Source organism: Candidatus Poribacteria bacterium, from assembly GCA_028820845.1.
Taxonomy (GTDB): domain Bacteria; phylum Poribacteria; class WGA-4E; order WGA-4E; family WGA-3G; genus WGA-3G.
Genome location: JAPPII010000038.1, coordinates 1 through 45,859, shown reverse-complemented (window position 1 = coordinate 45,859; position 45,859 = coordinate 1). Strand labels below are relative to the sequence as shown.

Here is a 45,859-nt window from a genome sequence, read left to right as displayed (position 1 = left end):
CGCCCCTGCCTTTTGACGAGGCAGCATAACTTTACAATACAGTCCAAACTTTAGATTTCTTAGAAAACAGCCAAAAACTCCAAAGTTCAGTGCTCGAATCATTCTTGACACTCTATACAGCCCAAAAAGTCAACGATAGTTTAGTTGTCAAAGCATCGTGGATGAAGGAGTGGCTGAGCGAATCTGGTATTCCTGCCGAACATATCCGTATGATTCCCGACGGTATCAACCTCGTTGAACCGATTGATAAAGGGTTAGCAAAACAACACACCGCTGCAATCTTTAACAAACCCATGTTTGCTGAGCGTCCGATTGTTGGATTGATCTCTGGATTTGAACCGAATCTTGGGGCACAGTGGATTTCTGCGTTTGCGCGAGCCAACCGACATCTCTCGATTTTTGTCTATGATTATGTATTGGCACGGCACTATAAAAATCTACCGGACAATGTGGTAATTTTCACGGCGGATGACGAAGATATGGCTGCAATTTCCCCGCTCTTCTTTCAGGCTTTGGATCTGGTCTGTTTTCCTGCAATGCCGGGAACACCGCTTTCGGTGGTTTTAGAGGCAATGGCTTATGGAACACCGTGTGTCGCTATGGCGAAATATGGTCTCCCAACAGAAGTAGAAGGGGCTGGTGTGAATATCGGATTGGAATGGGATAATTTTGGTGATTTTCATGTATCTATGGACGAACTTTCGGCTGCGATACATCGAGGGTTAGAACCCTCTAAGATCCGTACTGAATATGAAAAAATCGCAAAAGGTTTCGCTCAGAAATACACTTGGCAGGAGACAACAAGAAATATTGTTCGGATCTTTGCGGAGAATCATCCGTTGATGATGAGGCGTTATCAAACGGAGGCAAACTTGTTCCGTCCTATTTTTTGCCGTCGGTATAATCCTCAGACGCGTAAAGTAACAGCTGAGGCATATAGATTGGGCATTAACAGATATGAGCATCTCGAAAAAGCTTTGGCAGAGACACTTATGGAACAGCACAAGCCGACTGAAGTAGCGTCAGTATTTAAGCACTTCAAGATGGAAACTTCTGTTCAACAGCGCGACAATTTCGCACCAGAGATGAAGCCCCTAATACGAGGTTGATTTATCCTATGTCACATTATGAATACTTTCTAATTCTTTTGTCCCTCGTTTTTTGTGGATATGCGAGTTATACCGACGTAAAGACGCAGAAGATCCGCAATTTCTGCTCTCTGGGGGTCCTGTATATAGGGACGCTTAGCCAATTGATGGCATGGTATCTTGGCAAAACAACGCCGCTGGACATCTTATGGCTTTTCTTAGGAGGCGGACTGATTGCGTTTGCTTTTTATTGGTTCGGTATCTTCTCGCCCGGGGATTCCAAACTCTTTTGGGGAGTCTGTTTAATTTTCCCGTTGTCACTTTTCAGAAATCTGAGCGGCACTTTGAGTTTTCCGCCCTTGATCGTTGCCCTGAATATTATCATTCCGTACGCAATAGGGCTACTGGTATATCTAATTTTCAAGTTTGTGCGAATGCGAAATAAGTTGGACCTTCTTCGGTATTTCTTTAAGTCAAGTTTTCAAAAACCGTTGCTGCTCGAAAAACTTTTCAGTCTACTTCTGTTCATCGGTATCGGGTCTGCATTGACCTATCTATTAAAACGCTTTGGGTGGGAACCTGACCGGATTTTGCACCTTGTTTTCGTTTTGCTGGCATTCACGCTAATACAGAAGTTACTGTCGAGGTTACCGAAAACGTCGGTCTATTACGCCGTTGTTAGTTTCGTATGCGTTTGGTTATCGTTGCAAGCGATGCCGTCTGTGCCTGCGTTTCTCTCCAGTCTGGCTGTTCTCTTAGGACTCTACTTTCTTGTTTTCGTTATTGCGAAACAATTGGTACTCGGTTTGGCAAGTATAACGTTGAACAGTGCCGTTGATGTAAGTGGTCTTGAGGTTGGCATGATTCCTGCTGAGCAAATCGTTCGGGTAGAACACACAGACGGTGCTGTCCGCTATGAAAAACGACAGGTAGCGTTTTCAAGCCGTCAGGAGAAAAATACGGTTATTTCTCCGGACCCCGCGGGACTCACTGCAGATGAGATAATCCAATTGCAAAACCTTGCGGCGGAAGGTGCTTTCTCTGAATTTGGCAATCGAGTGAACATTCAACCCTCGATTGGCTTTGCGCCGGTTATTTTCCTCGGTACACTGCTAACGGTGCTTTGCCAAGGTCCATTTTATTTCAAACTGATGCAATTACTCTAACTTTTTAGTTTTCAAGCGTTTCCAGCGGGAGAGCTCTACTCCTACCCGTGAGACGGAGATAGATTTATTTCCTATGAACAGATACAATATATGCATAAGTCGAATCCGTCTTACATTTGGGTTGTTGATTTTAACAACATTTTGGTACTGGGAACTAATTTCGCTGGATGAGAGGTCCGGCAGAAAGGAGGAAAATCCAAATGAAGAAAGAGATTCGCGCCGAAGTTAAGCGATTTTTTACATCCGAGGCTGGACGGGTCGGCGTTCGGGCACCCCTAGCTTTAGGTGTCGCCAGCGGTGCCTTTTTGATATCGCAGATGGTGTATACGCCATCCGCCGAGGCTTCCTGTGTCAGTGATGATGATTGCGGCTCGGACGGGCGATGTGAGGCGTGGTGTGAAGAGTACTCTAAGGGAACTTGTAAGGAATGGAAATCTGGATGTGTTTATGATAGTTAATCTGTGTTGCGTTTCCACTGTTTTCCGCAGTGGGAACGCCTTATGATTTCAAATTGACAATTTTAAATTGAGATTTTTTAATTTTTTGCACCCTTTCTTCAGAAAAGTTGTGTCTTAATATTTAAAAGGGATGTGACCCGTTCCTTATATTTTATCATTTTTCCGTTTCTTATATTCTACCGCCTTATTGTTCGGAGGTCTCTCATCTTGGAAAACGATGTTCAGTTAATACAGCGGATTTTATCAGGCGATGATTCGGCATTCAACGCCTTAGTCGAGAAGCATCAAAAGGGGGTTCACGCCCTGATATGGCGGAAGATTGGCGATTTTCACTATGCTGAAGAACTGACTCAAGATGTTTTTCTCCGAGTATACAGAAAACTCGGGACATTGGAAGATCCTAAGCGTTTTGCGGGATGGTTGTATGTGATTGCTGATCGACTGACGCTGACTTGGATTAAAAAACACAAACCGCTGTCGATGCAGTCGTTGGAAAATATACCCCCGGAAGAGATAGAGGAAGCCTCTTATGCACATCACGTAACGCTGGAACGCGAAACAGACACTGCCGAGCATAAGGCTGAAATTGTCAAAAAACTTTTGGAAAAGCTGCCGGAGAGCGAACGCACGGTCGTAACGCTCTACTATCTCGGTGAGATGACGACGAAGGAGATTGGCAACTTCTTAGGTGTGTCGGTGAACACAGTGAAAAGTCGGCTGCGCCGCGGACGAGAGCGTTTACAAACGTCAGAATCCTTGGTGAGCAATGTACTTGGAGGTGTGCAGTTACCTGCCGATCTAACGGCACGCATTATGCGACAAGTCGCCGACATTAATCCAACGCCTCCACCGACTGGAAAACCCTTAGTGCCGTGGGCAGCTTTCGGTGCGGCGACAATTTTGTTTGTGTTACTGGTAGGCGTGAGTCATCAGTATCTTGAGCGCTTCCAAAAGCCGTATAGTTTCGACGCGAGATCTGAACCGACGGTTGAAATCATTGACGCGCCTATGGTCCTTGACGTTATATCAAAGCCGTCTATACGAAACCAGTTCGGTCGGTCTGCTGCACCTGGGAAAAGCGTTGGTGCTGGCACGCAGTTTTCCGAAGCAACTTTACGAACATATCCCGAAGAGGATTTACGCAGGTTTTCCACTGAGCAGTGGGCACAAACAGACGGACCCCCTGGCGGTCATGTCCACGATATCTACACGCTTTCTGATGGAACGACCTTCGCTTTTGCAGCAACGGGGATGTACAAATTAGAACAGGAAGCGACAGCATGGCGGCACCTGAACACGGGTATTCCGATAGATGACTTTCTGATGCCGATGGTAGGAAATCGCGGGATGCTCTATGTCGTCTCTACGAATGAAATATTTGCTTCGATGGATAAAGGCGAAACATGGAATGTGTTTTGCGTCTGTCCAAACGGAGAGGCTATTGGACTTATCATCACCGAGGAGACATACACGCAACATTCACCGACGGATATGACGATGTATTTGGCGTTAAAAGACGAGGGAATTTTCCGATCTATAGACGGCGGTGTTGAATGGGATCCAGTTAGCAATGGATTGACAGGCGAAAGGATTTCGGCAATCACTGCTGTTGGAAAGACGGTGTTTGCTGGCACAAACCGCGGTCTCTACCGTCTGGATTCAGGTACTTGGCGGAAATTGCCGGTAGGGGACTCAAGAACTGTCTACTCCTTGGCAGTGCTTGGCAGTAATCTCTATGTCGGCATGGGACCTGATCTGTACGGATTGACACCAACGGATGCGAGATCCATAGTGCCAAAGGGCGAGCCCAGTTCAGGCAGGATTTATCGATCAGTGGACTTGGGAGCATCGTGGACTGAAATAACGCCGAAAGATGGATATCGCGCGACGATGCTGCCCTCTGGGGTCCGACTTTTGACAACAGGTAAAACACTCTTAGCGTTGGGTTCCAACGAATTTCGATCAACAGATGGCGGAGACACATGGACAGCTCTCGGAATTGACACGAATTTATTTATGCTTAATCGTTCACCCGCTGCGGTGGTAAACGATAGAGTGTTTTATAAAGCGGGTGCTTTTGGCATTCATCGCACAACGGATGGCGGTGAGTCGTGGCATATATTTATGGACGGCGTGTTGGGAAGATGGATAAATGATTTGGTTGTGTTCAACAATAAATTATATGCATTTACTGGGGAGGAGGTATATCAGTCAACCAACACTGGCCGGTCTTGGAAAAAAGTACGCGTGGATACTGAAACGGTCTCACGGAAATCCGTAAAGCCAGATCTGTCTCGTATTGATTTTGATTATAGCTCAAAGTTTCTGATTGATAGCGGGATCCTCTATTTTATTTCTCCGGAAGAACATCACTTGCGTATTTCCCGTTTATCTGAAGACGGCGATAGCCTAATTCCAATTCAAGCCACACCAGTTTTTGATACGGAACGGATGAGAGAGAATCAGTTGTCTGAGACGACGCGCCTTGTTGAAAGGTGGGTAGAAGTCAAGGCGTTTGCGATGAGTTGCGGTGTGCTCTATGCGGAATACAATCGTAGACTCTTTAAGTGGAGACCGGGTGACGCAGTGTGGACGGACACTGAATTGATAGACCTTGGTAAATTGTCTGATGACAACCGCTTTGACAAGGGATTCAAATTAGCAGTCTCAGGAGAAACTGTATACGTCGGGAAACGGGAGGGTCACCTGTTTCAATCGCTTGATGGAGGCAGCAATTGGATAGATGTTACACCGAACTTGCCGCTCGGCTTTACTTCCTTCAAAGAAATTGTCTTTGCCGGTTCAACGGTTTACGTCGCGACCGAGGCGTCTTGGTCTCAGAAACTGGGGAACACTGGCGCGTGATAACGGACAGAACAGGGAGACCTATTATCATAAATCAATTCGTTATGAATCATTTTGCTGTGACGGGTCCCAGAGTTTACGGTGTGGGAGATACAGGCGTTTACGGTTTGGATACGGATGGACGTTGGGATCAAGTTGCTTCAGAAGTGCTGGGCGAGGTTGTCTCTCTTGGTATAATGAATAACAGACTCTATAGTGCCACTAAAGCGCATGGGATATTTCAGATATCGCTTGCGGCGGAATAATAAGGGGATTTCCACATAAACGCATGTGGAATTCAACGTTGAATTGTGTATTTTAGAATTATTGTAAGTCCGCCTGACAAGAGTGATTCTTAGGATTTGGGTCAAGCGGTTCGGAATTAACAAGAAAGATAGAAAATTAGAATCAAGGCGAACTGTAGGTATGAAAAATCTACAAAATTTGCCAATTATTGCTTACCTCAAAAGGAGACATGTAAATGAACAACAGACACCGGGTCTTTGTCAGCTACTACCATGCAGAAGATCAAGACTATAGGGAACGATTTGAACTGCTGTTTTCGGATATCCATGACATCATGGTGTCAGAATCCGTTGAAATAGGCGACATTGACCCAAACCTCAAAACGGAGACAATCCATCAAAAAATCCGAGATGAGTACCTTCGAGATTCCACAGTGACAGTCGTGTTAGTAGGTGCCCATACATGGCAACGAAAATTCGTAGACTGGGAAATCGGTTCCAGCATACGCCAAACACAATACAATTCCCGTTCCGGACTTTTGGGGATTATATTACCGACGTACCCCAGACCACCCGGTAAGCCTACCCATTATTATCCTAACACAACCCCTCCGAGACTCTACGATAATATTGAATGCAGGTTCGCAACAATCCACAATTGGAGTGATGATCCAGATACTGTGCAGTCGTGGATACACGAAGCTTTCAAACGGAGAAACGAGAATCCTCCGCCCGATAACTCTCGTGATTCGTTCAAAAATAATCGATCGGGCGAAAGGTGGTCTGATTAAATGATGGAATTTGATCCAACCCAACTTAGTGCTTTGGTTTATCCTCTTATAAAACTGGGGGTGACTTTTAATGAGAAATTCCTGAATACAAAACGAAACCCACATCCCATAGGAAATGATCGAAAAGCGTCGTGGGATCTGTACATTGAAATGGTTACTCGAATTACCACACAGCCCTTGCCTCCAGAACATGGCGATGAGAAGATCGCATTAGATAGTGTGTATTCGCTCTTTCCAACCACGCGAGAGATTCTTCTTGCCCAAGGTCCAGACTGTGTAGAATTTGCTCAGATCGCGATCATTATCCTCAATCAAGAGGTGCGTCCGTTTACGGCAAAGTGGCACCGCAAAAGTCTGGCAGGTGCTTTTGATGATCCCGCGTTATGCATCGAGTTCCGAACCGAACTTGAATCACTTCAAGAGATTTTGCGCGCGTACATGCGAACGCTTGCAGTACTTGCTGGTATCGAAGATATAAGTAACTTGTCTAAGACAGAACAGGAATAAAAATAATGCTTACAAAAAACCTTTTTGAAGTCGGACAACGTAGTTTTGATCCTGACATAAAATCTGTCGTGTTCATCTCTTACAGACGCAAAATTTGTGATATGCAAATAGCCCTGAAATGTGCAGAAATATTAGAGAATAATATTAGAGAATATAGATGGACTACACTATTGGTTAGATGAGCATGACAAATGCATGGAGCATGCCCAAGCCGAAAAAGATGATGTCAAAACCGCTCTGTGCATTGAGCAGGGATTAGATGTCTCTTCTGCTCTATTAGGTGTTATCGGCCCAGGAACATTGGATTCCCCGTGGATCCCTTATGAAATCGGGGGTGCTCGCGGACGACAACGATACGCGAAACCCTTTAACACGCTGCCATCCGCGCCACACCCCCTTATCGCTCATTTTATACATGATGTAGATATCAGCGAAGTGCCTGCCTTCGTCGCGCTCGGTACCCCGCTCCGGTGGCTTGATGAAGTTGAGATATGGGCACAAAGCATCGCTGACATCTTAGGGGAAAAACATACACCCGTGCCGGTTTACGAAGCGAAAAACATTCAAGACCGATATGGGATACAAGATATCTATGAGAAGAATACTCGACTTTTGAAATCGACACCTCGGTAATGGATACTTCGGTGAGGAAGCGCGTTCTTGATAAAAAATTTCTTACAAACGCGCAACTCACTGAAGTCGTTTATATTTTAATGTTAAATAGAATATTCTGTCCGCGCATTCTCAAGATTATGCCGCTTGTTTAGGAATTAATTCCGAGGCTCCAAGAGCCCATAAACTGATAAAAGAGGAGAACTAAATCCATTCAGCTTACCTATCAGCTATAACGAGGTTTATAGGCGATAAGATTGGCTGTTCGTAACGACATCTTAAATACGAAAGGGACGAACCTAAGGTTCGCTCTTACAATTTTTTTTGAGCGTAAACACAGATCTTTTGGCATTTATGCACCCTTTCTCCTGCAAAAAGGTGTCTTAAATTTTAAACGGAGCTGTTTACCCATGTTTAAAATGTTTTACGCATTATAAGGTTAAAGCATTACCGTTTTTCAAATATGATGAAAGGAGATAAACTCTAATGCAGACTCATGTAGTCCAACTGACGAAGCAACGTCTCAGCGACTTCTTCGTCAAAGAAGATGGGCATGTTGCCCACAAAAACGCTTTAGCTGCTGGTACTGTCGCAGCGGGAGCGATTCTTGCGTCACTGATGCTCACACCCGATGCACTCGCATGTGACACAATCTCATGTGGGGATGGTTATTGTTCCACAGACGAGTGGACCGGTTGTTGCTCCGGTACCAATCAAGGCGGTCATCTGGAGCACTGGTGCTGCTAGCGCGGTAAGCCTTTACGTGTTCCATATAAGCGAGGACTTATCAGTTACGTCCAATCGTTTTTGTATAAGTCCTTGCTTTTATAGTGGGCAATACAGAAATAACTGAACGTCCTTATGTCGAATGCTTGCTTTGCCGACGAGGAAGAAGACAAAAATGAGAAACCGACACATCCTGACCTGCCTCTTTTTGCTTACATTCATCCCGTTGAGTGTGAAAGCACTTCCACCCCCTTCACCGGCTAGTGGAAACTATTTAGCACTTGACGGGGTCGATGACTACGCCGTTTTGGATTTTGAAACATTCGGCACACTTTTACCGGAAGGCACGGACGAATTCACGATAGAAGCGTGGATATATCCGACCACACCGCCTGCTGATGATATACACGCAATGATTCTCAGCCAACAAGTCAAGATGGATGTGGTCAACGATGTCCATGATGGGTGGGAGAACGTAAGGAAGAAACTCAAGTGGCAGAAGGGAGATTTATTCCTAAGAATGCAAGCACATATTATAATGAAGAAAAGGGTTGTGGGGACATCCTACCACCCGGTAGTCCTTTCACCAAACCAATGGCATCACATCGCTTTTCAGGCGAAGGAGGGTCAGACAACAACAATTGTCAACGATGTCGCACACATCTCCTCGCAAAGCATAACGCTTGCACACGATCTCTCAAGCCTCGAGCGTCCAAAGGATTTTACACTTGGGGGCTTTGGAGAGAAAATTGGTTCCACGCGTCACACTCACTTTTGGGGTGCTTTTGCGGGATATATTGATGAGGTCCGCATCTCGACGGTGGCGCGTTACGATGTTGCTAAAGAAGGTTTCACGCCGCGCGACAAGTTCAAGAATGACGCGAAGACCGTCGCGTTGTGGCATTTTGATGAACCGGGGGGAACAACGAAATTCTCAGACGCATCAGGCAACGCCTATCATCTGGAAGGTAAAAATGGCGCGAAGACTGGTACCCCACTGAAAGTCAAAGCACAATGATTGGTAAGCAGTTCTCGGCTTTCGATAAGTTTGTGATACGTCAAAAAATCTGTGTCCGTGTAAGCAATGTTAAAGACGAAAGAAAATAACTGTCTACCAATCGCTGTAGGCTAAGAATGTACTTGATAACCACTAAGCACGGAGGAATAATCAATGTTAAGCGTATTTAACTCTAAAACAAGTATCATTATTGGCTGCGTTGCGTTCATTCTTTTGCAGATGCTAATATTGTCTTTTGCGGCAGCGGATTGGGAACTCGTCACTCAGCTCCCGACGGAGAGAGTGAATTTCGCCACAGCCGTTGTGGATAATAAAGTGTATCTTATCGGTGGCAGCCTCAATGAAGACGTGAGGGCACTTCCTCCAATAGTTCCTGGACCTTTTGGACTTTCAACCGTTGATGAGTATGATCCACAAACCAATAGGTGGCGGCGACGCGCAGACATGCCAACGCCCCGCCATGGTATGAGATCTGCGGTAGTCGACGGGATTATCTATGTCTTTGGAGGGTATAATGCGAAAGATAACAAAATTTGGAATATGAAACTTATCCGTCACGTAGAGGCATACAATCCGAAGACGAATAGATGGATCAAGAAAGGAAACATGCCAGTTTCTCGTATCGGCTTTGATCTGGGTGTGATTGCTGGAAGGGTCTATCTCATTGGCGGTTCAACGGGGGTCGGCGCGGAGCATGAAGTAGCGATGTCCCGGGTTGATGTCTATAATCCGGCGACGGATATGTGGGGGAAAGCACCGGACATGCCGACTCGCCGCGACCCAGATAATGTGGCTGTCGTCAACAACAGTCTTTATGTCATTGGCGGATGGCCACCCGCAGCCGCGGGGCGGCAGATCCTAACGGTCATTGAGGCATACGACCCCATAAATCATCAATGGGAAAAGAAACAGGATATGTTAGCTGCCAAATTTGGGTTCTCGACAATTGTTATTGGAGATGAAATTTATCTGATTGGAGGTGTCCCTGGGCTACACATACCTCGTCAGTATTTAGCGACAGTGGATGTGTATCATCCACGGACAGAGACATGGCGCGATATTCCATCCTTGCCCGTGCCCATGCGCCCTTTTGGTGCAGTGGCGGTCAACGGCAAGATTTATGTTTTCGGCGGTGTTGGAGAAGGGTGGGAATTTTTTCCAGACGTTCTCGTCTTTGATACTGGTTTTCGTGCTGTTGAGGCAACAGGTAAACTGCTGACACGCTGGGGTGGAGTCAAAGGTGAACCGAAGAACTAACCCAGAAGCTAACACCTATTTAGAAACACAGAGGTTTTTTTGAGAAAATACATATTACTGACGCTGATTCTGACAGTTGTTGTTGTAGGGCCGTTTGTTTATCAACAATGGAGTGAAGCGAAAAGGTTACAACATATTAGAGAGACGAAACAATTCGCTTCTCAGATTCATGCGACATCTTTGACGGATTATCTGCCTCAATTGAAGCAGATGTCACCGGACAGTACGCCACTGCTTTTCTTCACGGGGAACACGCAAGCGCAGCTGGAGCCGTGCGGTTGCTTCATTGGGCAATCGGGTGGACTACCGAGACGGGCAAAAGCGATATCCGATATTCGACAAAACGGATTCTCTCCGCTGCTCGTGGATCTCGGCGGTGTTCAACCTTCTCAACTCCCAACCATGAAATCGCATTCCTTTGAATCCGATGCCGTTTCAACTAACAATGAGGTTCATAAACGAGACCAGCATCGCGTGCAAACCGCTTTTACAGCGATGGAAATGATGGGGTATGATGCGTTTTTTCCATTTGATACCGAGACGGAGATTATTCAAAATAGGAAAGCTGACCTATCTTTTACATTTTTAGATTCGGATTTAACCGAAGATTCTGACTCGTATTTGGTAGAAACAGTTGAAGAGAAACGGATCGCTCTGGTCGCATTGGACTTTAAGGACCCAGCGGAAATAGCGTCTGTCTCTGAGAAACTCAGTTCCCTTCTCTCTGAAATTCAAGAACGGTCCGATTTCGTTGTTGGATTGAGTCATTCTCCCCCAGAAGTCAATCGGGTGTTGGCGCGCGAATATCCCAGTTTTTCAGCGATTTTGAGTCCGTTTGAAGGTGAAACCGAAAAAGTTGGCGATGTCTTATTAGCGTATTGTAATGCCGAGGGGAAAACACTCGGTGCGTTGCTGCTAACTGATGAGGAAATGGACATTTCCGCCCAAGTTCAGCAGATCGCCCTAACCGATCATGTCCCCGACGATCCGGACATTAGGAAACTGTTGGATGATTTCTATCATCGAGTCGCTACCGACGGTCAATTGCAGACTGTTAGTCATCGTCTGTTTTCTTTCGAACCTTTTGAACAGGATGATACGAACAGTTATATCGGTTCTCAAGCTTGTCAAGAATGTCATCAGAAAGCGTTCACCCAGTGGTCGCATTCCTCACATGCGACAGCGTTTAACACGTTACGCACAGTCGGCAGGGAGTATTATCCAGAATGCATTACGTGCCACGTCACTGGATCGGGGTATGAGAGCGGTTACCAGATAGGAAATCCCGATCGCGAGCATCTTGTGGATGTTGGTTGCGAAACCTGCCACGGTCCGGGTAAACAACACGTATACACACCGCTGAAGAACAATATCCGGGGTCAAGTGCCTGAAAAAGTTTGTATGGAATGTCACACGCCAGAACATTCTCCAGGTTTTGACCAGTTTGTTGAACAGGTGATGTCTGAAGTGGATCACAGTCGTTCTCAGCCGAGCCTCAAACAGATTCTTGAGCAGCGCATGCGCGGACCCATGAAACCCGAGGTTGAACTTTTTGTGATGTCGTATTGCCCTTACGGTGTGCAAGCCGAGCAGGAATTACTCCCATTTTTTGAAAAGTATGGAGATACCATTGATTTCAAGTTGCGGTTTATTGTAAATGTAAATCAAAAAGAGACATCTGAAAAAAACGGGAGTGGAAAGATTGAATTTACAAGTCTCCATGGTGAACCCGAACTGATTGAGAACAAGCGACAGATGGTTATCGCCGAGTTGTATCCAGATAAACTCTTTGATTATCTGCTCTGCCGCGCGGATCACCTTAAGGAAGCGTGGGTAAATTGCGCAAAGGATGTTGGACTGGATGTCGGCAGGATTGCAGAAGCAGTAGAAACGAAAAAAATAACACTGGATCTTATTGAGGATGTCCAAAGGACAGAGGAGCTCAATATCAAAGGGTCTCCGACTTTGGTGATTGATGGACGAATTATTGACGGTAGCCTTTGGCGTGGAAGGGTAACAGGAGACTGTCGTGAGTAAAGGAGTGTATAGTGTTAGTCTGTCCGAAATCGACCACGCATCTACATAAATTCCGACAGGGAAACCACCGGATGTACGTCGCTGACCTGAACCAATGTGCTGTGTTGGAGATTGATAACATCACTTGGGATATCTTGGACCTGTGTCCATCATTTTCAAGTAAAGAAATCATAGAGGAGCTGCGGAAGAAATACGGCAGTGAGTCGGTCATTGCGGCATTAAATTCGCTAGCGGCGATGGAGCAGCAGGGACTTCTTTTTTCAAACCTCGAAAGCAGTTCACCGCTGTTAGAGACAGAAACTCCCCGGAAATTGAAGATCCTCGTCCTGCAAAGGAGTCCCTATGCAGCTGACATCACACTTGCAGCTGGAGGGGTGTCGGTTGCCCATCACAATCTCATCAAATCGCTGGAAGTTTATGCCTCTCTTGACGTGGTCGGTGAGCGCGACGAGAAATTCAGTGAGAATGTGCAAGGTATCAGGTTCCAATTCAACGATATGTCTGCTCGTTTGAAGTTGATGCAGCGCGATTATGATGGCGTGCTTTTAGAAAGTCATCCCGAAACGTGGTTTCTTTCGCTTATAGATTATATAGATGCCCCCTTTGTTGTTCCGCTTCATGCGGCGAAAGGCCACAATGGCGAAGGCGTTAACGCAGGATTGCTCTGGTATGCGGCGATGCGCCCTTTTGATGCCTTTTGGGTGCCAACGAACTCGGTAGAGCAGCTGTATAGCCGATTCGTCTTTGACACGGATATTTTTCATACCATACCCTACGGGGTTGACCCGAACAGATTTCAGCCCTTGGACAAGCAAAAAGCGAAAAATGAAATTGCAAAGGTGCTCAATGCACCTCAAATCGCTACTTCACCCGTTGTCGGTTTCTTCTCAAGGTTTCAGCCTGAGAAGGGGGCAGGGGTTTACATAAAAATCGCAGAACGCCTGCCACATGCGTGTTTTCTGATGACTGCCCCAATGCTCAATTTCTACGGGCACCAGCAACTCCCTCCGAACCTAATTTGCGCCCCACAACAACCACGAGACCAGCTCGCGCGACTGATAAATGCTTTCGATGTTTACTGCTTTCCATCAATGGTGGGTGAAGAGACATTTGGGCTCGCGCTCTTAGAGACGATGGCTTGCGGAGTACCACCCGTTGTGCCATGTCTTGATGGGCTTCCTGAGGTTGTTGGGGACGCGGGAATTATTGTGCCAGCACGGGCTTATGACCATGAAATTGGGAGTTTCGCTGGAACGGTTTCACCGGATGCAATGGCGGATGCCGTCAATAGCCTGCTCACCGATGAGAAGGCACGATTGGCATTAGGACAGAAGGCAAGAGAACGGGCACTGACTTTTACGTGGGATAAAACCGCACAGAAGGTTATTGGGTTGTTCAGGAAACTACAGCGAATTCAACAGTTGGAGAGTGGGTATAAACGGCACTTTGCTATCTCTTTCTCTCCTTATTTTAACAATCGTCGGAGACAAATTGAAAGTCGATCAATACTAAATAACATTACTACCCAAAAGGAGAGACCGCTGATGAAGGATCGCTATGCCCAACCCATAGCGGAGGGTTTGTCATTGACACTCCTTAAAAAACACAGCCGACATGAGGTCGAAGCCGTGCTACATCATCTTTATGGTCGGGAGAGAGCTGAACTGGTTCTCGAAAAGGTCTTTGGTTTTGAAGAGGCTATAAACGGATAGAGGAGCGTTAAGAATGATCCAATTCCCTCGCAATTTGCATAACTTGCATCAGTTCAAACGCAATGGCGAGCAATTTGTTGCCGATCTGGATGCCGGAGTTGTTATCCCAGTGCCTGAAGTTGTCTGCGATGTCTTGAATGTCTGTGGTGCTTCAGAGACAGATGTCGTTATTGAAACCCTTAGCGACAAACATAGTCGTTCTGAGGTCCTTGAGGCACTCGCGTTTCTCGCTAAACTTTCGGAAATGGGGATTCTGTTTTCGCCGGATCCATCTAACAGTGGACACCCTCGGTGTCCTGAACGATTGAAAATCTATATAACACCAAGTGTTGCCGAGAGTAGAGATAGGACACCTTTCTTATTGAGTGCCGCGAATCATCACTTGACAACACTGTTGGCAGTGCATGCAGATGTTTATTTGGGACTGCCTGAAACACTCAGTAATTACCAAGAAATTGCAGAAAGTTTGCGAGCTGAAGGGGTTCAACCGATTTTCTTTAGAAACGACCGTACGTTTTCACCGGCAAAGTTTATTCCAAAGGACTGTGATGGCATCCTCACTCTATCACCACTTACCGAGGGAGAACAGGTCTTCCTAAAATTTAATACAATTCCAACTGTCCTCCGTCTGTCCAGTGAGGCTTTGATAAGCCATAAAGCGAGAAACACGGCTCTTGAGAGATGTGCAGCGTTGAAACATTTCGATGCCTTTGCGTGTGATGCCTCGTGGACACAGACCTTCTTTGCAGATTTCGTTCCCGATATGCGTATTTTTCATCATATCCCTTACGGTGTTGATACATCTGTTTTCAAACCGATGGATAAAACAGCGTGTAAGCACCAATTGTCTCAAGCACTCGGGAATGCGGAAATTTTGCAAAAGCCGTTGGTGGGAGTTGTGCCAGGGCTTCATCCGCACGAAACACTTCGCTTTATGCAAAAACTACGGTCTGCAAACCCTGATCTCAACTACCTTGTGATTCATTCCAGCCTGATGGACGATTTCACAGGTGATGGTTGTGTCAACTTCTTTAATATTGCGTCTCAACAAGACAAAGAGGCAAGTCCCTTCATCTTTAATGCTTTAGACGCATTGTTGTTTCCCACAATTCTCGGGGCATCACCGCTACTCCTACTTGAGATCGTTGCATGTGGTATTCCAACGGTTGTTTGGGGGAATTCTGTCCCCAAAGAGATGTCAGGTGCTTGCCGATTCGTTCAAGTTGCCCCAAGTCTTTTTGACCCAGTTCAGCTACCAGTTGAAACCATATCGCAGGAACTCAAATTTCTCTTTGAAAACCCTGACGAGCAGAAACGTTTAGGGCAGGAGGGATTAGAGGCAGTTTCAATTTACACTTATGAAGCAGCTGTCCAGCGAATCCTCAACTTATTTAGAGAACTTCGCAGTCGTCCGGTGCGCCAATCTAATCCCACGAAACTTCGTCTGCTTTTTAGGAAACATTACAATTTGGTATCTGGTGAAATTGAGTCGGAAGCATTAGTGTTATCAAAGGTGCCATCTGCTGTTGATGTCGAGCAAGGAATTGCCATGTCTCTATTGGAGGAACATACTCCCATGGAGATCAGAACTGTGTTTCAGTCTATATGTCAGGAACCCGAACGTGTGGAAAAAATCTTGGAAAGTCTCCTCTGAGATTTGGGGAGTTAGAATATGCTAAGTTATCAAAATCTATCTATTGTGCTGCTTCTACTCTTTTGTCTATCCGCGACTTATACAGACTTACGAGAAAGAAAAATTAAGAATTATTGCAGCTACGGTGCTATCTACGCCGGGATTCTCTGTCAAGTTATCTCTGTTTTGTCGGGAAGTAGCCCGCTTTTAGGCAGTATAGCGACGCTTCTGGGCGGTTTCTTCATCGTTCTGGCACTTTATTGGTTCGGCATCTTCGCCGCCGGAGATGCTAAACTGATTTGGGGTGCCTCTCTGTTGATGCCGGTGGGGTTGTTTACCGAAGCAAACGCGTTTGCTCAATACACACCGATGACCCTGATTATCAACATCTTCGTCCCTTACTGCCTGATTCTTGTGGCGTATCTGTGCATCAAAACCAAGATGCATCAGAAATGGGAAGCATTTGTGGAAATTTTCCGGCAAGAAAACTTTCGTGAACAGATTTTTGACATGATTTTTCGACTCATTTTTCTCCTTGGGCTGGGACAGCTTATTATGCTCTCGCTGGACTGGTTGGGGATTGAACTGGGGTTTTGGTATCGGTTATTATTGGTGTTGTCTCTGTATTTTATCCTCAGTCACTATGTAGAGAAATTCGGTCTGGAAAGGATCCGGAACTATGTTGTTTGTGTCGTGTTGATTGGGCTGATGGTTATCACAACGTCTTGGACGCTGAGTGCCTGGTCGGCAGCTTACGTCCCGCTTTTGAAAGTATACCTTGTTTATATCGCTATCTTCTTCTTTGGGAAACACTTCGTTCATAATTTAGACAGCATGGTGTTAGATAGGGAGATAGACATCTCTGATTTGAAAGAGAGAATGGTCCCTGCCGAACAAATTGTTAAAATTGAAGGTGAGGATGGGGAACTCGTTTATAGTAAACAAGGGTTTGCACTCCCGAATGTATTAAACACAAATATTGTTCTCGGGACGTTACCTGGTGGGGTGTCAAAAGAGAAAGTAGCCGAATTAAAGCAGTTGGCAGAAGATGGCAAATTTGCGGATTTTGACAACAAAATCCGCATTCAACGCTCTGTGCGGTTCGCGCCTGTGATCTGTCTGGGGGTTATCTTGACGCTTCTGTGTCGAGGCCCTTTCTTCACGTTTTTTTAATAAATGCGTGTTCAATTGTGATTGACCATTATTAGGAAATTTCCGTTTTTCAGTAAAGGTCCGAATATGCAAAAATAAAAAAGGAGGTATGATATGGCGAAATCAAGAGTTTTTTATATTTTCACAATGCGAGAAAAAAAGAAAAAGAAGGATTTGAAGAAGTTCCTTGAAACTGAGTGGCTTCCTGTTCTACGAAGTGCCCCCGGGTGCTTGGAGGTTGAATTATTGGATACCTACCAAGACCGGGCGGGCTATTGTGTCTCGGAACTTTGGCAAAATAAGGAGATACACCTCGGAAGCACGGCGGAGTTGTGGCGTGAAACGCACACGCGTCTCATGAAAAAAGTTGCAGAATACGCCACGATGGAATTTGTCTGGAATTGCACAATTTTAGACCCTTAAGATTGGAAACGTTATGTTTCCTATCTGAGAAGGTTATTACCTAAGATCTCTTCATCAAAGTGTACAACGATCTCTTGACGCGAAAATATCTGATTCGGTTTATTGGGTGGCTGTATTTATCGCGAAATTAGTTCCTACGTAACAAATCAGCGATGTAATCGCTGGAGGATGTACTGATGGGAGTAGAAAAACGATCTTCCTGCGCTTGTTATATATCTGAGCGGCGTGAGACAAATACAAGCGAAGATGGCTATGAACGCGTGAAAAAAACGTTGGAAAAACTGCCAGAGAGTGAGAGAACGGTCATCACGCTCTATTATCTCGGCAAACTGCCAACCAAAAAGATTGGGGGATACTTAGGTGTGTCAGGGACTGCAGTTACAAGGCGACTTCAAAAGGCGCGAAGACTTTTACGAGAGGATGAAATGCGCCTCATTCAAGAAGTACTCGGCAGCGTGCAGATATCTGCAAGTTTAGTACCCAATATTATGCGACAAGTCGCTAATATCAAACGGAAATCCCTTTCAGTTCGGAAACGGCTCCTCTTTATTTTTTCAACGATTTTGGTAATCGTAATTGTAGGTGGCTTTGTATTCAAACTGCTATGGTAGTTTTTACAATTGTTTAGACACTCCGCATCGGCGAGGTTTCCTAACCTCGCCTATCCCTAAGCAGCAACTTCATCCTGAAAATCCTAAAATCCCGCCAATCCTGACTCTGACAGACACCAACTAACCGTTATCTGCTAACAGCGAACCGCTATCTATAATCCGCTGCCAAAATGTTTACCCGCCTGTCTTGAGATTTTTCTTGACTACTCGCAACTTTTCGTGTAAAATTCTTAAAGTGATATTTCTCAAGTTTACAGTTTCTTTATCCTGTTAGAAGAACGACTTGGAAACTGACGAGGGAATGGTAGATTTAATTTTAAGAACGTAAGAAGGAAACGACAATGGCGGTTTTCCTTGGTTTAGACATCGGAGATACACGCATTGGGGTCGCAATCAGTGATGCGCTTGGCGTTGCGGCGCACCCGCTATGTACACTAACTCGAAAAAATCGCCAGGTGGATCTAATCGTTATCTCAGACCTCGTCTCTATCCACGAGGTTGAACGTGTGATCATTGGTTTACCTATTTCACTTGACGACTCGCTCGGTACGCAGGCAGAGAAGGTTCAGAAGTTTGCGAAACGCTTGGAAGGTGTACTTGACGTTCCCATTGAGTTTCAGGACGAACGCTTCACGACGGCTGAAGCGGAAGCAATCCTGCGTGAACTTGGCAAGGACGCGAGAGAACAAAAGGGGATCATAGATGAGGTGGCGGCGGTGCTTATCCTGAAAGATTATATGAATCGCTGTCAGGAGATCGCTTCTCCAGCGTCGGTAGAGAACGCCTAATTTTCGTGTGGATAGTGGGTTATCGGCATGTCGCTCCTGTGAGAAAATGTTGACGATGGGAAGAATCGGAAAGATGAGAATAGCGATATTGATGTTGTGTAGCGTTGCTATTCTCTGTCTCATTGCCTCGTTGATAGGCGTGTTTTGGGTGTCTGCCCCTTCTTCCTCAGAAGCTGTTGTCAATTTCGATATACCGACTGGGAGCAATTCGCGAACGATCGCAAAACGATTGGCTGCAGAGAAGCTAATCCGAAGTGAACATGCTTTTCGTTTGCTTGTGCGACACAGGGAAATAGGTAGACGTTTGCAGGCAGGAACATATCTCTTGCGGCGAAACATGTCCCTGTCGGATATCCTTGATGAGTTAGAAAAAGGACAGGTTACCCTTGTCAGCTGGACGGTACCGGAAGGCTTAACGATGATCGCCATCGCTGAACTTTGGGAAACCAATGGCTTTGGGACTGCTACGGCGTTTCAGGAAGCCACCGAAGCCGATGGTTTATTGGAAAAGTATGGGATACCTGAAGACAAATCGGTGGAGGGTTATCTGTTTCCGAATACCTATAAGTTCGCGAAAGGCACAACCGTAGAAAAAGTTGTTGAAATGATGCTCGGTGAATTCGCAAAGCGGTGGATTGAGACGTTTGATGATGAAGCGCGCGATTTGGGGCGAACCCGCCATGAGATTGTAACACTTGCTTCGATTATTGAAAAAGAGGCACAGGTCAAATCAGAACGACCTCGGATTTCGAGCGTTTTTCATAATCGACTCAAACGGAATTGGCGGCTTCAGGCGGATCCAACCGTGCTTTACGCCTTAGGAAACCCCGAACGTCTTTTGACGAAAGCGGATCTGCGTGTGGATTCGCCTTATAACACATACAAATATAAAGGTTTACCGCCGGGGCCGATTGCGAATCCAGGGATTGATTCAATCATGGCAGCATTGCGTCCGGGAAAAACAGATTATCTCTATTTTGTGGCAATAGGCGGAGGAAAACATCATTTTTCAAAGACGCTTTCAGAACATAATAGGATGGTGAGAAAAATGCGGCGTGCCTCTCGGAACCGGTAGTTGTTTACTCGGGTGATTGAGGTAACGACGTGGAAAGTGACAAAACAGAATGGCAAAGGCAGATTCACAGCAGACAATTCAGAATGAGATAACGATTACGGGAAAAGGGTTGATGTTAGGGGAACCTGTAACATTGACTTTGAAACCCGCAGCGGCGGACTCTGGGATTGTCTTTCGGCGTGTAGATATGGCGGACGCACCAGAGATAAAGGTGTGTCCCGAAAATTGGGCAGATATTCTGCCGCGATGTACCAGTTTACGCAGTGGTGAGGCAACCGTTAGCAGTGTGGAACATATCCTCTCTGCGCTTGGTGGCTTAGGTGTTGATAACGTAATAATCGAATTAGACGCACCAGAGCCGCCGGGGCTTGATGGTGGCGCGGGTCGGTATGTTGAAGATATTCAGGCGGTGGGGCTTGTTCCACAAGATGCCCAACGCGACTTTATTGAGGTTGATGAGCCGTTTTCACTTTCCACTGAGGATAGGCAGCTCGTTTTACTTCCGGCTGACGCACTGGAGATAACTTTTGTTTATGCGCATCCACAAACCAACCCCCAAGTCTTAACCCTTGAGATAACTCCTGAGTCTTATGCCTCTGATATTGCACCGGCTCGGAGTTTCTGTTTTGAGAATGAAATTGAAGCACTTCAGGCACTCGGTATCGGTAAGGGGGCAAGTTATGATAACGTCCTTGTTATCAATGAGATGGGTGAACCGAGTACACCGCTCCGATTTGAAGATGAGTTTGTCCGACACAAAATCCTTGATTTGATTGGGGATCTTTATTTGGCGGGTCGTCTGCCGAAGGCACAAGTTATCGCCATGCGGACGGGACATACGTTCCACGCTGAATTTGTACAGGCGCTTGCTGAAGCTGGACATCTTCAACAGGTACCCGTTCAAGAACCTATTGAGGTGATGGATATTTATGAGGTGTTACCGCACCGCCATCCGATGTGTATGGTCGATAGGGTCATTGAATATGAGAGCAAAAAACGCGCTGTCGGTATCAAGAATGTGACGTATAACGAGCCTATTTTTGAAGGACATTTCCCCACACAGCCTGTGATGCCGGGCGTGCTGCAGATTGAAGCACTTGCGCAACTTGCGGCGTGGTTGGTGCTACGGGACATCGGTAAAGAAGGTGAACTCGGCTATTTTCGCTCCATCAGCAAGGCAACATTTCGTCGTGCTGTTATTCCGGGGGATCAGCTTCGGTTGGAGATAGAGGTGGCGCAGTTAAGGAGCAGGATTGCACGCATCGAAGGGCGCGTTTATGTCGGAGACCAACTTGCTACAGAGGCGGAGCTCTCAATCGTATTAGCGTCTGTTTGAACCGTAGTCCTTATTATAGTAGATTCCGTAAATACATTACATTCTCAAACACCCGCGGTAGGTGCGGTTTCTAACCGCACTGATGCGACGTGTGAAATTAATTCTAAAATCTACTATAAGATTAACTGGCAGACCTTTTTGTATGGGATGGCGAGATTAGGAGGGAAATTTTGTGATAGAAACTAACATTCACCCTACGGCTATTATCTCTCCAAAAGCGACATTGGAAGAAGGGGTTAAGATTGGACCCTACAGTCTTGTCGGTGAAGATGTCCATATCGGGCGCGGCACTGAGATTGGTCCACATGTTCAGATTGAGAAGTGGACAACTATCGGTGAGGCATGCAAAATCTACTTCGGGGCGACCATCGGTAATGAATCTAAAGACCTGAAATACGGGGGTTGGCGGAGTTACGTCAAGATTGGCAACCGCAATACACTTCGTGAGTACGTCTCTATTTCCAGATCAACGTTTGAGGAGGGGGCGACTGTCGTTGGGGACAACAATCTATTAATGAATTGGGTTAACCTTGCGCACGACACTATCGTCGGGAATCGGACAATTATGGCGAACTTTGTCTCACTTGCCGGGCATGTTGTGATTGAAGATGATGTTCGATTGGGAGCGCATGCGGCGTTGCATCAGTATGTCCGCGTCGGTAAGATGGCAATGGCAGGTGGGTTCTCGAAGATTGTTCAAGATATTCCGCCGTTCGCGCTTTCTGCTGGACAACCGGCGCGGGTGCGGAGTCTCAACCAGATTGGAATTCGGACATCAAGGATTAATCCTTTATCCCAACTCACGCCTGAAGTGCTGGCGGCACTCAAAAAAGCGTTTCGTATTCTGTTCCGCTCAGGACTCCCGCTCAGACATGCTGTCACCAGAGTCAAGGAGGAGCTCGAAACGACCCCTGAAGTTGAATATCTACTCCAATTTATCGAGACTTCTAAACGTGGCATCGGATTTAGCCAACCGAATCGTTTTTTTAACGATTAAATCTAAATTAAAAGATGAAAAAACTCGGTATTATTGCAGGCGCAGGCGAGCTGCCGGTGCTGTTGGCACGTGCCGCTGTTGCTCATGAACGACAACCTGTTATCATCCAAATTACGAAGTCCTACGCGCAGCGTTTTGCTGGGATCACAGATGAACTTTACACTTATGGCGTTGGTCAGATTCAAAAGATTGCTCGGACGCTTCTTGATTCAGGCGTAAAAGAAGTTGTGATTATCGGGAAAGTCGAAAAAAATATTCTACTCCGCCCCTTCCAGATTGATGCGACCACCATCAGGATTTTAGTACAGAACCGACGTAAAAGACCCTCCGCGATTGTTAACGCTGCACTTACCTATCTTGAATCCGTTGGACTGACAGTCCTCACCCAAGATCAGTACCTCCACCATCTTCTCCCACAACCCGGCGTTTTAACGGCGCGACAACCGACAACGAATCAATGGGCAGATGTTGAACTCGGTATTCGGACCGCCCGCCAGATAGCAAACATGGATATCGGGCAGACGGTTGTCGTTAAAAATCAGATTGTGCTCGCTATGGAAGCCATTGAAGGGACGGATATAACGATTCAAAGAGGTGGCAACTTGGGGAAGAAGGGAGTTGTGGTTGCGAAGGCATCAGCGGAGCATCACGATTTCCGTGTTGATGTGCCAACGGTCGGGATGCAAACGCTAAAGGTGTTGCATCAGGTTGAAGCGAGTGTCCTGGCGGTGGAAGCACGACGAACTTTCGTTATGGACGTTGATGTGCTTGTCAAGAAAGCAGATCGGTGTAAGATCGCAATTGTTGCTGTGGAATAGCTATCAGCAATCAACAGTCAGCACGGATTGCTACGCAATCCTTTCAGCAGTCAGCAAAGACGCGAGCGTTACCGCATATCTCTTTTCTTTACTGATCGCTGAAAGGGTTTCGGAGAACCCCGGTGAATGCCATAAGGCATTCATACCGTTGATTCTGACCACTGAAAGCGTAGCGACCTGACGGCTATATAGCCATTACGCTGCTGCGTCTATAGCACTTGTTATCTGCTCTGTCGTCGGAAACTCTCTGGTTTTTAATTTTGAATAGAGCAGTGTTCCGTTTAACGAAACTTCAAAAGCCCCACCGCTACCCGGAATTAAATCGACAGTTATAACCCCGGCACCATATTTCTGTTTCAAGGCATCTGCCAAACTGGCTGCCCGTGGCTGGTAGTTTCAAGCGGTGCAGTATTCAATTCTCACTTCCATGGGGATTTCCCTCCTCATTCATTTTTTGACTTTATCTGTCAAACTGAATTCAATTGTTCCTTTTAAAATTCTATCATACATACTGGAAAATTGCAAATTTTTCGCGATTCGGGAGCGTTTTGTAGCATAAAGTGTTAGTTTGCGTCCGCGCGGTTCCCAAATCTAAGGCTATCTTAGAAAAAAACAAAAGGCTTGCGTTGTAAACACATTCGACTTATAATCTCTTTTAGCAAATCTAAGTGTCGCGAAGGAGAGAAGAAATATGGATGTTCGACTTAATGGTAAAGTCGCTGTGATTACTGGCGGATCGACTGGCATTGGTGCAGCAACGGCAATTGAATACGCCAGAGCAGGCGCGAAGGTTGTTTTTGGTGATATTAATGAGACAGATGCTGAGGAAACAGTCAGGGCAATTCGTGAAGCGGGTGGTGTCGTGAGGTTCCTACGTACTGATGTTATGGTCGAAGCTGAGGTGACAGACTTGGTGAAAACTGCTGATACAGAATTTGGCGGTATTCATGTCTTGGTGACTGCAGCGGGTGTGCTGCGTGGACCGGGTGTCCGTATTGATGAGTTTGAGACGGCGACTTTTGATTCGGTTATTGACGTGAACCTTAAAGGCACCTTTTTCGCACTTAAACATGCTGTTCCGATAATGAGGAGATGTGAAGATGGTGTTATTCTGTGTATTGCGTCAGGGGCAGGCGTTCGCGGTGGGAGTTCTTCAGTTGCCTACGGCTCCAGCAAAGGCGGGGTCAATGGGCTTGTGATGGTGGTGGAAAACCAGATTTCGCCAATCCGTATCCATACCATCTGTCCGGGTGGACTTGCGACACCGTTGAAGTTGGGACAGATCGCAGAATCAGCAAGACGCGAAGGTCAAGACCCAGATGCTGCTGTTGCCAATGCCCGCAAGTCGCTTGGGGATCCCGCAGGTGTTGCACGCGTGCTCACATTTCTCGCCTCTGACGCAGGTTCATACACACGCGGACAGGTTTTCACACGATAAATTTTGTCTGCTAAGAAGAGAACGTATAATCGAAGTTGAGCCATAGACTCTTTGAATAACGGTAGAAGATAATGGGAAATATGGCAGAGAAGAGTCCCCAGATGCTTAGATTTAAGAAGAAGGGGATAGAAGTGAACCGTTCAGCGAGGAAGTAACTCGCAAAAGCGATGAGGACAGTCGCTCCGTAGTTGAGGTACATCGCACCGATAAAATAGCCAGACTCTCGTTCAAACTTCAAATTGCACTGCGTGCAGTGGGTAAACATTTTGAAGAACGTTTGAAACAGCGCACCTTTACCACACCGAGGGCACTTCAGTCGAAAGCTGCATCGCAGCGTCCGAGTAAGGTTTTTGAAGGTGAATTTCATTTGGCGGGTTAGTAGGTGTTGTTGTCCCAAAAAACTTTGAAAGTCCGAATCAGTATTTTGAAATCGTTCCAGAAGGATAGATTCTCAATGTATTCGAGGTCAACAGAGATCCCGTCTCGGATTGTACCTTGACGGCGTGGGCTGAGCTGCCAAAGTCCTGTCATTCCGGGTCGGACGAGGTGGCGTTGATTTTCCCAATCTTCATAATTTTCGGCGAGGAATGGCATCTCTGGACGCGGTCCAACGAGACTCATTTCACCCTTAAGGACGTTGAAAAGTTGCGGGAGTTCATCTAAACTTGTTTTACGAAGCCATTTACCGAAGGGTGCGATACGTTTGTCGTCGGTTGAGCCGGGTTTTTCTGAATAAGACGGTGTGTCGATATGGAGGCTCCGAAACTTGTGGATGACAAACAGTTGGTTGTTTAGCCCGACCCGCTTGTGAGAGAAAAAGACGGGTCCGCGCGAGGTAAATTTGATTAGAATCGCAATTAGCACCATCAGCGGGGCAAAAAGAATGATGAGGAAAAATGATGCGATAGCATCAAACAGATGTTTGCCACGCTTTGCGTAGAAAGAGGAGAGTCGTTCCACTAGAGTTCCTGTTGTTCGTATTTTTGGCGAAACTTGCGAGCCAAAACTTGCTTTTAAGCTGTCATCTTGATGTCTGTGACTTTCGCCTACATCGTTTCCTATCCGATCTATGTTTCTTGATAGGAATGGCATAGTTAATTCCTCTAATTACAGTATAATCTTCGATATGACTTGTGTTGCTCTAATTAGTTCTGTTGGAGTTGTTCAAAGACATCAAGGTATTGTTGAGCGATGTTTTCCCAATTGAATCGTTTCCGTATTTGTTCAGGGGCACGGTGCCGAAAATCTTCGACCATCTCTGGGTTTTGTTCTAAAGTTAGAATTTTCTCTTTCAGCGATGCGACGTTTTTATCAAAGAGGACACCGTAATGCCCGCCTTCAAGGACTTCATCGTTGAACGGTGTATTCAGTGCCAGAATACAGTTGGAGTAGCCTAACGCCTTGAGAATAGAAGGGTTAATGCCGCCGAACTGATGCCCGTGAACGTAAGCGAAGCAGTGATGGTGAAGTTCTTTAATGTGTTCAGAATCGTCAATGTGCCCGAGAAACTTGACATTTTCGTTGGCAATACTTTTCAATTTATCTAAGAATTCATTTTCGAGTTTATTGCCTTTGTAATCAGCACCCCCGGCTATAGCGAGCTGCTTTTGACTTTTAGAGGCGACGAATGCCTCTAAAATCAGGTCAGCATTATTATCAGGGACAAGCCGACTGGCGATGAGATAATAGTTTCGGGATTCAAGCCCATAAGTCTCCAAGATTTCTGGATGCTCTGAAGGTTCGATGTTAGCACCGTAAGCGATATAGGTTGTTTCTGCGCCGAGTTCTTCGAGGTAGAGTCGCTTCATTTCAGATGCGTCAGTAATCACGACTGGAAATGCAGCTGTTGCCATTTTTGCCGCCCATTTGAAGTAGATAGCACCGATCCCTTTCCATTTTGGACGTAACCATTCCATTCCATCAACATTGATAACGGCAGTCTTACCTGCGATGCGGAAGAACCATCCAAAGGGACCATTGCCTGCATTCCACGTTAAAATGACATCGGATGCTGCAAATGAGGCGTGCAGGGTTGCCAGAAAACTGTGGCTGAGGGTACTGAACATCTTATGTTCTATACTCGGTAGGTAAACGAGTTTGATGCCCTTCCATTCCGCCGGTCTCTCTTTGAAGAGTGCCTTACGACAGTAAACGATGACTTCGTGTCCGGCTTCTACCCAGCGGGGGGCGAGTTCACCCATGATGGTTTCCAGACCACTATAAGTGGCAGGGAGCCCACGTATACCCAATACCCGAATTCTCATCCTTATTCTTCCCTCGTCCCAATACCCATCGCGAATTAAATCGTACTGTTAAAGCAGAATCTATCTTTATTTTACGTTAGGTTTTGTATATATTATACTCGCTTTAGACGTAAAAGTCCAATTTCTTTTAACGATGGGTAAACTGTGCGCAACGCTTTATGCCTTTTGATGATGGAGTGGCTATAAATCTTCATTTTTTTACCCCAGTTTGCAAGCCAAAACTTGCTATTCAAACTTACCATGGAATTCGAGTGAGGAATTTGGCTTCGATTTCGTTTGCATCTTCGTAGACATCCCAACGATTTCCCAAGTTCCGTCGCCATACACGCGCCCATTCGGCATAGAGTGAATATTTTCCGATCACGACCCAGTTAGCACCGACTGACAGACGATGCTCGCTTTGTGTGATTCCCGACAGAGGTGTCCATACATCGTCTTTCGGGGCATCTGCAGGATGTTCCTTATTAATATTGCCCGACCCGTGCCGTTCTAACTCATAGCCGAAAACCGTTTCAAGTCTGTCTGTCCAGCGGTGGCGCAGTTCTAACCAGAGATTGTCAGCATCGGAACCGATTTGATGTCCAATCGGTGTGGTAAAGTGTTTGTAGACATTTACCGGATTCACATGCGTATATGCGTATTGGTTGATAAAGGCATACTCGGCATGGAAATCGGTATCTGGAATACCGAAAGGATCTGTTAGATATATGCCACCGAGGATGCCAAACTTCGTATCCCAATGTTTAAAATTCGCTGCAGGATTCCCGTCATCGACCATCAGTTCGCCATAAATTTCAAAGTCGTCTACGGGGCGGAATCGCATATCGACACTCATGAGAACGTTGTCACCGCTGCCACCGACACGACCATCTGCGCGTGAAATCGGCTGCTCGTTGATGAGATAAATATTAATTGGATTGAGATACCCGGGCTCAAAACGGTTGCCGTAGACGACGACTTCAGAGATGCCAAAGCCAAACCTGTCCCAGAAATACCCTTCAACTCTGTGTCCAGAAATATACTTATCGTTGATGTCTGTCGCCATGTCTTCTAATATACCAGTGAAAGCGGTAAAGGTGACAGATCCGTAATTCGCTTGCAACTTAATCATGTCCATAGCTAACGGGTTTTTGGAGATTAGCAGGCTATCGTGGTAGCCGGGTCCCCATTGAAGCGTGTCTTGTCCAAGCTGCAGTTCAAACCACGGTAAATTAAATTTTAGATAGGCATTAATCGCCGTTCGGTTTTTGAGTCTACCCTCCGCCTGCCTGATTTTTGTTTCATCAGGGAAGAAATCGTCAAAAATTTCGCCGTATACGAATCTATGTGCTATATCAGTCGTAAAAGCAAAACTGTCTCTAACCTGCCCATAAAGGTGTGGATAGAGGGTCGTAACGAGCATGTTTCCTTCGACAGGCTGTTCATCGGATAGGTTATCAACGAGGTGTGTGATAACCCGTTGTGAACCTCTTAGATCGAAGGAGAAGCGATAGTCGTCACCTGCCATCGTCATCACGTGCAACCGTCCGCCCTGCGGAATTTCTGTAGCAGGTTTAGAAAATTCGCGAACTTCACGGTAGAATGCTAAGAGTGCATTTAGTCGCTTTTGGTCGATGATACTTAATCTGATTTCACCGTTTTCCTGTTTCTGATGGACTTCCAACAGATAGGACACAACCTGCTTGCGGGTGAGTGGTAACGACCCGCGCGGTATACCGGGCAAAACCCGCTTATTAAGTAAACGATGGATGAAGCGATAGGTTTCACGATTGAAGTCAGACAGTTCTGGCTTTAGCGGCACGTTAATAAGTGAAGCGGCTTCTGCCTTTTTAGGATAGGGAGGAATACAGAAGACTGTAATAAGGAAAACGGTGAAAAGTGTACACAAATTCAATTTCTGTTGTTTTTTTCGATTTCGCATAATACAAAACATAGGTAGTATCTAAAAACCTTTAAGCTTGAGTGCTGGAGAACTGTAATTCTTTCATAGTTTCATGGAAGATTGGGGCAATTTTCGGATGAATATCAAACGGCTTTCTTGCTGGCACGGGATGCAGCGTTTGTCGTGCATATTCACGGAAGGTGTTGTCTACTGGCAGTTCGCAGAAGTCGCATAACGCTGAGAGGGTTTCATCTGGCTTTGCTGTTAAGTCCTCAAAACGGACGAGATGCGTACAATCCGAAGAGGTCTCCATTAGATGGATCCCCGCGCGCATGGTGATTATCCATTCTACAGCGGCTCTATCCAAGTGTCGCTCGAAATGTTCAATTTTATCAGCAACTTCAGAGAGGGCAGGATCTGTTTTAACGAGTTGCTCGACCATGAGTCGCCACTTTCGGTCTTCGACCCCCCACCAGTCGTGTTTCTCTCCGTTGCGGTGAACGCCGAGTCGTTTTGACCAAGTTGCGATGGACTGACACGTATCCCATCCGTTACGGACAAGAAAAATAAAACGTGCGTCTGGAAATAAGGCACGCACAAAACCCACTCTGAAGATCAGTTCAGGATATTTATCAACAAGTCGTTCTGAACGGATTGTTGTCAGATAGGCACCGAACATCTGTGCCGCACGGCGGCGCATTTCGTCTGTCGCATCTTCAGCGGTGAGTCGGTATTTTGCGTCGTTTTGACTATAGTTTCCGATAATATCTTCGTGAGGGTGAATGAGATGCCATATCGCTTTCGGTTCATTCAGGTAGCCGACATCTCTGTGCATGGAGAGCACGATACCGAGGATTGTGGTGCCGCTGCGCCCGGTGCCTAAGATGAAGATCGGCTTTTTAACGGGTTTGTATTTACTATTGTTTGCGGCGACCTTTTTCAGAATAGAAAAGACGAGCGGATTAATCCAACGTCCTTTTGTCGTCACGGGTCGTCCTTCAAAGAAGGCGTAACTCATGAGGCGCGTGAGGACTTTCGTCGGTCGGGTTTTGATGTAGAGCGGATTTATTTGTGCGATCATTTTTTGGCGATTGGCGATTAGCGATTAGCGGTTAGCAAAGAGGTTTCCCTTAACTTGAGGCTCCGCTTTACAAATCGCTGTCCGCGAAAAGTCTTCTTTTTATCGTTTGCGGGATACTCTTCATACGATCAAGGTTAAAGAGGAACGCGCCTCCTAATTTCATAGGAAATGTTAATAGATGAAGTGCCAAACCCGCAATATTCGGCTGGATTGACACACGGCTATAGTTGTGTTTCTTCATAAGGGCTGCGGTTATGGTCTGATTAAGATAAATTTCAGCGGAACTGAGTTCTCCGTTCTGCCAACTGTGTGCACGGTGTGGGTTTATGCCGAGTTGCTCCGGTTTGTCCTCTGCAACGGAAGAACCGACCTGTGGGACTTGGAGCATCGTATCGGTATAGGCGATATTGGCAAAGTCACAGACACCTTTGACTGTCGTTTCGGGGTATGTAAGGAGTTCCTCAAAGTAGATAGAGGTGACCCGTTCATGATTCGCAAATTGATCTGCAGCGTTGACAGCGGTACGCCAAATATGGCTGATGGTGATTGGATGGTAATTCACCCAATCGCGAAACGTTTCTTTCATAGGCATATCGCTACCGCCGAGGAATCGGCGTTTCCATTTCCGCTTTTGGGATAACAATACATCGCGCGGGTCTCGGATCATGTTGATAATTCGTGCCTCTGGATAAAGTTCGAGGATGTCCTTGATGTAAAATACATTGCGTGGTGTCTGATCGCACGGGAGCGTTCTGCCGTTCTCGGTTGCTTCATGGTGGAGAAACGCTGAAAAAAGTTGTGCCGGTGTTTCAGGATATGCGGTTAAACCGTCAAGAAATACCGATGCCTCTTTTAAGAACCGACGCGGGTTTCCGTGCGTCCGATAGCCTTCCCGTTGGACGCAGCAGAGTGCTGCAGTGAGTTTTAATGCATTTGCTTTAGGCATCTCATAAGAAAAGGGTGGGGCACATAGTTGTCCGAAGAAATGGAGTTCGCCAAAGGTGTAAACGTCCGGATGTTGTCCTAAAATCCGTCCCATCATCGTTGTGCCACTGCGACTGTTACCGACAACAAATATCATATTTTTAACTATTAAATCTGGGCATCGTTCCACAATGTAAAGCTAAGACAAATTGTTCGCTAATCGCTCACAATTTCATTCCACGATGGTATCTGGTGAATTCCAACGCGATTGGGAAGATATAAGGTTTCTAAGAGAGTAGATACAGGATCTATCCCGGCTATCTCTTTATTTTCAAGATGCCGAAACTGTTTTTGGGGATAATGAATTCCGTTGCTTTCCCGTACCATTCCTGAATACGGACTTCGATTTTGCCGGATCCTTCCATTTCGGCATTGCCTCCATTTGTTGCCTTGAGTCTTTCATCGGCGACATAACGATACGTGATATCACCTTTGTAATACTTGCCGTCAATCACGATTTGTGGTGTGTGATGCTCGCTTGTGCGATTGCTGATGAAGATGGCAAGGTATTCCGTTTCATTTGCATCATTTTTTTTACCGACGGCTTGTGCTTGGATACCCGGCATCTGTTGCTTTGCATAAGTTAAAGCACCTTCAAGGAGCGGCGAATTTTCGATTGACACCGTAAACTGTGTGTCTGCCTGCGCAAATGCTTCACCGATGAGTTGAAAAGTCGGATAAACGGCACGCCGGATATTGTTACCGAAATCCGATTCAGGTTCGCCACCGTATTTCCAAAAAGTGCCAGGTGTTGGAGGCGTTATCGGCGAAAATACGGGAAACCCCTTCCCGGGACCAGCGATAACATGAAAGTTTGCCTGCGTGATGTTAGGTATCGATAGCAGTCTTAAGAAAAAATCGCCGGCATACATTGCATGAAGTTGTGTATTGGCGACGCGGTTCGCAGGATTGGCGATGTTCCATTCCGTTATCCACATCTCCTTGTTTGGAAATAGTTTTTGATAGTAGTCGAGAGCTTCTGCGACCCCGAAATGAATCCATCCCATGAGGTAGCAGCGCATCTCCTCTATCTCTTTTTTTTGAACGGCTTTGTAAGCATAAGCGTGAACGGTGTAAGCGTCGAAAAAGCTGCTGTCCGCTGCGAGACCTTCGTCCCATTTCCGTTGCTGTCTTTTTACCAGCCACCCTTCTTTGTGGAAACCGAGAGGCGTGGCACAGACGGATACCTTTATATTCGGGTTAACGGCTTTCATCGCTGCGGCATGTTTTTTGGCTTCGGCGATGTAGTTTTTGACTGTCTGGTATTTGTTGAGGTAGTGTGGCAGATAATACTCGTTGCCGAGTTCCCAGTGTGTAATTTGATACCCTTTGCTTTTGGCGTAGTCGACCCACGCTGCGCTCTCTTCGGGACTACCTGTCCATAGATTCACAACGACAACAGGGGTTATCTGTAATGTGTTACACAACTGCATAAAATCGTCAAAAGCGATTTTGCCGTTCCTTCGCTTCTGAAGTTTAACGTAATTGTCTTTGTTTCGTTTATTAAGTTTTGCGTTGAGCGTTGATGCCATTTCACTCTCAAAAAAGCCGCTGGCTTCCCAATGATAGAAGTTTCCTACTGTGCCGCCGGGAAATCGTAAGGTCTTCGGCATAAGTGCCTTGGTTAAATCGACAAAATCGGTGTCAAGGTACCCGTAATCGCCGCTCATCATATTTGTATTGAACCCGTGGAGGGCATGGCGGAGCGGTTGCGCAGCCTGTGTGCCAATTTCTAAACGGAATACTTCTGGCGGCGGGGCTTCCTCTCGGCAGCCGATGTTCAGAAATAACAATATCGCGACAGTTATTATGGATTGGATGGAAGGTTGGAAGAACGGAAGGATGGGAGCCGTACTTCTACTCTTCCACCCTTCCACTCTTGCTGCTATGCTGTGTAGCAGCCCCCATAATGGAGATATTTGTGTGGTAATCATAGCGTTATCCTCAGCGGTCTATAGGTTGAAAGCGATCTATCGCTGGCGAACATGAGTCCGGCGCAGAGCCAGAAATAGAATCCGTAACCTCGGAATTCAAGGGTTCGATTGAAGAAGAGTAAGAAGGCGGTAACGGCAACGAGGCAGAGCATGATAATTGAAATCTGCCGGGTCAGGCGCGACACAGCCAATGGTGTACTAACGGATCTCCTGTAGAGGTCTAAAGCGGCACGAAAGAGCCGGTAGAATATTAGCGCGAAGAAGCCTAATCCCAATAAACCGTAGAAGCAGAGAATTGCCACCCAATACACATCCTTGAAACCGTTCTTGCTGAGTATTTTCAGGAGGAAAGAGCGTTGGCTGGCATTAAGCCTTTCAATCGTGGTGTTTTGATCTGCGCCGTAGCCTAAGATAGGTTTGTTCACGAGAACTGTTGGGACGTTCCCAATTAAGGCACCGAGCCGTTGTTTCTGCGCGACGCGGACGTAAGAACCTGAAAATACACCTGTTACGTTCCCAATGAGCCCAACCCTCGCTTTACGAGGGTTTATGTACTCAAGGTTAAAGGGGTTTACTATTGCCAAGAGGATCCCAAAGACCATCGCGATGGATAATGCTAATTGAAGTGTCTTTTTCCAGCCGTACTGAAAGTAGAACCACGCGCCGCCTGCAAGGAGTGCCGAGAAGGTAGCGGCGCGCGAATATGAGCGCGCGATAAAGAAAAACAGTATCGCTGCGCCGAGCAAGTTCAGGTACTCCAGTCGCCTAATACGGGAGAGATAGATGACAAGGACGAGAATCATGAAAACCCCATAGATCACCGTGTCGCCTAAAGTTCCGTAGACGCTCCCAATTTCTCTGCCGAGTTCAAGCAGTCTGTATTCTTTTGTGAACCCACCTATGGTGAGTGTGGTTTCGCGCGGTAAAAAGAAGTTGAATGCAGCGGGGCCACCCGCCCACTGAATGATACCCGCACCGATTTGGAGGATACCAACACCGAGAATGATGCGTAAAAAGGTTCTGATGTGTCTCTCTGATAGGTTAGAATTCGCGACCAGATAAAAAAGAACGATGTATCGCGCAAATGGACGGATATTGTAAAGGCTCCCTATCAGTGGGGATCCGTTCACTAATATTGACAACAGTACGACGGTGTAAAATCCGATAACTGGTAAGTCGATTGCTGTTTTGACGAAAGGGATGCCTCTATAGAGTTTATGGATGACGAGTTTCCCGAAAGCCACGTAGATGAGCATTTCGCCGAAGAATCTTAAGTAGGAGTAAATGACATCGCTAACGGGTAAAAACTTCAGTATAAACTCTTCAAAAGCGACGTATCCTGTCAGAAAGTAGATCATTCTTTTAGTTGTTGGTTAATGGTTATAACCAATCCGTCAGGTCTCTATCCAATAATTCAGCTAATTGTTCGTTAAACGGTTTGAAGTACGCCATCTGTTGTTTGCGGGTCTCTGGGTCCAGCGGCGGCGGTGTCCAATTCTCATCCTTCTGAGGTCTTTCGTTCCAGTCGAGAACGGCTTTTCTGAGTTTGTAAGCAGCCGCATCCGGCACGAGTTTTCTAATGGCTTTTCTCAGTGGATTGCGGGATGCCAGAAATTGTGTAAAGAGGAAGTTAAATCCTTCCGAACGCGGCATAGTGGCTTGATTGTGTCGTTCCCCTATTGAAGGTTTGAAATCGTCACGGATACCGATGCGGTTAAAGAGTTGTTGGCAAATACCTTCGGCATTTTCTTTTAAGTCGTCGGTTAAGAAGCAGTGGACCTGATTTCGCCCGAATTGATCTATCAAATTTTTGACGTGTGGGTAATAGATGCTGTTGTACTGGTAGACACACTGTCGCCATTTAAACCGGTCTTCGTTCAGGCGTGCTTTCTCAGTGGCGAGTGCCTCTTCGTAGGTTTTGATGTTTTCCCAACCTCTCCGGCGCGCCCACCAATAGGCGGAATAGGCACGGGCAACGGGTTCCCGTAAAAGCACAACGAGATGTATCTCAGGATTGTGATCGTAAATCCGTTGCATAACCTCCCGGAAGTGCATCACCATCACGTTCTTGGCAATGAGTGGTTTATCTGCGATTTTCTCACCTGCAAAGTACTTCGCGAAAGCCCGGTCATACCCTTGTGTGTATTCGTGTTCTTGAAGGAAAAAGGTCATCTCTGACTGTGCATGCGTATGGATATCTGGATGTTGTGCCAAGTAACGGAGGAGTGAGGATGTCCCCGATTTTTGCGCGCCAACAATCATGAGTTGGATTCTTTTTGTCATAATTTTTTCCCGATCCTGCTCTCCCTTCCAAAATCCTCATAGAAATTAAAGAGACCAGGGTAAAGGTTTCCCAATTAATTCACTAAGGGCATGAATATCAGATTTGTAATAGGCGGTCAAACGGCATTGCGTCTCTTCTGACATCTGAATTTTCTTTTCAGGTTGCGTGTTTAGACGGAGATAGAGAGGTTCAATTGTTTTTCGGATGCTCCGCAGCGGTGTATGGATGATCGGTTTGTTATGCGTCCACTGTCGCAGTCGGAATCGGAAGTCTCGGTATTTCCGATGCAGTTCAGAGTTTCTCATATTCTCGGATCGGTTTGTTACTTTAAAGGCGTAATCTTTATAAAAATCCGTATCTATCTCGGCAAAGCTGCACAAATCGGTCATAACGTTCAACGGTTGCGCCGCCAATTCCTCATAAAAAAGGATGTGGATGCGCGCCGGACCGAATAAATTAAAATAGGGTTCCAAATAGGTAGTATAGCAGCCTTGTTGGAGTGTTTGCAAGTACTGTTCTTCCTGCTGCCCAGCGGCAAAGAGCAGATCAACATAAGCGTCGAAACTTAGGGTTTGTGGCAGTTTGCCAATTTGCTTCCCGAACCGATACCACGAAATTAATCTTGAGATGGGTTCCCGAAGGCTGAAGACTAACTTTACGTGCGGTAGGGACGCTGCGATTCGCTCACGCGCCTTATCGCAATACAGGTAGTCTGGTGTTGATTCAACCCGTAGCTGCTTTTCGTTAGGGTTAGGAAAGAGGCGATTGTATGCTTCTACATCTCCTTTGTATCGGTATTTTGAAGGAAGCGGATAATCGGTACTGAGGAAAAAACGGGTCTCTTTATAAGTGGCAGCACAGGTAGCAGGATGGTCAGCGAGATAGGTGAATAGCGACGTTGTTGCCGCCTTCGTCGTGCCGCCTACAATAAGATAGTGATAATCTCGAACATTTTTCATTCCCATCTCATTTATCTCTTTTTCTTTCTTATTGGTGTCAACCATTAGTAAGATTAGTTTGCAGTGGTTAGCAAGTTGTGCTTGCCACGCGCTGATCGCTGACTGCTGACTGCTATCTAAAACCAAGAGACCTTTGTCTTTCGGAGGAGGCGCGTCAAATTTCCGACGGCGAGGAGTGCCGTAATTGATACAGCGAGCGCGACCCCTGTGAGTCCCCTCATTTCAATCAATCCATACGCCGCGATGAAATTAAGAAACGCCATCATTACCATATTTGCGAAGATGTGCTTGTAAGCCTTTTGTGCGTAGAGTCCAGCATTCAGAACGGGTATCAGACACGAAAATATCAATCCTATGCTGAGCCAAAAGAGAAGTTGCCCAATTAATTCAATAGAGGCGTGATCGGTCGCGCCTCTCCCATACAAAATCCGACTGATTTTTTCGTGAAATATCAGCAGGATTAGCATTGCTGGGAGTCCAATAATTATGGCGGTGCGTACATTTCGGTTAAGCGTGCGTCCTAACTTCTTTTTATCATTTACGGCGTCGTCTGTTGCCATATCGGGCAGACCTGTTGTCGCAATACTAATACCGATAAGGGTCTGTAAAGCCGAGAAGATCTGGAAAGCGGATTTATAGAGTGTAATCGCACCGCCGCCGAGTTGCGAGACGAGGTATATCTCGACCAACAGACGGTTTGTAACTTGCCGAGTTGCGAAACCGAGTGTTGGCAACGTGACCGTATTCTTCAAAGCGCGGAGTGTATCTACAGAGATACCTATCAGGTTATACCGATGTCCCGTTCGATAGGTTCCGATGCACAACCATCCAAAGTATACGGCAAAGCCACCAGTGTACGCCACCGCAATCCAGTTTTCAAGGTTCTCGGTGTTCCATAGAACTAAAAATACAACCGCTGCAGTGCCAGCGGGTAATGCGTTTCGGAGTGCGACCGTTTTAAAGCGTTGTTGGCTGTTCAGGAAAGCACCGAGCACCGTGCTACCGCATCCGAAGACAAGGATCGGTGCACAGAGCCGTAAAAGTGTCGTTCCTTTTTCGACATCAACAGTTGATCGCGCTAACAATCCGCCTGCTATCCACGGCGCGACCAGTTCGATTAAGATAAAAATTCCAAAACCGATACTTATTAAAGCGAACAGCAGACTATTGGTGAAACGTTGATATGCTGCGCGGGGCATCTCCTTTTCACGCGTAACAAAAAGAGGAACGAGGCTAAATTTAGCACCTTCTCGGACAATTGTATCAACAACGAACACCACCGTCAATGCGGTTATGAGTGCGTCTGCTGTGTCGCTGAAGCCGAACCGCTTTGGAATCAATAGGACACGGACGAGGAGGCTCAATCCCATGCCGGCACACGTAATTAGCATCACCCAAAGAGTTTTGTAACGGCTGTTGGCTGTTGGCTGTTGGCTGTTGGTAACTTCTTGTGGCTGTTGCGTATTTCTTGATAGCATAGCGGTCAGCGATCAGCAGTCAGCGGTCAGTAAAGAAAAAGAGGTGTAATCAACGGTATGAATGCCTTATGGCATTCACCGGGTAACGCTTGCGTCTTTGTTGACGGAAATCGAAAGTGAAGTGTGCTGATGGAAATCCAAAGCGTAGCGACCTACGCAAGTCGCGTGTGGACTTGCGGGCCAATGCTGATGGCTATCTACTTCCAGCTATCAGGCAAATTTTTACGGATTTCGATGTTAGTGAAAGGACTGGAAACTCGTGGACCAACAGATTTTGCCCATGTCGCCATTCTGTCCAAACCGTCTGGAAGTTCTACCTTTGATGTGTCTCCGAAAACACCTTGGAATTTCTCATGTGAGCAATAGGCGTGTTTTACCTCTTCTCTGGCACGCATATTGATAACACTTACCTCTTTTCCCATTGCTGTCATCACCAAGTCCGCCAATTCGTTGACGGTTACATATTTATCGGAACCGACGTTAAAGACCTCTCCCGAAGCCTCCGGAATGTCTACAGCGCGAGCGATATGGGGTGCGACATCCGCTATGTGCGTAAAGGCGCGTGTCTGTTCTCCGTCTCCAAAGATTACCAAAGGTTCCTCTTGCATGATGTTGTTCATGAAAATACCGATGACGTTTCGATACTTGTCGCCGATATTTTGAAGTTCACCGTAGACGTTATGGGGTCGAAAAATGGTATACTCCAAGCCGAAGAGCCGTTTGGAGACAGCGAGTTCTTGTTCTACAGCGTATTTGGCGATGCCGTAAGAATCTTCCGGCATCGGTTGAAGTCCTTCATGCATTGGGAGCTGGTTTTCACCGTAGACAGCAATGGATGAGGTGAACACAAAGCGTTTGACGTTGTAGTTTACGGCGGCGTTTATAAGGTTTACGCTTCCGATGAGGTTGTTCTGATAGTTGAATCGTTTGATAAAGTGACTCAATCCCTCTGCCGCATAAGCAGCGAGATGATAGATGTAGTCGAATTGATGCTGCTCACAGAGTTGATTTATCAGCGAAGTATCAAGTATACTTCCTTCGACAAAGGTTACAGCGGGATTAAGGTTCTCACGGAAACCGCCGCTGAGGTCGTCAAGTGCGACGACATCTGTGTCGCCTTGGCGGAGAAGTTCATTAACGACGTGCGCGCCCATAAAACCCGCACCACCTGTGACTAATGCTTTCTTTTTCATAGTATAGTTTTTGGTTTCCTACAGGAATTGTTGATAGACATTCATAATTCTTTCATAGTGGATGTCGGCGTTAAATTCCGTTTCCATTTTGTAGCGACCGATGCGTCCCATTTCTGCAGCATCGCTTTTATGCTCGGACATCCACAGCAGCCGATCTCGTAATGTTTCTTGTTCACCAGATGGGACGAGGCATCCGTCAACGCCATCTACGATGAGTTCAGGTATCCCACCAATATCGGCACCGATGACGGGTTTGCCGTAGGCATAGGATTCTAAGACGGACATTGGACAGTTTTCGTACCACTCTGAGGGTAGCACTGTACAGATGCTGTTGAGAATCAATTCACGGAGTTCGTCGCCCTGCTTAAAGCCGAGGAGATGGATATGTTTACACCCGTTTTGTTCGATGATCTGCTGGACTTCTGGCATCGCTTCGCCGTCGCCTACGATATAGATGGGAACGTCTGTGAGTGGGACGGCTGCCTCGATAAGCGTCAGGATGCCTTTGCTCCGATGCACCCGTCCGAAATAGAGAATATAATCCCCCTCGGAGAAGTTAGGTGTAATGTCAGAGACATCGACGAAATTGTGAACGGTTGAGATTTTGTCTTCAGGGATGCCGTGCGAGATCATCTTTTTTCGGAGGAAATGGGAGACTGAGATGAAATGGTCAAATTTCTTAACGGCACCGAGCATCTTGGATATGTAAGACTCGGTAACGCTCAACGCCGTACGAGCGAGTGAGCCTCTATTGCATCGCTTTGGGAGTGCGCGCCAAAAGTGTTTGCCTTCGCACGCCTCACAAATCTGATCGTTTGAGAGATGACTGTAGACGGGACAGGTTAGCTTATATTCATGTAACGTCTGAATGAGCGAAATACCGTCTCTTTTGAGGACTTCCAAGATTGAGGTGGTGAGTTTACCGTAGTAGATATGGAAGTGTGCAAGATCGATGTCTGTGGCTTTCAACAGCTGTCGGATTGATTTAACAGCGTCGTGTGAGTACAAAAAGCGGAGTAAATCTCCTGCACCGGGATGCTCGAAATCCGCACCGCGTGGGAAATAGCCTTCCCATTCAGATGGCTCGTTATTCGGACTCGCTGCTGTAAATGGCACTACTCGGTGTCCGTGCTTTTGCAACAGTTCAGCGAGCGTAAAAAAGTACCGGTCAGAACCACCGCGGACGTGATAATTTTGTGAGACGTTCAGAATCGTACGTTTCATCGGTAATGCCTCCTTTACTCGCTATTCGCGTTTCGCTAATCGCGAACCGCGGTCCGCGAATAACGGTTTGCGGTTCACTAATTGCTATCCAACAATGTCGGATATGGGAAACCTGCGTCGGCAATTCGTTCGTCTGTGAACGGTTCATAATAGACGATTCCAACTTGTTTGGTAATCAGTTCTCGATCGGCGGCATCTATGATGACGTTGGCTATTTCCGTAGCGTCCGAGTTACCCCACCAATTGTTGCTCACGATTAGGTTAAACTTTACATTTAACTGGAGTGCGAAGATATTTGCATTCAGATTGTTATTGCGAATGATAGACTGGACATTTTCACAGAAGATACCGGTCTCGTTTTTGGTAATGTTGTTTTTTTGGATTTGTGGACGTGTTTGGCGACCGATGGTTTTGACCCCGGTGTTATTGTCGAGGATATCGTTGTGTTGGATCTGTGCGTCGCTGCCGTCTAAAGCGATGGCGGTTGTGTTCAGACGTAGTGTACACGCCGCCACAGTCGGCGAGGTTGTTTTGATGTCCAGTGCGGTTGTGGCATACTCGATGACTGCTCCCCTGATAAAACTTTCTAAGTCGTGTGTGTGATCGAAAAGGATACCATTCCAATCCGCGGGTGTGGGTTTGATGTTCTCCGATGTAAGATAGACGAGTTCGGTTACCTGTTCCTGTGCTAACGGGGTTCCTATCTTTAGGATGCCTCTCACTGTAAGCAGGGCATTGCGTCCAAATTTGACAGTCGTGCCGGGTTGGATATTGAGGGTTACATCCTGTGGAATCTCCAGCGTGCCTTTCACGGTGTAAGTCTTTTCAGGTGTCCACGTTTCGTTTTCGGTGAGTTGATGGTTTTCAAGAACAACCTCCGAACTTTCTGTCGGATCCACGGGGTTGGTGGTGTTTTCTGTTGTGCAGCCTATGCCTATGATTAAATTAATGCAGAGGATTAGCAGGTAGTATCTTAAGTACTGAATTTTCATTTTTTGTATTTACGGGTCCAATCATTTCATGGCTATATAAGAGAACGCTATTTTGTAGGGTTTGTTGCAAATTGTGTGGATTTTCATTAATTTTTTCGGGAGTTGGGAATTTGGTTTTCGTTATATTCGTTGTCCGGTTTGCGATTCTGTCTTTTTTCATTTTTTCCTTGCTTTATTCTCACGGATGTGATATCCTAATTTTAGCAGTTATGAGATTTGGCTTGTCTCTACTGACACCTTGTCGCGGTGCCGCCCGTTTTCCGTGCTAAGAGGTTTCGCTGGCAGAACCGGCAAAAGTTAATAAGGAAACGTATCATGAATGGAAATAGATTTGAAGAAATGGTCATCACTACGCTCAATGAATTGCGTCAGGAGGTATCATCCTTACGCTCGGAAATCAGTGATGTAAAAACTGACTTACACAAGCAAATCAGTGATGTACAGACGGACTTACACAAGGAAATCAGTGATGTAAAAACGGATGTCGCCTGGGTGAAGGGTAAACTTGAAGGACGGTCTGATACACGTCATGTTGTTCTCACCGGTATTTCCATTTTCGTTGCGATCTGTGCAGTCGTTGTCGCCTTCCTAAAATAAATCTACGATTCAAAAACTCTCACCGCAAGGCAAAATATTTACGCTCCCAAACACACCACGCCGTTGAAAAGTTTATCTCATAGTCTGGGATCAACCGCCTCACTTTCCAGTGCAAGAACCCCGAAAACACACTCGTGGACACGAGACAGCGGTTCACGGCTAACGAAACGCTCAAGTGCTTCAACACCCAAGGCAAACTCTCTAAGCGCGAGAGAACGTTTGTGAGAAACGCCACGGGAACGGAGACGTTCCAAATTTTGAGGCAATGTATATTCGGGTCCATAGATGATCCGTAGGTATTCACGACCTCGGCACTTTACAGCGGGTTGTACCAAGCCTCGTTTGCCTCGAACGACGAAATTCAGTGGTTTGATAACCGTGCCTTCGCCACCGTGCGCCGTGAGTTCCTCCCACTGCCGAATCGCTTCCGTTTGGCTCGTGTCATCGGTTAAATCTACGACGCCGTATCGGGTTGCAAACAACACGTCATCTTCAGAACTTTGACAGAGTTTCGTGAGCATTTGCGTATGCCAGAGATGGTCTTTGTCAAAATACGTTCTTCCTTCCGTCGCAAGCAAGTGGAACGGTGCTAACTTCAAGTCTGTGATTGATTCAACAGACCAGCAGTATTGCTGATAAGCCTTGATGTATTCGGTTACGGCTTCTGTGCGTTGGCGATAACTCTCCAAGATACTATTTACATCAACCCCTCTTTCAGCAGTGGTTTTTAGGGAGGCAACTGCTGCTTCCAAAGCGACACGCGCCGATGTCCCGACTGGCGCGTATTGTTGCTTTAGCAACTCTTGTGCCTTCACCGACCACGGCATCAATTCACAGTCAAGACAAATCCAATCTGTCCCAAGACTTTCCCAATAGCCGACCTCATCCATCGCAGCTTTTACGTGTTCAAGTAAAGCGGTTTCAACTGCGGCATCGTTAAAGAAAGATCTGCCGGTTCGTGTGTAACAGACACCAAGCGTGTTATCTGCAATGCCAAATCGTTTTTTTGCGGTTTCTGGATCGCGACAAACAACGAGAATCGCACGCGATCCCATGTGTTTCTCTTGATAGATAACATCGGTTACCCCTTGCTTGTGATAATAAGCGAACGCTTCTGCGGGGTGTTCGAGCAGGTCTGACCTGTTCGTTGTTTCGGTTGGGGACATCGTGGGTGGAAGATATATAAGCCATTTTGGATGGACAGCGAAACGGCTGATCACTTCTAACGCCGTTATAGCATTCTCTTCGCGGATTGTTAGGTTGCCGTGTAACCGCGTGCTGATCGCGCGCCTTTCCAGCACATCGTTGATGTCTAAGATATCGTCATATCCCTGCGTTTTGGGGGGAGACGATTCGTCCATTTCATTAAGGAGTGGTTTCACGGGTTCATAATATGTCCGGTGCGCCGCGACAGATACCAACTCTCTTTCAGGGTATCGCAACGCCGTGAGTTCGCCGCCGAAAACGCATCCGGTATCGATATTGATTGTACGGTTTACCCATTGCGGCTCGGTGACCGGCGTGTGTCCATAGACAACCGTTGCAGTCCCGCGGTATTCCTCCGCCCAGTTGAGGCGGATGGGTAACCCGAATTCATCGGTTTCTCCAGTGGTTTCGCCGTACATTGCGAATTCCCGCACGCGCCCTGATGCGCGTCCCTGTAGTTCCGCCTTCATTCCAGCGTGAGCGACAACTAACTTCGCGTCGTCAAGCACATAATGACTTACTAAACCATCTAAAAATTCTGCAATCTGTGTTTTAAATTCTGTTGATTCTTCCGCTAATTGCGCCAGTGATTCCGCCAGTCCGTGTGTCCGCTTCACATTTCTCCCGCGGAGTGCCCGAACCAGTTTTACATCGTGGTTCCCCGGTACGCAGATCGCTGCACCCATTTCGTGCATCCGCATGATAAGACGCAAGACCTCAGCGACCTTTGGACCTCGATCAACATAATCTCCGACGAAAACAGCTTTTCTGCCTTCTGGCGGTTCAACGATAGTGTCCCCGTCGGGTTGTGTTGAGATTTTATAGCCGAGTTTTTGAAGCAATTCGACCAGTTCGTCAAAACAGCCGTGAACATCACCGATAATGTCGAAGGGACCTTGTTCGTCTGTACGGTTTGACCACAAGGGTTGTCGTTCCACGCGAGCGGCTGCAACGACTTCGGGTGTGGACATCACATAGAGGAACTGTCGAAAACCTTCGCGCTTAAGATAACGCAGTGAACGACGAAGTTGTTGGTGTTGTTGTCGGATGACGTGCGGTTTTAAATCGCGGTCGGGTCGTGTTGCGTTTCTTTCCTGACAGAGTTTCGTGGGGATGTTGAACACGATGGCAGCGGTGAGGTAATGGTATTCGCGCGCCAGCGCAAGCAGAGGTTTTCGTGCGTCGCCTTGGACGTTGGTTGCGTCAATGACTGTCAGTTTTCCGGCGGCGAGCCGTTTGGCAGCGATGAACCGTAGCACCTCAAACGCGTCTTTTGTTGCTGTTTGATCGGTTTCGTCGTCCGAAACGAGACCTCGACAGAAATCGGACGAGAGAATCTCGGTCGGCTTAAAATGCTTGCTCGCAAAGGTGGACTTGCCTGAACCTGAAGGGCCGATGAGAAGTACAAGCGACGGTTCAGGGATTTTTAGAATCATGTTATCTGTTTTTCCTGATTTTCTCGGGTAAAGACCACCATCTGTGTCGGCGCGCCAACATCTTCAGTTGTTGGTCCGATTGGATGAAACGCAACGGCATAACTGAAGCGTTCGGAGATACGGGTTGCCCAAGACTGAAACTCGTCCCGCGTCCATTCAAAACGGTGGTCCTTGTGTCGAAAGCGTCCACCTTGGAGATTCTCAAATTTCACGTTGTATTCTCTGTTCGGTGTCGTTAGTACAACTGTCCCGGGACGGGCAAACTCAAAAAGCACCCGCTCAAAAGCCGCAAGGCGTGGTAAATCTAAGTGTTCAATCACCTCTATAACCGCAGCGGCATCGTATCCAGCGAGACGTGTGTCTCGATAGGTGAGCGACCCTTGGAACAAACGGAGTCGTTTTCTTTGATTCTCTGGCAACTGATCGTAATGGAGTCGTTCTTGCGCGATTTTCAAGGCACGATGCGAAACGTCCATGCCGACAATCTCTTCAAACTGCTTTTCATGCAAGAGCTTACGGAGGAGTTTTCCCTCACCGCACCCCAAATCAAGCACGCGTTTCGCACCGCACTGCTTGAGTGCCTCGGCGACCCTCTGCAAACGGATTTCGTTCAGACTGATTTCTGCTTCAGCTTGCGTTTCTTCTTCTGCCTGAAGTGCCTCGTCGGTTTGTTGAAGATCTGTGTCGCATAGTTGGGCAAGTGCTTGATTGGTCAATGGACGTAAATGTTTTAAGTAACGACCGACAATGGATTCATGTTCTGGATGCACAGCGAGCCAATTTTCACCGTGTTTTAAGAGTTTCTCGATTTCTGCCTCGTCAACCCAGTAATGTTTCTCATCATCAAGCACCGGAATCAAGACGTACAGGTGCGTGAGAAGTTCGCTCAAACGGCAGGTGTTTTGCAGGGTTACTGTGAAATAACGGCTCTCACCCCAATCCGGGAATTCCGCGTCCAAGATGTGTCGCTCCACTTTTATCTTATAACCGAGCGGCTCGAAAAGTCTCCGCAACAATTGTTCGCCGCCCTGACACGGGAGGATGGATAACTTTGCTTCTAAGGGAATCGCTGTCTCGGCGAGCTGCGGGCGTTCTTTGCTTCTACCGGACAATGCACTGCTAAATACTTGCGCGATTGCGACACTCAAAAACGAGGAGGCAACATAGGGGCGATCGCTGACGTACGGTGCCAGTGCGAAATTTTCCCCAGATCGTCCGTGTGGACGGCGGGTCAGTCCAACGCTATCTATATCGAGAAGCAGGGCTGCTGTGCACCTTTCGGCACTCGCCTCCGGGTAGAAAACGTGTGCTTGCCCGAAATTAAGAGCGAAGGATTGGATCCGTGCTGGGTGTTTGTGCAACAGATATCCAAGGTCTGTCGCTGGGGAATATGTTGTTGATATTGTCAGGAGCATAACAACAGGACCTTTAAGGAAGGCAGTGTGCTAAAGGGGGCAGCCCAAAGAGACCTGCCACCTTCAGCATAACGCAACAGTTAATCCCCAGAAGTTCTCGTGAGACTGTTGATTGATATATCGCAGCCTTGCTTCCAAGCACTTTAGGACTTACGCACTCCACCGGTAGGTGCGGTTTCTAACCGCACCGATCCTATG

General features: G+C 46.7%; 40 protein-coding genes and 1 pseudogene. 24 read left to right on the top strand and 17 right to left on the bottom strand.

The window, feature by feature from the left end; all coding sequences use genetic code 11:
* Positions 1 to 104 precede the first annotated feature (104 nt).
* The 22 genes from OXN25_09855 (at position 105) to lpxI (ending at position 23,294) form a co-directional block, all read left to right on the top strand.
* The gene (locus OXN25_09855) at positions 105 to 1,109 is read left to right on the top strand and encodes a hypothetical protein (GenBank protein MDE0425161.1); all 1,005 of its coding nucleotides are present in this window, start codon (positions 105 to 107) and stop codon (positions 1,107 to 1,109) included.
* Between the two features lie 8 nt (positions 1,110 to 1,117).
* The gene (locus OXN25_09850) at positions 1,118 to 2,254 is read left to right on the top strand and encodes a hypothetical protein (GenBank protein MDE0425160.1); all 1,137 of its coding nucleotides are present in this window, start codon (positions 1,118 to 1,120) and stop codon (positions 2,252 to 2,254) included.
* A 200-nt stretch (positions 2,255 to 2,454) separates the two neighbouring features.
* Positions 2,455 to 2,712, top strand: a complete 258-nt coding sequence (locus OXN25_09845; GenBank protein ID MDE0425159.1) for a hypothetical protein — start codon at positions 2,455 to 2,457, stop codon at positions 2,710 to 2,712.
* A gap of 207 nt (positions 2,713 to 2,919) precedes the next feature.
* Positions 2,920 to 5,577, top strand: coding sequence for a sigma-70 family RNA polymerase sigma factor (locus tag OXN25_09840; protein ID MDE0425158.1), 2,658 nt, complete (start codon positions 2,920 to 2,922; stop codon positions 5,575 to 5,577).
* Positions 5,574 to 5,822 carry a hypothetical protein gene (locus tag OXN25_09835; protein MDE0425157.1) on the top strand — a complete coding sequence of 83 codons (249 nt, stop codon included), beginning with the start codon at positions 5,574 to 5,576 and terminating at the stop codon, positions 5,820 to 5,822. Before OXN25_09840 ends, OXN25_09835 begins: the two co-directional genes overlap by 4 nt.
* Positions 5,823 to 6,037: 215 nt before the next feature.
* Positions 6,038 to 6,592 carry a TIR domain-containing protein gene (locus OXN25_09830; GenBank protein MDE0425156.1) on the top strand — a complete coding sequence of 185 codons (555 nt, stop codon included), beginning with the start codon at positions 6,038 to 6,040 and terminating at the stop codon, positions 6,590 to 6,592.
* A complete protein-coding gene (locus OXN25_09825; GenBank protein ID MDE0425155.1) occupies positions 6,593 to 7,099 on the top strand; it encodes a hypothetical protein in 507 nt (168 codons plus the stop codon). It begins immediately after the preceding gene.
* 195 nt (positions 7,100 to 7,294) lie between these two features.
* The gene (locus OXN25_09820) at positions 7,295 to 7,732 is read left to right on the top strand and encodes a hypothetical protein (GenBank protein ID MDE0425154.1); all 438 of its coding nucleotides are present in this window, start codon (positions 7,295 to 7,297) and stop codon (positions 7,730 to 7,732) included.
* A 465-nt stretch (positions 7,733 to 8,197) separates the two neighbouring features.
* Positions 8,198 to 8,458, top strand: coding sequence for a hypothetical protein (locus OXN25_09815; protein MDE0425153.1), 261 nt, complete (start codon positions 8,198 to 8,200; stop codon positions 8,456 to 8,458).
* Positions 8,459 to 8,612: 154 nt separating this feature from the next.
* A complete protein-coding gene (locus tag OXN25_09810) occupies positions 8,613 to 9,455 on the top strand; it encodes a LamG domain-containing protein (GenBank protein ID MDE0425152.1) in 843 nt (280 codons plus the stop codon).
* A 153-nt stretch (positions 9,456 to 9,608) separates the two neighbouring features.
* A complete protein-coding gene (locus tag OXN25_09805; protein MDE0425151.1) occupies positions 9,609 to 10,712 on the top strand; it encodes a hypothetical protein in 1,104 nt (367 codons plus the stop codon).
* Positions 10,713 to 10,751: 39 nt separating this feature from the next.
* Positions 10,752 to 12,749 (top strand): multiheme c-type cytochrome, encoded by a 1,998-nt coding sequence (locus tag OXN25_09800; GenBank protein ID MDE0425150.1) that lies wholly within the window; start codon positions 10,752 to 10,754, stop codon positions 12,747 to 12,749.
* Between the two features lie 11 nt (positions 12,750 to 12,760).
* A complete protein-coding gene (locus OXN25_09795; protein ID MDE0425149.1) occupies positions 12,761 to 14,461 on the top strand; it encodes a glycosyltransferase family 4 protein in 1,701 nt (566 codons plus the stop codon).
* A 13-nt stretch (positions 14,462 to 14,474) separates the two neighbouring features.
* A complete protein-coding gene (locus tag OXN25_09790) occupies positions 14,475 to 16,115 on the top strand; it encodes a glycosyltransferase (protein MDE0425148.1) in 1,641 nt (546 codons plus the stop codon).
* Between the two features lie 18 nt (positions 16,116 to 16,133).
* Positions 16,134 to 17,267 (top strand): hypothetical protein, encoded by a 1,134-nt coding sequence (locus OXN25_09785; protein MDE0425147.1) that lies wholly within the window; start codon positions 16,134 to 16,136, stop codon positions 17,265 to 17,267.
* Between the two features lie 93 nt (positions 17,268 to 17,360).
* A complete protein-coding gene (locus OXN25_09780) occupies positions 17,361 to 17,669 on the top strand; it encodes a hypothetical protein (GenBank protein MDE0425146.1) in 309 nt (102 codons plus the stop codon).
* Between the two features lie 176 nt (positions 17,670 to 17,845).
* Positions 17,846 to 18,280 carry a sigma-70 family RNA polymerase sigma factor gene (locus OXN25_09775; GenBank protein MDE0425145.1) on the top strand — a complete coding sequence of 145 codons (435 nt, stop codon included), beginning with the start codon at positions 17,846 to 17,848 and terminating at the stop codon, positions 18,278 to 18,280.
* Positions 18,281 to 18,621: 341 nt separating this feature from the next.
* Positions 18,622 to 19,068: a Holliday junction resolvase RuvX gene (ruvX, locus tag OXN25_09770; protein ID MDE0425144.1), complete on the top strand. Its 447-nt coding sequence runs from the start codon at positions 18,622 to 18,624 to the stop codon at positions 19,066 to 19,068.
* Positions 19,069 to 19,141: 73 nt separating this feature from the next.
* Positions 19,142 to 20,143 carry an endolytic transglycosylase MltG gene (gene mltG / locus OXN25_09765; protein ID MDE0425143.1) on the top strand — a complete coding sequence of 334 codons (1,002 nt, stop codon included), beginning with the start codon at positions 19,142 to 19,144 and terminating at the stop codon, positions 20,141 to 20,143.
* A 49-nt stretch (positions 20,144 to 20,192) separates the two neighbouring features.
* Positions 20,193 to 21,479 carry a UDP-3-O-acyl-N-acetylglucosamine deacetylase gene (gene lpxC / locus OXN25_09760; protein MDE0425142.1) on the top strand — a complete coding sequence of 429 codons (1,287 nt, stop codon included), beginning with the start codon at positions 20,193 to 20,195 and terminating at the stop codon, positions 21,477 to 21,479.
* A gap of 172 nt (positions 21,480 to 21,651) precedes the next feature.
* Positions 21,652 to 22,476 (top strand): acyl-ACP--UDP-N-acetylglucosamine O-acyltransferase, encoded by an 825-nt coding sequence (gene lpxA, locus OXN25_09755; protein MDE0425141.1) that lies wholly within the window; start codon positions 21,652 to 21,654, stop codon positions 22,474 to 22,476.
* Between the two features lie 14 nt (positions 22,477 to 22,490).
* Positions 22,491 to 23,294 (top strand): UDP-2,3-diacylglucosamine diphosphatase LpxI, encoded by an 804-nt coding sequence (gene lpxI / locus OXN25_09750; GenBank protein MDE0425140.1) that lies wholly within the window; start codon positions 22,491 to 22,493, stop codon positions 23,292 to 23,294.
* A 195-nt stretch (positions 23,295 to 23,489) separates the two neighbouring features.
* Here lpxI and OXN25_09745 read toward each other — a convergent pair.
* A pseudogene (locus OXN25_09745) lies at positions 23,490 to 23,675 on the bottom strand (Rdx family protein).
* A gap of 310 nt (positions 23,676 to 23,985) precedes the next feature.
* Here OXN25_09745 and OXN25_09740 point away from each other — a divergent pair.
* A complete protein-coding gene (locus OXN25_09740) occupies positions 23,986 to 24,732 on the top strand; it encodes an SDR family NAD(P)-dependent oxidoreductase (protein ID MDE0425139.1) in 747 nt (248 codons plus the stop codon).
* A 10-nt stretch (positions 24,733 to 24,742) separates the two neighbouring features.
* On the opposite strand, the gene OXN25_09735 is transcribed toward OXN25_09740, so the two are convergent.
* From OXN25_09735 to OXN25_09670, 14 genes are all read right to left on the bottom strand, one after another.
* Positions 24,743 to 25,099: a DUF983 domain-containing protein gene (locus OXN25_09735; protein MDE0425138.1), complete on the bottom strand. Its 357-nt coding sequence runs from the start codon at positions 25,097 to 25,099 to the stop codon at positions 24,743 to 24,745.
* Positions 25,100 to 25,107: 8 nt separating this feature from the next.
* Positions 25,108 to 25,692 carry a sugar transferase gene (locus OXN25_09730; GenBank protein MDE0425137.1) on the bottom strand — a complete coding sequence of 195 codons (585 nt, stop codon included), beginning with the start codon at positions 25,690 to 25,692 and terminating at the stop codon, positions 25,108 to 25,110.
* 185 nt (positions 25,693 to 25,877) lie between these two features.
* A complete protein-coding gene (locus tag OXN25_09725) occupies positions 25,878 to 26,996 on the bottom strand; it encodes a glycosyltransferase (GenBank protein MDE0425136.1) in 1,119 nt (372 codons plus the stop codon).
* 235 nt (positions 26,997 to 27,231) lie between these two features.
* Positions 27,232 to 28,917, bottom strand: coding sequence for a hypothetical protein (locus OXN25_09720; protein MDE0425135.1), 1,686 nt, complete (start codon positions 28,915 to 28,917; stop codon positions 27,232 to 27,234).
* A gap of 31 nt (positions 28,918 to 28,948) precedes the next feature.
* Entirely contained in the window at positions 28,949 to 29,959 is a 1,011-nt protein-coding gene (locus OXN25_09715; GenBank protein ID MDE0425134.1) for a sulfotransferase, read from the bottom strand.
* A gap of 67 nt (positions 29,960 to 30,026) precedes the next feature.
* Positions 30,027 to 31,040 carry a sulfotransferase gene (locus OXN25_09710; protein ID MDE0425133.1) on the bottom strand — a complete coding sequence of 338 codons (1,014 nt, stop codon included), beginning with the start codon at positions 31,038 to 31,040 and terminating at the stop codon, positions 30,027 to 30,029.
* A 160-nt stretch (positions 31,041 to 31,200) separates the two neighbouring features.
* Complete coding sequence (locus OXN25_09705) at positions 31,201 to 32,877, bottom strand: hypothetical protein (protein MDE0425132.1); 1,677 nt, start codon at positions 32,875 to 32,877, stop codon at positions 31,201 to 31,203.
* Positions 32,874 to 34,235: a hypothetical protein gene (locus OXN25_09700; protein ID MDE0425131.1), complete on the bottom strand. Its 1,362-nt coding sequence runs from the start codon at positions 34,233 to 34,235 to the stop codon at positions 32,874 to 32,876. Before OXN25_09700 ends, OXN25_09705 begins: the two co-directional genes overlap by 4 nt.
* A 22-nt stretch (positions 34,236 to 34,257) precedes the next feature.
* Positions 34,258 to 35,160 carry a sulfotransferase domain-containing protein gene (locus OXN25_09695; protein ID MDE0425130.1) on the bottom strand — a complete coding sequence of 301 codons (903 nt, stop codon included), beginning with the start codon at positions 35,158 to 35,160 and terminating at the stop codon, positions 34,258 to 34,260.
* Between the two features lie 45 nt (positions 35,161 to 35,205).
* Positions 35,206 to 36,120, bottom strand: coding sequence for a sulfotransferase domain-containing protein (locus OXN25_09690; protein ID MDE0425129.1), 915 nt, complete (start codon positions 36,118 to 36,120; stop codon positions 35,206 to 35,208).
* Positions 36,121 to 36,236: 116 nt separating this feature from the next.
* Positions 36,237 to 37,598, bottom strand: a complete 1,362-nt coding sequence (locus OXN25_09685; GenBank protein ID MDE0425128.1) for an MATE family efflux transporter — start codon at positions 37,596 to 37,598, stop codon at positions 36,237 to 36,239.
* Positions 37,599 to 37,795: 197 nt separating this feature from the next.
* Entirely contained in the window at positions 37,796 to 38,791 is a 996-nt protein-coding gene (locus tag OXN25_09680) for an NAD-dependent epimerase/dehydratase family protein (GenBank protein MDE0425127.1), read from the bottom strand.
* 18 nt (positions 38,792 to 38,809) lie between these two features.
* On the bottom strand, positions 38,810 to 40,015 hold the full coding sequence (locus OXN25_09675; protein MDE0425126.1) for a glycosyltransferase family 4 protein: 1,206 nt from the start codon (positions 40,013 to 40,015) through the stop codon (positions 38,810 to 38,812).
* Between the two features lie 77 nt (positions 40,016 to 40,092).
* On the bottom strand, positions 40,093 to 41,007 hold the full coding sequence (locus tag OXN25_09670; protein MDE0425125.1) for a hypothetical protein: 915 nt from the start codon (positions 41,005 to 41,007) through the stop codon (positions 40,093 to 40,095).
* A 315-nt stretch (positions 41,008 to 41,322) separates the two neighbouring features.
* Here OXN25_09670 and OXN25_09665 point away from each other — a divergent pair, with 315 nt between their 5' ends.
* The gene (locus OXN25_09665; GenBank protein ID MDE0425124.1) at positions 41,323 to 41,604 is read left to right on the top strand and encodes a hypothetical protein; all 282 of its coding nucleotides are present in this window, start codon (positions 41,323 to 41,325) and stop codon (positions 41,602 to 41,604) included.
* A 77-nt stretch (positions 41,605 to 41,681) separates the two neighbouring features.
* On the opposite strand, the gene OXN25_09660 is transcribed toward OXN25_09665, so the two are convergent.
* Both OXN25_09660 and OXN25_09655 read right to left on the bottom strand, forming a co-directional pair.
* Positions 41,682 to 44,246, bottom strand: a complete 2,565-nt coding sequence (locus OXN25_09660) for a polynucleotide kinase-phosphatase (protein MDE0425123.1) — start codon at positions 44,244 to 44,246, stop codon at positions 41,682 to 41,684.
* Positions 44,243 to 45,661, bottom strand: a complete 1,419-nt coding sequence (locus OXN25_09655; protein MDE0425122.1) for a 3' terminal RNA ribose 2'-O-methyltransferase Hen1 — start codon at positions 45,659 to 45,661, stop codon at positions 44,243 to 44,245. Before OXN25_09655 ends, OXN25_09660 begins: the two co-directional genes overlap by 4 nt.
* Between the last annotated feature and the right edge of the window lie 198 nt (positions 45,662 to 45,859).

Excerpts from the sequence above, each read along its gene's own strand:
- OXN25_09850 (MDE0425160.1), top strand. The coding sequence starts at position 1,118 with ATGTCACATTATGAATACTTTCTAATTCTTTTGTCCCTCGTTTTTTGT.
- OXN25_09845 (MDE0425159.1), top strand. The coding sequence starts at position 2,455 with ATGAAGAAAGAGATTCGCGCCGAAGTTAAGCGATTTTTTACATCCGAG.
- OXN25_09830 (MDE0425156.1), top strand. The coding sequence starts at position 6,038 with ATGAACAACAGACACCGGGTCTTTGTCAGCTACTACCATGCAGAAGAT.
- OXN25_09825 (MDE0425155.1), top strand. The coding sequence starts at position 6,593 with ATGATGGAATTTGATCCAACCCAACTTAGTGCTTTGGTTTATCCTCTT.
- OXN25_09820 (MDE0425154.1), top strand. The coding sequence starts at position 7,295 with ATGGAGCATGCCCAAGCCGAAAAAGATGATGTCAAAACCGCTCTGTGC.
- OXN25_09815 (MDE0425153.1), top strand. The coding sequence starts at position 8,198 with ATGCAGACTCATGTAGTCCAACTGACGAAGCAACGTCTCAGCGACTTC.
- OXN25_09810 (MDE0425152.1), top strand. The coding sequence starts at position 8,613 with ATGAGAAACCGACACATCCTGACCTGCCTCTTTTTGCTTACATTCATC.
- OXN25_09805 (MDE0425151.1), top strand. The coding sequence starts at position 9,609 with ATGTTAAGCGTATTTAACTCTAAAACAAGTATCATTATTGGCTGCGTT.
- OXN25_09790 (MDE0425148.1), top strand. The coding sequence starts at position 14,475 with ATGATCCAATTCCCTCGCAATTTGCATAACTTGCATCAGTTCAAACGC.
- OXN25_09785 (MDE0425147.1), top strand. The coding sequence starts at position 16,134 with ATGCTAAGTTATCAAAATCTATCTATTGTGCTGCTTCTACTCTTTTGT.
- OXN25_09780 (MDE0425146.1), top strand. The coding sequence starts at position 17,361 with ATGGCGAAATCAAGAGTTTTTTATATTTTCACAATGCGAGAAAAAAAG.
- OXN25_09775 (MDE0425145.1), top strand. The coding sequence starts at position 17,846 with ATGGGAGTAGAAAAACGATCTTCCTGCGCTTGTTATATATCTGAGCGG.
- ruvX (MDE0425144.1), top strand. The coding sequence starts at position 18,622 with ATGGCGGTTTTCCTTGGTTTAGACATCGGAGATACACGCATTGGGGTC.
- mltG (MDE0425143.1), top strand. The coding sequence starts at position 19,142 with ATGAGAATAGCGATATTGATGTTGTGTAGCGTTGCTATTCTCTGTCTC.
- lpxC (MDE0425142.1), top strand. The coding sequence starts at position 20,193 with ATGGCAAAGGCAGATTCACAGCAGACAATTCAGAATGAGATAACGATT.
- lpxI (MDE0425140.1), top strand. The coding sequence starts at position 22,491 with ATGAAAAAACTCGGTATTATTGCAGGCGCAGGCGAGCTGCCGGTGCTG.
- OXN25_09740 (MDE0425139.1), top strand. The coding sequence starts at position 23,986 with ATGGATGTTCGACTTAATGGTAAAGTCGCTGTGATTACTGGCGGATCG.
- OXN25_09735 (MDE0425138.1), bottom strand. The coding sequence starts at position 25,099 with ATGAAATTCACCTTCAAAAACCTTACTCGGACGCTGCGATGCAGCTTT.
- OXN25_09725 (MDE0425136.1), bottom strand. The coding sequence starts at position 26,996 with ATGAGAATTCGGGTATTGGGTATACGTGGGCTCCCTGCCACTTATAGT.
- OXN25_09720 (MDE0425135.1), bottom strand. The coding sequence starts at position 28,917 with ATGCGAAATCGAAAAAAACAACAGAAATTGAATTTGTGTACACTTTTC.
- OXN25_09715 (MDE0425134.1), bottom strand. The coding sequence starts at position 29,959 with ATGATCGCACAAATAAATCCGCTCTACATCAAAACCCGACCGACGAAA.
- OXN25_09710 (MDE0425133.1), bottom strand. The coding sequence starts at position 31,040 with ATGATATTTGTTGTCGGTAACAGTCGCAGTGGCACAACGATGATGGGA.
- OXN25_09705 (MDE0425132.1), bottom strand. The coding sequence starts at position 32,877 with ATGATTACCACACAAATATCTCCATTATGGGGGCTGCTACACAGCATA.
- OXN25_09700 (MDE0425131.1), bottom strand. The coding sequence starts at position 34,235 with ATGATCTACTTTCTGACAGGATACGTCGCTTTTGAAGAGTTTATACTG.
- OXN25_09695 (MDE0425130.1), bottom strand. The coding sequence starts at position 35,160 with ATGACAAAAAGAATCCAACTCATGATTGTTGGCGCGCAAAAATCGGGG.
- OXN25_09690 (MDE0425129.1), bottom strand. The coding sequence starts at position 36,120 with ATGAAAAATGTTCGAGATTATCACTATCTTATTGTAGGCGGCACGACG.
- OXN25_09685 (MDE0425128.1), bottom strand. The coding sequence starts at position 37,598 with ATGCTATCAAGAAATACGCAACAGCCACAAGAAGTTACCAACAGCCAA.
- OXN25_09680 (MDE0425127.1), bottom strand. The coding sequence starts at position 38,791 with ATGAAAAAGAAAGCATTAGTCACAGGTGGTGCGGGTTTTATGGGCGCG.
- OXN25_09675 (MDE0425126.1), bottom strand. The coding sequence starts at position 40,015 with ATGAAACGTACGATTCTGAACGTCTCACAAAATTATCACGTCCGCGGT.
- OXN25_09670 (MDE0425125.1), bottom strand. The coding sequence starts at position 41,007 with ATGAAAATTCAGTACTTAAGATACTACCTGCTAATCCTCTGCATTAAT.
- OXN25_09665 (MDE0425124.1), top strand. The coding sequence starts at position 41,323 with ATGAATGGAAATAGATTTGAAGAAATGGTCATCACTACGCTCAATGAA.
- OXN25_09660 (MDE0425123.1), bottom strand. The coding sequence starts at position 44,246 with ATGATTCTAAAAATCCCTGAACCGTCGCTTGTACTTCTCATCGGCCCT.
- OXN25_09655 (MDE0425122.1), bottom strand. The coding sequence starts at position 45,661 with ATGCTCCTGACAATATCAACAACATATTCCCCAGCGACAGACCTTGGA.